This is a genomic window from Aliiroseovarius sp. PrR006 (genome assembly GCF_010500215.1).
GTDB lineage: Bacteria > Pseudomonadota > Alphaproteobacteria > Rhodobacterales > Rhodobacteraceae > Aliiroseovarius.
In genome coordinates, this window is sequence record NZ_JAAGOY010000004.1 from 503,592 (window position 1) to 559,505 (window position 55,914).

Here is a 55,914-nt window from a genome sequence, read left to right on the forward strand (position 1 = left end):
GAACGACATCCGCACCCGCGCGGGCCAATTCCCTAGCCACCCCAAGCCCGATGCCCGAGTTCGATCCGGTGATGACGGCTGTTTTACCTTCCAGTGACATGGTGATGGCCATATTTGGGCTCCTTATCCACAAGCATAATTCTGTTGCGGTGCAGCATAACGCAAGGAATCCAAGGCACCAGTGCTTTCACAACGTCACGAGACTTTGTGGAATCACCCGATTCTTCACTAAAGCTGCGACGCGCTTTGCGCGATCATCCCAACCCGGATTCGCCATAAAAAAAACGCCCGCACAAGGCGGGCGCAAAGTTATTGAGGCAGGTTTCATACAGGCAAGAAACCTATCGAGCAGTGAATTCTTTATAAGCGGTTAGACGCCTTTATCCAAGCTAAAAGTTTGAAAAGGCGGATTTCCACCTCTAGTGTTTCCCCAGATAAATCAGGGACGTGAAGGATTGTTTCGCAATGAGAACTAATATGACCCAGAAGCTTCGCGGGATGATCGCAACGGGTGTTGTGACGCTGTCGACGGTGCTGGCCGCACAGGCCGAACCACAGCACGGGATCGCAATGTATGGTGACCCCGCCCTGCCCGCTGACTTCACCGCCCTGCCCCACGTGAACCCCGACGCCCCCAAAGGGGGCCGCATCGTTTTCGCTGAGGCCGGAAGCTTTGATAGCCTGCACCCCTATATCCGTAAGGGTAGCACGCCTTGGCAGCTGCGTTTCATGCTGGCCGAAAGCCTGATGGGCCGCAGCTATGACGAACCCTTCACCCTTTATGGCCTTCTGGCCGAGACGGTCGAGACCAACGACGACCGGACTTGGGTGGAATTCACACTGCGCGAAGAGGCTACGTTTTCGGACGGCACCCCCGTCACCGTGGAAGACGTAATGTGGTCGTATGAGACGCTCGGCACCAAGGGGCACCCGCGCTATCACGGCGCGTGGAACAAGATCGACACGATGGAGCAAACCGGCCCGCGCTCGATCAAATTCACCTTCAACACCGAAGACCGCGAGTTACCCCTGATCTTGGGCATGCGCCCGATTTTGCAGAAGGCCCAGTGGGAGGCCGCAGATTTTGATGCCTCCGGCGTGGACGTGCTGCCCATCACCTCGGGCCCTTACGTGATTGGCGACTTCGAACCCGGCCGCTACCTGACACTGAAGCGGAACCCCGATTACTGGGGCAAGGACGTGCCGTTCATGAAGGGGCAAGCCAATCTGGATGAAATCCGTTTTGATTACTACGGCGACGGAGGTGTGACCTTCGAGGCCTTCAAAGCGGGCGAGTCCAACACCCACCGCGAAACCAATGCGCATAAATGGGCCACGCAATTCGACTTTCCCGCCGTGCAGTCAGGCGACATCGTTCTGTCCGACATCCCGCATCAGCGCCCGACCGGCATCAAGGGTTATGTGATGAACACCCGCCGACCGGCGTTTCAGGACATTCGGGTCCGCGATGCAATGATCCATGCGTTCAACTTCGAATTCATCAACCAGACGATCCACGGCAACACCAAACGTCGTATCCAGTCCTATTTCCACAACTCGGTTTTGGGCATGGCTTCCGGGGACGAAGCGCAGGGTAAAGTGCGTGCGCTGCTGGACGGGCTGGCGGGCGACATCCCTCCCGGAGCGATCGAAGGCTACAGCCTGCCCGTGTCCGACGGCTCGGAGCGCAATCGTAAAGGCATCCGCACCGCGATGGGCTTGATGGAAGAAGCAGGCTGGACCGTGCAGAATGGCGTGATGAAGAATGCCGCAGGCGAGCCCTTCACCTTCGAGATTCTTCTGAAGTCCGGAGCTGATGAGAACCGGCAAGAGATCGAGATCTTCTCTGCCGCGCTGTCGCGTCTGGGGATCACGCCGACGATCACCTCGGTCGATAGCGCCCAGTACAAGGAACGCACCACCGCGTTTGACTTCGACATGGCCTATTACTGGCGCGGTCTGTCGCTGTCTCCGGGCAACGAACAGAAGCTTTATTGGGGTGGCGACAGTGCGGACACCGAAGGCTCGCGCAACTGGATGGGTGTGAAGAACCCGGCCATCGACGCGCTGATCGACGCCATGCTGACTGCCGAAGATCAGGACGGCTTCCGCGCCGCCGTGAAGGCCTTGGACCGCGTTCTGACCGCCAGCCGCTTCGTCATTCCGCTGGGCTATAGCGAACTGTCGCACGTTGCCCATGCGAAAGAGCTGCACTTCCCTGCGCGCATCCCGATGTATGGCGACTATCTGGGCTTCCAACCCGAGATTTGGTGGTACGAGGAATAAGCTTGAACTGACTTCGGGCGGCGGCTAGGCATCGCGCAACGCGATCATCTGCCGCCCGGAGGTCTCATGGGTATTTTCGAACGCTTTCTGTCCGTCTGGGTCGCCTTGTGCATCACCGCGGGCGTTCTTTTGGGCAACCTGATGCCCGGTCTGTTCCAAACCATCGCAGCGCTTGAGATATCCAAGGTGAACCTTGTGGTCGCCGTGCTGATCTGGGTGATGATCTATCCGATGATGGTGCAGGTCGATTTCGCCTCGATCAAGGATATTGGCCGCCGCCCCAAGGGGCTGGTGCTGACGCTGGTAATCAATTGGCTGATCAAGCCCTTCACCATGGCAGCACTTGGCTGGTTGTTCTTCCGCGTGATCTTTGCCGGTCTGGTCGAGCCTGAAACCGCCAATGAATACATCGCCGGCATGATCCTTCTGGGCGTGGCGCCGTGCACAGCGATGGTTTTTGTCTGGAGCCAGCTGACCAAGGGCGATCCGGCCTATACGCTGGTGCAGGTCAGCGTGAATGACGTGATCATGATTTTCGCCTTCGCCCCTATCGCGGCCTTCCTGCTGGGCATCTCGGACGTGACCGTCCCGTGGGAGACGCTGTTGCTATCCGTCATCCTTTACGTGGTCCTACCGCTGACTGCGGGCATCGTGACGCGTGCGCGGCTGGTGAAACGCGGGGAGGCCGCGCTGGATGGCTTTCTGGCTCGTCTGAAACCATGGTCTGTAGTTGGCCTGCTTGCCACCGTCGTGTTGCTGTTTGGCTTTCAAGCGCAGACCATCTTGGCCAAGCCGCTGGCCATCGTCCTGATCGCTGTGCCGCTTCTGATCCAAACCTATGGGATCTTCGCCATCGCCTATGGCGCGGCGAAAGCGATGATGCTGCCGCACAACATCGCAGCGCCCGCCTGCATGATCGGCACGTCGAACTTCTTTGAGCTGGCAGTGGCTGTGGCGATTTCGCTCTTTGGCCTGAACTCGGGCGCGGCATTGGCCACCGTGGTCGGTGTGTTGGTCGAGGTGCCTGTGATGCTGTCGCTGGTGGCAATCGCCAACCGCACGCGCCACTGGTTCCCAAACACCTGAAAACTTAGGTCAGCGAAGTCACCCACAGGATCAACGCATCCTCTTCGCTGACCGAGATCACGTTATGCCCCATCGAGGCATCGTAGTAAGCGCTGTCACCGCGACGCATCTCGACCGGCTCGTAGAATTCGGTGATCAGACGCACGGCGCCCGTCAGGACATAGAGGAATTCTTCGCCATCATGGCGGACCCAGCCGTCGAACTCATCGAACGAGCGGGCACGGACACGGGCGCGGTAGGGTAGCATGGATTTCTTGGTCAGGGCGCCCGCCAGCATCTCGTGTTCATAGGTCGTGGTCGGGTGCGATGCGCCCTCGCCTGACTTGGTCACGGCCATCCGACCCGACACCTGCGCAGACTTCGGCGCGGTGAACAGCTGCGGCACCGAAATCTCAAGCCCGACGGCCAGCTTCTTCAGTGCTTCATAGGTGGGCGACATCTGACCGTTTTCGATCTTGGACAGGGTCGAGCGCGCAAGACCCGCCTGCCCCGCCGCCTGCTCCAACGTCCAACCGCGTGACTTACGCAGCTCGCGTACACGCTCGCCCAGATTCAGCGGGCTGGGATCTGGCAGGTCTTCCCCGGTTTCACGGGCAAGTTGGATTAGGCTGGGTTGGTCTGCTTTCGTCATGCCCCTTGCATACAGACAATCTGCGCTGATGCAACCACACGGCTTGCATCCGGCGCCATCCCTTGGCACATCAGAATGATGATCTCGGAATTGATGCCTTCCTCGCCGCTTGCCCCCGCCCCTTCGCCCTTCAACATGGCAGAGTACGTGCTGCAACATGCAGAACGTCTGGGCGACAAGTCGGCGCTAGAAATTGTGTCGGCAGACGCTGCGCCAAACGCGACATGGACCTATGCCCAACTAGAGCGCGCGGTGCGGGGTGTCGCGACCGGGCTTCTGGACCAAGGGCTACAGCCCGGAGACCGCGTGCTACTGCGTCTGGGCAACACGGTGGACTTCCCGCTGGGCTTCTTGGGGGCCATCGCAGCCGGTCTTGTGCCGATCCCCAGTTCGTCTCAGCTGACCTGCGCCGAAATTACCCGCATGGCCGATTTGGTGGTACCGTCCTTGATCATCGCGGATCCCGGCATCGCCCTGCCCGACCCGGCGCCCTGCAATGTGATTGACACCGAGACCCTGCACGGGTTCACCGATCTGCCCCCGGCCGCCTTTCACCAAGGCAACCCCGAGCGGCCCGCCTATATCATCTTCACCTCTGGCACCTCTGGCCAAGCGCGCGCCGTGCTGCATGCCCACCGCGCGATTTGGGCGCGGCAGATGATGTGGGACGGCTGGTATGGGATCACCGAAGACGACCGCATGATGCATGCCGGCGCCTTCAACTGGACCTATACACTGGGCACCGGGCTGATGGACCCGTGGTCCGTCGGTGCGACCGCGCTAATCCCGGCGGCGGGCAGCACGCCCGATGACCTGTCTGCCTTGCTGCACAGCGAAAGCGTCAGCATCTTTGCCGCAGCCCCCGGCGTCTATCGCCAGATGCTGAAACATGACCTGCCCCCGTTGCCCAACCTGCGCCATGGGCTGTCTGCGGGCGAGAAGCTGCCCGACTTCACCCGCGCCCGATGGGTAGATCAGACCAGCACCCCCATTCACGAGGCGTTCGGCATGTCCGAATGCTCGACCTTCATATCGGGATCCCCCTCAAGACCCTCACCGAACGGCGCGCTGGGCTTTGGTCAGGCTGGTCGGCATCTGGCGGTACTGGACGCAGACGGCGCGCCCGTGCCGTTGGGCGCCGCAGGCACGCTTGCCATTCACCGCAGCGACCCCGGCTTGATGCTGGAATATCTGAACGCGCCCGACGCCACCGCCGCGAAGTTTCAGGGTGACTGGTTTCTGACCGGCGACAGTGCCTCGATGTCCGAAACAGGTGCGTTTACCTACGAGGGCCGCTCCGACGACATCATGAACGCAGGTGGCTATCGCGTGTCCCCGATCGAGGTCGAGGCCGTCATGGCCCAGCATCCCGGCATCAGCGAGGCCGCCTGCGTTGAAGTTTCCGTGAAGGCGGATGCATCTGTAATCGGCTGCTTCTATATCCCTTCTGATGCCCCCGTATCCGATGATGAGCTGTCCCAACATGCCCACGCCCTTCTGGCCCACTATAAATGCCCGCGGCTGTTTCAGCCCATCGACTGCCTGCCACGATCCACGAATAATAAGCTTTCACGGGCAGCCTTACGCCTGTTGGTTGACGCGCACGGCAAAGAAATCACCTGACCTCTTCCCAAACCTATCAATCCCAGATAGAGCTAACCGCTATAGGAGTATCATATGATCCGTCTGGACATTTTCTCTGATCCGATCTGCCCCTGGTGCTACATCGGAAAAGCGAGACTAGATTTTGCATTGGAATCCCGCCCTGATCACCCGTTTCAGGTGCAGTGGCATCCTTTCCAACTGAACCCGGAAATGCCGCCCGAAGGCATGGATCGACGCACCTATCTGGAAAACAAATTTGGCGGTCAGCAAAAGGCCGTGAAAGCCTATATGCCGGTCATCGAAGAAGCTGCCGCATCGGGTGTCGAGATCAATCTGGAAGCCATCAAGCGCACACCAAACACGATGAACGCCCATCGCGTGATCCATTGGGCGGGGCTTGAGGGGAAACAAAACGCTGTGGTCGACCGGCTGTTCCGCGCCTATTTCGTCGAAGGGCGTGATCTCGGCGACAATGAGGTCCTATGCGACATCGCCGCCAGCGCCGGAATGGACGGCGAGATGGTCGCCCGTCTGCTGGCCTCGTCCGCGGACGCAAGCGACCTTCTGGCCCGCGACATGGACGCACGCCAAAAAGGGGTGAACTCGGTCCCGACCTTCGTGATCGCGAACCAACACGTTGTGCCCGGAGCGCAACCGATCAAGCTGTGGCAGCAGGTCATTGATGACATCATGGAACAGCTAGACGCCGCTGACGTTCAAAGTGGAACCCCTCTTCAGTGAGGCTGATGGCGAACCCACCAGTCGAGCCATTGCGCTTGCGGGAATACGTACTGCTGATGGCAGCCCTGTTTTCGATGGTGGCGTTCTCGATTGACTCGATCCTGCCAGCTTTGCCTGAAATCGCGTCTTTACTGGTTCCTGATGACGTCAACCGTGCACAGCTTCTGATCAGCTCCTTTGTGATCGGAGCGGGTGCCGGGCAGCTGATCTTCGGCCCCCTGTCAGACGCAATCGGACGGCGCTGTTCGCTGGCGCTGGGCATGCTGCTTTACATGCTGGCGGCCTTCGCGGCCCTCTGGGCGCAATCGCTCGAGGCCCTTCTGTTCTGGCGCTTCATCCAAGGTCTGGGCGCCGCAGGACCACGAACCTGTGGCATGGCGATGACCCGCGACCTTTACGAAGGACGCCAGATGGCGCGGGTCAACTCGATGGCGTTCACCTTCTTCGTCCTCGTCCCGGCCGTTGCGCCGTTGATCGGACAATGGGTGGTTCTGGGCTTTGGCTGGCGGCATATGTTTACCACCTATATCTTGCTGGCAATCGCCATTCTGACATGGTTTCTTCTACGTCAGCCCGAAACGCTGACCCCGGAACGCCGTCGCCCGCTGTCCCCCCGTCCGACACTGGAAGCCTTTGCGATTGTTCTGAAAAGCCGAGTCACACTGTTGTATATGGGCGTGATTACCTTTGCCTTTGCCCAATTGATCGCCTTCATCAGTTCCGCCCAACAGATATTTGTCGACGTATTAGGCGCCGGCACGAAGTGGCCAGTCTATTTCGCTTGTATCACGGTGTTTTCGGCTGCGTCTGGGCTTCTAAACGCGCGGCTGGTGATGCGGATCGGGATGCGTCGCTTGGCGCAGGCAGGGTTTGCAACGCAGACAGTTCTGGCAGGTCTGACCCTGACCTTCTGGTGCGTGTACGAGCCGCAAGGGCATGGCGCGCTGGTCATCTTCTGCCTCTGGGCCACCACCCTTTTCTTCCTGAACGGGCTGAGCTTTGGCAACCTGAACGCCCTGGCCATCCAGCCCCTTGGACATGTCGCCGGGACTGCCAGCGCAATCATCGGCGCGCTTCCGACCGTGGCCGCGATGGCAATCGCAGCGCCCATTGGGTTAGCCTTCAACGGCACGCCCCTGCCCCTGATGACCGGCGTTACGATCTGCTCCGGCCTGGCGCTGTTGCTGATGCAATTCGACCGTAAAAACGACCACTAGTCCCGCCCATGGCAGAGGTTGCACCTCATACAAAAAAAGCCGCCCAAGCCATTTGGCTAGGCGGCTTTCTCGTTTGCAAATGATGACTTAAAACGGTGCTTCTAGATCGCTGAGGCGAACATAGACCGTCTTCAGCTCGGAGTAATGTTCGATCGCCGCTTTCGAGTTCTCACGTCCCACACCCGATGCTTTCGAACCGCCAAAAGGCGCCTCGACTGGCGCGTCGTTATAGGTGTTGATATAGCAGGTGCCCGCCTCGAACCCGGCAACCACGCGGTGGGCGCGGGTCAGGTCATTGGTGAACACGCCAGCTGCCAGACCGAACTCGGTGTCATTGGCGCGGGCCATAACCTCGGCCTCGTCCTCGAAATCCAGAACCGACATGACGGGGCCAAAGATTTCCTCGCGGGCAATGGTCATGTCATCGGTTACATCGGCAAAGACGGTGGGCTGCAGATAGAAGCCATCGCCCTCGATCCGCGCACCGCCATAAGCCAGACGTGCGCCCTCTTCCTTGCCCTTTTCGATGTAGTTCTGGACGATGTTCAACTGCCCTTCGCTAACCATCGGGCCAAACGAGGTATCAGGGTCCAGCGGGTCACCGATCACAGCGCCATCCAGACGTTCTGCCAAACGCTTCAGGAAGGCTTCCTTGATGCCCTTCTGAACAAACACGCGCGTGCCATTCGAGCAGACCTGACCCGACGAATAGAAGTTGCCCAGAATCGCACCCGACACGGCGTTCTCGACATCCGCATCATCAAAAACGATCATCGGGGATTTGCCGCCCAGTTCCATCGTGACGTGCTTCAGACCTGCGGCCGCAGCGGCATAGACCTTGCGGCCTGTTGGCACCGATCCGGTCAACGAGACCTTGGCGACACGGTCATCTGTCACCAACGCGGCACCCACGTCGCCATAGCCCTGAATGACGTTAAAAATGCCAGCAGGTGCGCCTGCTTCGATCATGATCTCGGCAACTTTCAACGCGGAAAGCGGCGTGGTTTCCGACGGTTTGAAGATCGAGCTGTTGCCGCAAGCCAGCGCAGGCGCGGCTTTCCAGCAGGCGATTTGCGTCGGATAGTTCCACGCGCCGATGCCCACACAAACGCCAAGCGCCTCGCGGCGGGTATAGACGAAATCCCCGTCCGGCATCTGGATGTGTTCGCCGGTCAGCGACCCAGCCAGGCCACCGAAATATTCCAGTGCATCCGCGCCCGAGGTGGCGTCCGCAACGCTGGTCTCCTGATAGGGTTTACCCGTGTCCAGCGTTTCCAGAACCGACAGATCGTGGTTGCGTTCACGCATGATGTCAGCGGCGCGACGCAGAATGCGGCCCCGCTCGGTTCCGGTCATTGCGGCCCAGTCCTTCTGGGCGGCGAGCGACGAGGTGATGGCTTGTTCGATGACTGCGGGCGTAGCGGAATGCAGTTTTGCAATGACCTCGCCGGTGGCGGGGAAGATCACGTTGATTTCGGCTCCTGCGGTGTCTTCAACAAAGGCACCGTTGATGAAATGGCTGGCTTGAGGTTGTGCGCGCATGTTGCACCTTTCCAGTTTGCCCCGACAATTTGGCGAGGCGACAGTTCAGTTTGATCCGGTTGTGTCAGATGTGACATCCGGGTGCTATTCAAAAGGCGACAGGCTAAGGCCAGAGCGCGCCGTTGACGCGACGCACCCTACAGGCTCAATCTTGCAAAGATGGAACAGATCAGCCCTTGTAATCCATGGCGACGACAAATTTTTCCGAGCTATCGGAACGGCTGGAAGGCGGCTTCACGTTCATCACCTTGTTGAATTTCGTCTTCAACAATTTCTGTAGCTCGCCCTCGGCCCCGCCTGCCAGCACCTTGGCGACAAAGGTACCGCCTTCGTCCAGCACATCGAACGCGAAATACGCCGCTGCTTCGCATAGCGAAATGATGCGCAGGTGGTCGGTCTGTTTGTGCCCCGAGCTAGACGCCGCCATGTCGGACATGACCACATCGGCCTTTCCGCCCAGCCAATCACGCACAACTTGGTCTGCATCGTCTTCCATGAAATCGAGCTGTTCGAAGCGGGCACCGGCCAGCGGTTCGACTTCCTGCAGGTCTACACCCAGATAGGTGCCAATGCGCTTGCCCGACTTCTCACCCAACGCGTTGATACGCGGAACAGCAACCTGCGCCCAGCCCCCGGGTGCGCAGCCAAGATCAACGACGCGTGCGCCGTTTACAAGGAACCGGTATTTATCATCCAATTCCATGATCTTATAGGCCGCACGGCCGCGAAACCCTTCGGCCTGAGCGCGTTGCACATAGGGATCATTTAGCTGGCGCTGCAACCATCGGGTCGACGAACTGCGCCGACCGCGCGCGGTTTTCACCTTCACGGTCAGGTCACGCTGACCCCGGCCCGAGCTTTTGCGCGTGCGCTTTGAATACTTGTTGCCACCCCCTTGGGGGCCGCCGGAGTTACCATCGTCTTGAGACATCAGAAAGGTCCGCCTTCCAACACGCCGTCCGAGGACATTTGAGAATAAAGGATGCCTTCTCTAAGGCCACGATCCGCAACTGACAAGCGGTCAGTCGGCCAGACGCGCAGAAGCGCCTGCAAAATCGCTGATCCGGACATGATCAACGATTGCCGATCCCGTCCAATATGAGAGTTCACGCGCCGCCCCTTAGGTCCCATCGCCAGATAACCCTGGATCACACGTTCGATCTGTTCGGACGTCATGCGCAACCCGTCTACGCGGGTCCGATCATAGCGGCGCAGCCCCAGATGGGTCGCCGCAACCGTTGTCACCGTGCCGGAGGTACCGATGATCTGAAACCCTTCGCGGGGCGGTTCGTGGTGAAACGGGCTGAAATCGGCCAGTTGCTCTTCGAAATGGACCGACATCAAGGCATAGCGCCCGGCGTCGTCTTCCACATCATCAAACATCTCGCGCAGGGTTGCCACGCCCAGAGGGACGGAAATCCAGTCCACCACACTGGCGGCTGGGAAGTCGCCCACGCCGCCCGAAAACCCGCGCCCCATCCGCATGATGGATTGCGCGCGGTCCAGCGGCGGGACTTTCGACAGGTCGATCCAGACAAGCTCGGTCGAGCCGCCACCAATATCCACCACCAAAAGTTGCTCGGTCTTGGTCGACACCAAAGGTGCGCAAGACACCACGGCCAGACGTGCTTCTTCCTCGGGCTTGATGATTTCCAGCTCCAACCCGGTTTCGCGCCGGATATTGGCCATGAAATTCTTGCCGTTGGTCGCACGGCGGCAGGCCTCGGTCGCGACTAGGCGCATCCGCTTCACATCATGCTTGATCAGCTTCTTGCGGCAAATCCGCAGCGCCTGAATGGTGCGCGACATGGACGAGCGGCTTAACCGGCCCGAGGCTTCCAAACCACGACCCAATTGCACGGATTTCGAGAAGCTGTCCACAACATGAAACTGACTACCCTTTGGCTGGGCAATCAGCATGCGACAACTGTTTGTTCCGAGGTCCAGAGCCGCATAAAGGCTGGCCGGATCCACGGGGGATGGCACGGGGGCTACTACCGCTTTCGGGAACACGCCCGCACCTTTGGGACGCTTGGGCGTCATTGGTCACGCCCTCCATTTCAAGTTACCCTCAAGATAGGGTGCATGGCCGGTGCTGGCAATCCCTGCGGGGCGGCAAATGTAACTCTCTCATGTCATAATCAACATGAAAGGTTTTCACGGCGCGTGGCATAGCCTCTACCGCTCGTTTTTCGTATGCCTTTGGCGCGGAACGTCCGAACGCGACCCCCGTGAAGCCTGTGAAGTCGCTTGTGAAACGCGGCGTGTCGAAAATCGACACAAGGTGCGGGGCAAGCGCGACTACGAATAGAGAACGAAGAAAAGGGAGAATCGCAATGCCAGACGTCACCATCGTTTATTGGAGGGACATCCCCGCCCAGGTGATCGTGGGTAAAGGGCGCCGTGGGACCAAAGCCCCCCTGCCCGAGCGGTTCGAACAGGCCATTGACCGGGCTGCCATGAAGGTGAACGCAAAAGACAGCGACGCCTATCTGGCGGAATGGCGCAAGGCTGACCCTTTTTCTGTCGAAGGTGACCCGCAAGAGATCGCGACGGCCGAGGCTGCGCGCTTGGACGCGGAATATGACAAAGAGCGGCTTGTCGCTCTGATTGGCAACGACGGATGGGCTTGATCCCACCCTCTATCAAGGAGGCAGCCATGGCGCTGTTGAACTTCCGCAAGAAGCCGACCGAAGGTCAGGCCAATGCCGCATCCCCCGAACTTCAGGCCTTCCTGAAGGGCTATTCGATTGAAATCATGCCGCGTACGGCTGGTAAGGTCGAAGACTTCCGTGACCTTCTGCCAGAAGGCACGCGGGTCTATATCGCCCATATCGAAGGCACGCCGATCGAGGACATGGTCGCCACCGCCAAGCGCGTCAAGGAAGAAGGCTTCGACGTGATGCCCCACTTCCCGGCACGCATCATCAAAGACAAGGCCACTCTGGCTGACTGGATTGCCCAGTATCAGGGCGAAGCCGACGTCAAACAGGGCCTGATCCTTGCCGGCGGCGTTGCCCAGCCGGTTGGCGAGTTCGACAGCTCGATGCAGCTTCTGGAAACCGGTCTGTTTGATCAAGCAGGCTTTACCCACCTGAACGTCGCTGGCCACCCCGAGCCGAACCTGGACATCGACCCCAAGGGCGGTCGTGCCAACACCTATGCGGCGCTGGACTGGAAACAGGAATTCTCGAAACGCACCGACGCCGAGATGGCACTGGCCACCCAGTTCTGTTTTGAAGCCGATCCGGTCATCCAATGGGCAAACGAACTGGCCGAGCGCGGCATGAACCTACCGATCCACATCGGCATCGCGGGTCCGGCCAAGCTGCAGACCATGATCAAGTTCGCCATCGCCTGTGGCGTGGGCCCGTCCCTGAAAGTGCTGCAAAAGCGTGCCAAGGACGTGTCGAAGCTGCTGCTGCCGCACGAACCGACCGAGGTTCTGAATGATCTGGCGCTGCACAAAGCCGCCAATCCCGACTTTAACATCACCCAGGTGCACTTCTTCCCGCTGGGCGGGATCAAGACCAACGCCAACTGGGCCATCGAGCATGGCGGAGACAACACCGCCCCCGTCAACGCGACCAAAGGATAATCAAGAATGACCCGTACCATCGTCGAAAGCGCGACCAAGACCTCGATCATCGGCTTTGACCAGCCGTTTTCCGTGATCGGCGAGCGCATCAACCCGACTGGCCGCAAAATCCTGAACGAAGAGCTGGAGCGCGACGACTTCAGCCGTGTTGAACGTGATGCGATTGCTCAGGTTGCCGCTGGCGCGACCATTTTGGACATCAACTCGGGCGCTGTGTTCTCGAACAAGATGGCCGAAGATCCGCGTTACGCCGACAACAACTTTGTCGAGCCTGACCTGATGCGCAAACTGGTGGAAACTGTGCAGGCCGTCACTGACTGCCCGCTCTGCATCGACTCGTCGGTTCCCGGCGCACTGGAAGCAGGTCTGGAAGCCGCCAACGGTCGCCCGCTTCTAAACTCGGTCACCGGCGAAGAAGAGCGTCTGGAACTGGTTCTGCCGCTGGTCAAAAAATACAATGTGCCGGTCGTGGCGATTTCGAACGACGACACCGGTATTTCGGAAGACCCGGAAGTGCGTTTTGCCGTTGCCAAAAAGATCGTGGAACGCGCTGCTGACTTCGGCATCCCCGCCCATGACATCGTGGTTGACCCGCTGGTCATGCCGATCGGCGCGATGGGCACCGCCGGGCTTCAGGTGTTTGAACTGAACCGTCGCCTGCGTGACGAGTTGGGCGTGAACACCACCTGTGGCGCCTCAAACATCTCGTTTGGTCTGCCCAACCGTCACGGCATCAACAACGCCTTCCTGCCGATGGCAATGGCAACCGGCATGACCTCGGCGATCATGAACCCGATCGCCCTGCCCGTTGGCCCCAAAAAGCTGGCGGAAAAGAAAGCCGAGATCGAAGCCAAAGGCATCGTCGTTCCGGCCGATATGGATGATGAAACCTTCTGCCAGGTGTTTGGTCTGGGCTCAACGAAACCGCGCGCAGGTAAGGAAATGGAAGCCATCCGCGCCGCCAACTTCCTGACCAACAACGACGAAGGTGGCGCCAACTGGATCGCCTTCAACAAGCCCTCCGGTGAAGCTGGTGGTGCCGGTGGTCGTCGCGGTGGCCGTCGCCGTCGCGGCTAAGGCTGACACATAAAACACATGCAAAGGCCCGCCATTTTGGCGGGCCTTTCACGTTTTGTGTGTGCCAAATCCGCAAAAACCATGGAAAAAAACGCCTTCTGACGTCCCTCTGGCTTGCGTCAACGGTTAACTTGCCTATCATCAACCTCGTTCGCAGTTCCGTCCCGGGACATTTTATCTCGGGGACGACGGGGCTTTTAACTATCGATTTCGATCAAAAAACGCCGGAGTAATATCCATGAAAGTTACCGCTACACTTCTTCTGATTGCGATGACCACCCTTGCAGCTTGCGCCACCGAGCCCGAGCCCGTTGTCGTCGCCGAGCCGACCTATGACAAAATGGGCAACCCCATGTAATGGTGGTTTACCCCAAAGAAAGCCCGCGCTTGTCGCGGGCTTTTTTTTGCCCTGAAGTCGGGGCTCCCTCCGCATCAGCGCCCACTGTGATCTTCATACGTCCCGCGTCAAAACAGATTCTGACAGTTTGATTTCCCGCAAATAAACCACCATAACGCGAGCGCTAATTGTCCATAAATGCCGCAAACAGAAGGACATTGATCGTGTCGACACCCAACCGCCCTCCGCTAAAGGGGATCACTATTTTGGACCTGACGCACGTGCTGGCGGGGCCCTATTGCTCGATGATCCTGTCGGATCTTGGGGCCAAGGTGATCAAGATTGAGCAGCCCGGCATTGGCGATGACACACGGCATTTCCCACCGTTTCGCGACGGTCACAGCGCCTATTTCGCCACCATCAACCGCGACAAACAGTCGATCGCGCTGGATCTGAAGGACGAGGTGGATCGCGCCGTGTTTGAACGGCTGTTGGCACAGGTCGACGTGGTGATGGAAAACTACCGCCCCGGTGTGATGGAACGCCTGGGCTATGGCTGGGACACCCTGTCAGACCGCCATCCGCATCTGATCTATGGCGCCGTGTCAGGATTTGGGCACACGGGACCGGACGCAATGAAACCCGCCTATGACATGGTGGTGCAAGCGCGTGGCGGCGTGATGTCGATCACCGGCGAAAAAAACCGTGAACCCGTGCGGGTTGGGGCCTCGGTCGGGGACATTGTCGCAGGTATGTTTCTGGGCCACGGGCTGCTGGCCGCGCTGTATCAACGCGAAAAGACCGGTAAGGGGCAAAAAGTCGACGTAGCGATGCTGGACAGCCAGTTGGCAATTATCGAACATGCAATCGCCATCACCGGCGAGACCGGCATTCCGCCAGAACCGTGCGGGGCACGTCACCCCTCGATCGCGCCATTTGAAACCTATCATACCGCAGATGGCCTGATGGTCATCGCCTGCGGCAACGATGTGCTGTTCAAAAAGCTGTGCCATGTGCTTGGGAAGCCAAAATGGGCCACCCGACCCGAATTTGCAAACAACCTTGCCCGCTGCGAAAATGTGCAGTTGCTGCGCCGTCGGATCGAAACGGTGACCCTAGGACAAACACGCAGCCATTGGCTTGAGCTTCTGACCGCTGAAGGCATTCCTTGCGGTCCCATCCAAAACGTCGCCGAAGCCATGCAAGACCCGCAAATACTGGCGCGCAACATGGTTAAATACCTACCTGCCCCAGACGGCGGCAAGCCGTTCGTTGCAGCGGGAAACCCAATCAAGATGAGCAATCTGGACGACACAAATAATCCCGGTGCAGCGCCTCTTTTGGACGGTGACCGCGCCGCAGTTCTGGATTGGCTGGCCGAACAAGAGCGCTGATCCGCACGCACAGACAAAAAACGGCGTTTCCAGACAATTTATGCCGCAAGCAGGCATTGCGCGCGCCTGTACGTTCCTTAAATTGATTGAAAATCAACAGGAAAGACGCGCGCAATGTCTCAGGATCCTTTGGTCATCTTCACTCCTTCCGGCAAACGGGGTCGTTTCCCGGTTGGCACCCCCATTCTGACCGCCGCCCGCCAATTGGGCGTAGATCTGGATTCGGTCTGTGGCGGGCGTGGTATCTGCTCGAAATGCCAGGTCACCCCCAGCTTTGGCGAGTTTCCAAAGCATGGTGTCACCGTCGAAGAGGACGCCCTATCCGAATGGAACAAGGTCGAACAGCGCTATGACGACATCCGCGGACTACCCAAGGGCCGCCGTCTGGGCTGTCAGGCGACCGTGCAGGGCGATGTGGTCGTCGATGTGCCACCAGAAAGCCAAGTCCACAAACAGGTGGTCCGCAAACGCGCCGAGGCGCGCGAGATCACGTTGGACCCAGTCGTGAAGCTTTACTATGTCGAGGTCGAAGAGCCCGACATGCACGAGCCTTCGGGCGATCTGGAACGTCTTGTCACAGCCCTTGAAGAGCAATGGGAAATCAAAGGCGTACGTGCCGACCTTCACATTCTGTCCTCGTTACAACCCTGCCTGCGCAAAGGCGAATGGAAGGTCACCGTTGCCGTCCATCTGGGAGATGAAGAAAATCCGCCTCGGGTCATGCATGTCTGGCCCGGCTATCACGAAGGCAGCGTTTATGGTATGGCCGTAGACCTTGGCTCCACCACCATTGCGGCCCATCTGTGCGACATGTCGACCGGCGAGGTCGTGGCGTCCTCGGGCCTAATGAACCCGCAAATCCGCTTTGGCGAAGACCTGATGAGCCGCGTCAGCTATTCCATGATGAACGCGGGCGGCGCACAGGAAATGACCGATGCGGTACGCGAGGGCATGGACGCGCTCTTCACCCAGATCGCTGCGGATGCCGAAATCGACAAGCACTTGATCATGGATGTGGTCGTGGTTTGCAACCCGGTCATGCACCACCTGTTCCTTGGCATTGACCCGTTCGAGCTGGGACAGGCGCCCTTTGCGCTGGCGACGTCCGACGCGCTGCGCCTGAGGGCCACGGATGTGGATCTGACCATCCACCCCCTCGCCCGCCTGTACATGCTTCCCTGTATCGCAGGCCATGTGGGCGCGGACGCCGCAGCCGTTGCGCTGTCGGAGGCCCCGGACAAGTCTGACGACCTTGTGCTGGTCGTGGACGTGGGCACCAATGCCGAGATTTTGCTGGGCGACAAGGACGGCGTGCTGGCCTGTTCTTCGCCCACCGGCCCTGCTTTTGAAGGTGCACAGATCAGCGCGGGCCAACGCGCAGCCCCCGGAGCGATTGAACGTGTCGAGATCGACTCCGTCACCAAGGAACCCCGTTTCCGCGTGATCGGTAGCGACATCTGGTCCGACCAAGGCGGTTTTTCCGCCGCGACCGCTGTGACCGGCGTCACCGGCATCTGTGGCTCGGGCATTATCGAGGTGATCGCCGAGATGCGTCTGGCCGGCCTAGTGGATGCAGGCGGGCTGATCGGCTCGGCCGAGCAAACCGGCACCGACCGCTGCTTTGCCGATGGCCGTACCAACGCCTACCGCCTGTGGGACGGGGACGAGGATCAGAAGCCGATCACCGTCACCAATGGCGACATTCGCGCCATCCAAATGGCCAAAGCCGCGCTTTATTCCGGTGCGCGTCTGTTGATGGATAAGCGTGGTGTCGACAAGGTGGACCGCGTGGTGCTGGCAGGTGCGTTTGGCGCGCATATTTCGGCCAAGCACGCGATGGTTCTGGGCATGATCCCAGACTGTGAGCTGGACAAGGTGACCTCGGCGGGCAACGCGGCAGGCACCGGCGCGCGGATCGCGCTGCTGAACCGCGCTGCACGGGCCGAGATCGAAGACACAGTGCGCAAGATCACCAAGATCGAAACCGCCGTGGAAGCCAAATTCCAAGAGCATTTCGTCAACGCCTCGGCCATGCCGAACTCGGCCGATCCCTTCCCGATCCTGCGATCCGTGGTCGATCTGCCCGAACCCAGCTTCAACACAGGCGGTGGAGACGAAGAAGGCGGCGGCCGCCGTCGACGTCGTCGCCGGGGGTAACCCTGATAACGGCTTGAACTTCCTTATCCCATGGCATAGCTCAATGGGTAAGGCGGGTGTAGCTCAATGGTAGAGCAGCAGCTTCCCAAGCTGACGACGAGGGTTCGATTCCCTTCACCCGCTCCAAGCCTTCCCCCAAGCGCTACCTGCCGAGGTTTCCATGTTCGTCCACACAGACCTTCCGCTTGTCACACCGCTGACAGCACAGCAGTTGCAACGCGCAGGTGTGCCCGAGGGCTGGAATTTCGGTCAAGCTGACCGCGTGCGTTTTCACGAGCTTGATGCGCTGAACCATGTGAATAACATCGTCTATCTGCGCTGGTTCGAGGATATTCGCATCCCCTATTTCCACACCCATGCAATCACCAGCTACAATTCTGAAGACGATCCGCAGGTCGTGCTGGCCACCAACGCAGCGCGCTATTTCAAGCCGATGTTTCTGGGCGAAACCTTCGTCGTCACGGCACGCTGTACCAGCTTCCGCAACAGCTCTTTCGTGTTGGAATACGGCGTCTGGGTCGAGGGCGAGCTACGTTGCTCGGGCGAGACGGTGATTGTCACACTTGAGCAGGACGGCAAGACCAAACGCCCACTCAGCCCCGAGGTCATTGCCGCGCTGACCGCGGACGGCGCCACTAAGGCAGGGTAAGCCAATCGGACACGCCGCCGGGTAGATCGGGGCGGAAATAGGCGATCATGCGTCCTTCTGACGGTGCTTTGGCCCCGTCCTGCCATGGCGCGACGCCGTGTAGCGTGAAACGATCCATCAGATAGGCCTCGCCGGGGGTGGCATGAACCGTGATGCGCGAGCAGGTTTCAAACACCTCTCGGCGCGCCGCTTGGTAAGCCTGCGTGACATCATGGCGGCGCATTTGATCAGCGGGCACATCTTCGAATGCATCTCGCAACGCTTTACGCATGATCAGATGGCTGCCCTCCCACAAGACCAACGGGCTGGCGCGGTCATCCGTGCGGTTCAGGGGAATGCCGATGACATAAGCATGCGCCTCGGCCACGCAGCGCCCTCCGCCTGACAGTTCAGGCTTCAACCCGTCCAAATGCGCGGCGTCTCGGTCGCGACGATAGCGGAACCCGGCATCCGTCTCGTGCGGGTCACGCTGGGGATAGCCCGGATAGGTGATCGACACCTGCGCCCGGTCCAGATCGTACCAGCCAAAGCGGTTCTCGGTGAAGTCGCGCAATGCACCCGTCAACGCGGGTCCACCCCCGACATGCCCCTGCCCGTCATTGGCGATGGCATTCACCCCGACAAACCACGTGCCCCCGGCGCGCAGCCAAGTTGCGATCTGCTCGGGGTCATTTCGCGCCTCAAGCGCCAACGGAGTGACGTGATCGACCCACGCTGCGATGGCTTTGTCATAGGCAAACTTGACCCACCCGTTGCGATCAAACGCAGCGCGCAGGGCGTCTACCATCCCAAAGCCTTACGGAGCATGTTCAACGCGACCAGCGTCAGGAACACAGCGAATACGCGCTTCAACGGTTTCGGGTCCATCGCATGGGCCAGTTTCACCCCCAAAGGCGCAGTAAACAGGGTCATCGACACGATCAAAACGAAGGCAGGCATATTTACGGCCCCGATGGTCCAAGGCGGACGCACAGCCGGGTCAATCTGAACGAAGAGGAATCCAAGGACCGAGGGCACCGCGATCAGAACGCCGAACCCGGCTGCTGTCGCCACCGCCTTGTGAATGGGGCGCCCGTGCAGGGTCATCAGGGGGACGCCAAAGCTTCCGCCTCCGATCCCCATCAGGACCGACAGGAAGCCCAGAACAGGAGCCAGCATGGCAACCTTTGGACCTTTGGGCATGTCTTCTGCCAGACGCCAATGGGCCTTTCCAAGCCCTAGATACGCGCCGATACACAGGCCCAGTACGCCGAAAATCGCTTGCAAAACTATGGATTTCAAACCCGAGGCGATGATCACGCCGATCAGCGCACCCGCGGCAATGCCCGGTGCCCAGCCCTTCAGGATGCCCCAATCCACCGCGCCCTTCTTGTTGTGCGATAGAACCGACCTGACCGAGGTTACGATGATCGTCGCCAGCGAGGTCGCCAGACAGATCTGCATCAGCTGGTCCGAGCCATAGCCAAGCGCCGAGAACGCATAGAAAAACGCGGGGACCAATACGATCCCGCCACCTACGCCCAGAAGTCCGGCCAACACGCCCGCAAAGGCCCCGATCGCGGCCAATAGCGCAGTCATGGGAAGAAGCAGGGATGGATCCGGCATGGGGTGACCTCAGTCGGCAGGGACGTGTTCAGGCACAGATGACAGGGCTTCGGCGACCAGTGCAACCCCTGCCCCCGGTTTCGTCGCCCCTTCTGACAGGATACGTCGCCATTTACGGGCGCCGGGACGCCCCGTGAAAATGCCCAGCATGTGGCGGGTGATCGAATGCAGGCGGAGGCCTTCGGCCAAGCGCGCTTCGATATAGGGATACATCGCCTCGACCACCTCATGGGCTGAGCGTCCGGGCGTGGTGTCTCCAAAGATCTGTTGATCAGCGTCCAGCAGCACGGTTGCCGGGTCGTGATACGCCGCCCGGCCGATCATCACACCGTCCATGACATCCAGATGCGCACGGGTTTCATCGAGCGTCGTGATGCCCCCGTTGATCGACAGATGCAGATGCGGAAACGCCTCTTTCATGCGGTGAACCAGGGGATAGTCCAAGGGCGGAATGTCCCGGTTTTCCTTTGGGCTGAGGCCCTGAAGCCACGCCTTGCGCGCGTGGATGGTGAAGCGGCTGACACCTGCGGCAGATACCTTTTCAAGGAAGTCCGGCAGCACAACTTCAGGGGCTTGATCATCCACGCCAATGCGGCATTTCACGGTGACTTCAACATCTTGCGCCGCGCTCTTCATGGCCGCCATACAGTCCGCGACCAATTCCGGGTCGCGCATCAGAACGGCGCCAAACGTGCCCGACTGCACCCGGTCAGACGGGCAGCCGACGTTCAGGTTCACCTCGTCATAGCCACGCTCGACACACAGCTTCGTGGCGGCGGCGAGTTCCTTCGGGTCCGACCCGCCAAGCTGCACAGCCACGGGGTGTTCTTCGGCATTATAGTCCAGAAGGTGCAGCGCTCCGCCACGCACCAAAGCGGGTGCGGTGACCATTTCCGTATAGAGCAGCGCGTGACGGCTCATCAGCCGGTGGAAATACCGGCAGTGACGGTCGGACCAGTCCATCATCGGGGCGACGGACAGGCGGGCAGCGTGGCGTATGGTCGATTGCGTAGTCATCGCGCGCTACATAGGCGATCCGCGCGCGGGATGCCAGAGGGCGGTCACCCGCCCCCGGCCAATTGGGTTTAGCGCGGCGCCATGCGCACGGCGCCGTCCAAACGGATCACTTCGCCGTTCAGGAACGAGTTCTCGACGATGTGGCGCACCATGCCGGCGAATTCGGCCGGGTCACCAAGGCGCGACGGGAACGGAACCTGAGCGCCAAGGCTGTCTTGAACCTCTTGCGGCAGACCTGCGACCATCGGGGTTTTGAAGATGCCCGGTGCGATGGCCATCACGCGGATGCCGTCGCGCATCAGGTCGCGGGCCATGGGCAGGGTCATGCCAACAACGCCGCCTTTGGACGAGGCATAGGCCAACTGGCCGATCTGGCCATCCATCGCCGCGATCGAGGCGGTGTTGACGATCACGCCACGCTCGCCGTCCTCGGTTACGGGGTCTGCCACAGCCATCCCTGCAGCGGCTTGGCTGGCACAGTTGAAGGTACCGATCATGTTCACGCCGATGACTTTGGCATAGAGGCCTGCATCGTGCGGCTCGCCCTTCGACTGGGTCTTGGCGGCGGGGGCGATGCCCGCGCAGTTCACCATCACACGTTCTTGGCCCAAAGCGGCGCGCAGCGTCTTGAAACCTTCGGCAACCGATGCGGCGTCCGACACGTCCACCTTGGCGAACGCTCCACCCAACTTTTCGGCCATGGCCTGTCCGGCCTCTTCATTCAGGTCGAAAATGCCAACCTTGGCACCTGCGGCGGCGAACGCTTCGGCGACTGCGCCGCCCAGACCAGATGCCCCGCCTGAAACGGTGACAACGGTGTTCTCAGAAATCTGCATGGGGAACCCTCCGTAACTGTTGGGTCGGCCCTAGCAAGAATTGCACAAGCGTTCAATAAATCCGACCACCCTGCCCCCGGTGACGCAGCGTCGCCCTTAGTTCACCGGCCCCAAAGCACGCATCGCGGCGTATTGGGTCAGATAGACATCGCCGGACAGGTGATCCAGAAAATCGGTACGTTGCAAGCGGTCCATGACAGGGCCTTTCACCTCGGACAGGCTGAGCGTGATGCCGCTGTCCGCAAGCTGCCGCTCTAGCTCTTCCAGCGTTTCAAGGGCCGATAGGTCGATCTCGTTCACCGCCGAGCACATCAGGACCACGTGTTTCAAGCCTCCGCGACTGGTGCGGGCCAGCAGGTAGTCCTCGATATAGCGCGCATTGGCGAAATAGAGATTTTCGTCCAGCCGCAGGCTCACCAGCTCTGGGTGGGTTAGCACGTTGTGCCGGTCGATGTTCCGGAAATGCTGGGTGCCCGGGACCAGACCGACCTCGGCAATATGCGGACGCGAGGTTTTGTATAGATACAGCACGATCGACAGAACCACACCTGCGGACACGCCAATCTCGACCCCGAAGCCCAAGGTCAGAAGGATGGTGGCCAGAACGGCGGTGAAATCCGCGCGGTGATAGCGCCAGGTGGACTTCAGGATCTGCAGGTCCACCAGCCCCAGCACGGCCACGATGATGGTTGCCGCCAGCGTGGCTTTGGGCAGGAAATACAGAAGCGGGGTCAGGAACATGGCAGCGAGCAGGATGCCGACGGCAGTAAAGGCCCCCGCCGCAGGTGTCTCGGCCCCGGCATCGAAGTTCACGACGGAACGGGCAAAGCCCCCCGTGACCGGATAGCCGCCGGACATGGCCGCTGCGATGTTCGAGGCGCCAAGCCCCACCAGTTCCTGATCTGGCACGATGCGCTGGCGTTTTTTCGCGGCCAAAGTCTGCGCGACCGAAATCGATTCTACAAACCCGATGATCGAGATCAGCAGTGCCGAGCCAAACAGGCTGGTCCATAAGTCCGCGTCAAAGCTGGGCATGGTCAGGGGCGGCAAGCCTTGCGGCACATCGCCCACGATGGCGACGCCTTTCGACTGCAAATCAAAGCCCCAGCTGATCAATGTGGTCACGACCACGGCGCCCACGGGACCTGCTTTGGCCAGACTGCCGGCCAGACGGTCACCAAGCCCAAGGGACATCAACAGGGGTTTCAGCCCCTTTCGCACCCAGAACAGGAACGCAACCGAGGCCGCGCCGATCACCAGCGTGATCAGATTGGTTTCGCCCAGATGCGCGAACAGCGATCCGAAGAGGTCGATCAGGGAATGGCCATGCGCCTCGATCCCCAGAATGTGCTTCAGCTGGCTGGTGGCAATCAGCAGGCCCGAGGCCGTGATGAAGCCAGCAATGACCGGATGGCTCAGGAAATTCGCCAGAAAGCCCAAACGGAACACGCCCATCACCAGCAGGATCAGACCAGACAGGAAGGCTAGCGTGATGGCCGCAGCGATATAGTCGGCCTGACTGGGCAGGTCGAGATTGCCGACCGCCGCTGCCGTCATCAGGCTGACCACCGCGACCGGCCCGACGGCCAACGCACGCGACGTTCCAAAAATCGCATAGGCGACCAACGGCAGGATCGATGCGTAAAGACCCATCTCGGCGGGAAGACCTGCCAGAAGCGCATAGGCCAGAGACTGCGGGATCAGCATGATCGTGACGATCACCGCCGCCAGCAGGTCGGCCGAGAACGCCCCCTGATCATAGCGGCGCCCCCAGTCTAACACAGGCACGAATTGTCCCAGGGCAGCGCCGCGCGCCGCCATAGCCTTGATCACATTCATGGCAATTTTCCGTTTATTTCAAGCCGGTTGGCGAATGCCAGACCGGATTAACTGTTCGAGAGGGTCCACAGGATCTCGCAGCGTGTACCGGTCCGGCAATAGGCAAAAACCGGACCATCCGCCGCCGCCATTTCTGCCTTGAACGGCTCTTTCATGGCGATGGCATCCTCACGCGACGCCACCGGCAGGAAGACGGTCTTCAATCCTAGGGCCTCGGCCTCGGTCTTGACGTCTTCCCACGACGGCTGGCCGGGATCCTCACCATCCGGGCGGTTGCACATCAGGATGGTAAACCCCTGATCGCGGATGGCTTTCACATCCTCAATCGCAATCTGATGCGACACCGTGATGGTGTCATCCAGTTTCTTGGTTTGCATTGGAACCTCTTAAAGCGCGTTTACGGGAACCTTCAGGAAGGTCTTTCCGTCCTCATCTGCGGGGGGCATTTCGCCTGCACGCATGTTGACCTGAAGCGAAGGAATAATCAGACGCGGCATATCCAACTGAGCATCCCGTTCAGTGCGGAACTTCACGAATTCTTCGCGCGATTTCCCGGCACCCACATGGATATTGTGCTCTTTTTCATCTGCCACGGTGGTCTCCCACTGAATGTCACGGCCATTGGGGCCGTAATCGTGGCACATGAATAGACGGGTTTCGTCGGGCAGCGCCAGAACCTTCTGGATCGAGTCATACAGAATACCCGCATCTCCACCCGGGAAATCGGCACGGGCTGATCCACCATCCGGCATAAACAGCGTGTCGCCCACGAATGCGGCATTCCCGACCACATGCACCATACAGGCGGGCGTATGGCCCGGCGTATGCATGGCAAACACATCCATGTTGCCAATTTTGTAGGTGTCGCCGTCCTCGAACAAGGCGTCGAACTGGCTGCCGTCCCGCTGGAATTCGGTGCCTTCGTTGAAGACCTTGCCGAATACGTCCTGCACAACGGTGATCTGGCTGCCAATGCCGATCTTGCCGCCCAGCTTTTGCTGGATATAAGGCGCGGCCGACAGGTGGTCGGCATGGACATGCGTTTCGATCAGCCATTCAAGCTTTAGCCCTTCGGACTGGATATACGCGATGATTTCATCGGCGTGCTCGTAGGAAATGCGACCAGCGGCATAATCGATGTCCATGACGCTGTCGACCACCGCACAAGCATCCGAGGTTGGATCTTTGACCACGTAGGAAATCGTGTTCGAATCCGGCTCGAAGAAGGCTTTCACTTCGGGGATCAGGTCGGTGTTTACGGGATAGTCAGCCATGACATGTCCTTTCCTTGGTGCCCGGAATTGGATCCGGAGTTAGCTTGCTGAAGCGGCGTCGCGCTGCTGCGCGCTCCGCTGGATCATGAAGCGGGCGATGAAGATGCCCACTATAAACGAAACCGTGAAAATCAGAACGTCAGGGTTGCCGGTCGAGATCACGGGAAGCGAGGCACCCGGGCAGAAGCCGGCCAGCCCCCAGCCCAGACCAAAGGTAAAGGAACCACCGATCAGACGACGATCAATCAGCTTGGTGCCCGGCAGGGTGAACCCATTGCCAAAGACGGGCTTCGGTCGCTTCAGGACCAGGAAATACCCGGGGGCCGTGACCATAATGGCGGCGCCCATCACGAAGATCAGGCTGGGATCCCAGATGCCTGCAAAGTCGAAGAAGTTCAGGACTTTGGCCGGATTGGCCATGCCCGAGATCGAGATACCAAGGCCGAAGATCAGGCCGATGACATAGATGAAGATCAACTGCATATCGGTCCCTCCTTACAGGCCAAAGATGTGGCGGGTTACGAACACCATGACGGTGATCCCGGCCATAAAGCTAAGCGTGGCGACAAAGCTGCGCGGCGACAGGCGCGACATGCCGCAAACCCCGTGGCCAGACGTACAGCCCGACCCGTAGGTCACGCCGATCCCGACAATGACACCGCCAATGATCATCGACAGCGTGCTGACAGGCACTTGAATCGCGGGAAACTCGCCTACGATGAACAGATAGACAAGCGGGCCGGTGACCATGCCTGCCAGAATAGCCGCGCGCCACGCCCAATCGGCCGAGCTGCTGGGCTGCATGAAACCGGTCAGAATGCCGGTTGCCCCCAGAACATTGCCGCGCACCCACATCAAAAGCACCGAGGCCAAGCCGATCAAGGCGCCTCCGAACGATGCTGCCAGCGGTGTAAATTCAGTTTCGATCATGTCATGCCTCACCAGGATTTCTGTTCGCGTGTTAAACTTAGGACGCCTTCTCGGGCAGGGCAAGATTTACATTCACCTTTTTGAATGTTTTTCTTCCCGACCTTGCGTCAAGCAAAAGCCCCACATATCATTGCGACATGCGGGGCCTTGTTTTTCAAGCCAAATCGTCGTTACTCGGCAATCGCTTCCTGCACAATCCCATCCAGAAGCGATTGCACCTTCTGCATCTCGCCCTCTGGATATGTACGATATCCAACGCGGACCTCGCCATTCGTGTCAGTCACGAAGATGCCATAGGGGCAGAACGAGATGTTGGCAGCGTCTGCCTCCATCACTTCGCGGCTGAGCTTGGCCGAACAGAACAGGAAGATGTCCGCAGCATCGAAGATTGTCACATCCGAGCCCACATCGCCCTTGGTGCGTTCAAGCATCTCGCCAGTATGGCTGACATAGTCGATTACCAGCCCCTGCCCGACGATAGCGGATTCAACCGCAAATGTCGCATCGTCAAAGCTGCCGTCAAAGGCGTAGGTGACGGCGTGTTCGCTCATCTGCTTGCCGTGACCGTCAGCAAAAGCCGGGGCAGTCAACGCAGCGGCTGACACCAGTGCGGTTCCAAGAATCTTGCGCATTAGTTTTCCTCCTAAATTGAGGGCCGTTCGCGCGAAGCCCCTTACAAAAAACGGGACCCGGACGACCGGACCCCGAGTTGATTTCAACATATTCGCCCATGCGAATATTGGCAAGACAATCAGCCAAACATGTCCGAGGTAATCCCGGCATACCAGCCAACGCTTTCCTCGTATGTGGCCTGACGCAGCTCTGCATCTTCACCCACGGCACTGATGAAGCCATCAACCTTAGCGATTTTCTCGTCCGTGGCCTCATAGCTCGCACCCACTTTCACGCCGTCATTGTCGTCGATCAGTGACCAGCAGGTGTTGGTGAACTTGGCCGGGAACAGTTTTGACCCGGTCAGCGCCGAACGTACGGCCATCGCGGCAACCTTCGCCTGACTGTTGGCGGCAAAGCCCGATTTCGGCATGTCACCCTGCTGACTTGCATCGCCAAGAACGTGGATGTTTTCGTCTACGCGCGACTGCATCGTGTGCGGATTAACCGGCGCCCAGTTGCCCTCGGTGATACCCGCCATGTCACAGATCTTACCGGCTTTCATGGCCGGGATGACGTTACAAACGTCCACCTTGGTTTCTTCACCATCGATGGTCACCGTCATATCATGCGGGTTCACAGAGACATTGCCGCCACCGAAGTCACCGCCAATCCAGTCGATCATGCCGTCATAGTGACGCGACCAACCGTCCTGGAACAGCGCCATCTTCGAGAACTTCTCTTTCGGGTCGGCAATGATGATCTTCGCCGTCGGGTTCTTTTTCGACAGGATATTCGCTATCATCGAGATCCGCTCGTACGGCCCAGGAGGGCAGCGGAACGGGTTGGGTGGCGCGACCATGGCGAAGGTGCCCCCTTCCGGCATGGCCTCGACCTGTGCTTTCAGAAGCTCAGACTGCGAGCCCGCCTTATAGGCGTGCGGCATGGCGTTCTGATGGGTCACGTCCCAGCCTTCCACCGCGCCATCGACAAAGTCGATGCCCGGCGACAGAACCAGTCGGTCATAGTTCAGCGTAGCCCCACCGGCGAGCGACACGGTGCGTGCCTCGCGATCGATCCCAATGGCCCAATCATGCACAACATTGATGCCGTATTCCGATGCCAGCTTGCCATAGCTATGTGCGATCGAGCCCAGCTCGCGGAAACCCGCCATATAGAGGTTCGAAAAGAAGCAGGTGTAGTAACTGCGGCTCGGCTCGACCAATGTAACTTCGATCTCGCCTTTCGAGTCCTTAGCGATATACCGTGCGGCGGTTGCACCACCTGCCCCGCCGCCAATGACAACAACCTTTGGCTTGCCATGGCCGGCCGCGTGCACAACTGGCGCAGTAAGCGTTGTCGCCGCCGCACCGGCGGCTGCACCGCCCATAAACAAACGTCTGTTAATCTTCATGTTTTTCTCCCTAATTGGTTGTAATAGGCGCACAATCTGCGCTCGTGTATCGACCCTCTCAGGTCTTTGAAAAATCTAATTACGGTTCGACCTCTTCGAAATAAGCTGCCAAAGCCGCAATTTCGTCATTGGACAGACGCCCGGCCATCATTTGCATCACGGGATGGGGGCGGAACTTGTCCTTGTAAGCATGCATGGCGATCACGAAATCCTCGGCAGGCCAGCCGATGATACCCGGAATGCCGTCATTGTCCCCGGTCATCTGGTGACAGGAAGTGCATTCAGACGACAGGTATTCGCCATATTCCGGATCGCCCTGTATGGCCAAAATGGCCGGATCAACGTCGTGGTCGGTGCCCGCGGCAGTGGGGGCTGCTTCCGGGATGTCACCCGGATTATCCGAGTAGCGGCGCAGGAATGCCAGCAGGTCAGCCCGCTTTTGTTCGTCTTTCAAGCCGCGATAGGACATCCGCGTGTCGGACGCGAACGCCTTGGGGTTTTCGATATAGCGATCCAGAAGGTCAAACTCCCAAATCAGACCGTCCTTGCCCATGCGCGCCAGCCCGTTGGAATACTTGAACCCCTCTTCCGACCCGGCCCGACGGCCAAAGATGCCATTCAGATGAGGCCCAACACGGTTCTTGGCGCCTTCGCCAAGTGCATGGCAAGATTTGCATTCACTCCAAATTTTTTCGCCATCAGAAGCATTGCCAATTTCATTGGAAAAAGAAGGCGTTGAGGCGCATATCGCAACCGTTAGCCCAATCGCAGCATTTCTAAACCAATTCATGGGGGCACCTTAAACGCCAAGCCCAATCCGCTCAATAACTATAATATACAAATGCATGCATAAGTTGGAATAATGTTGCGCGAAGGCAAAAGCGGGCGCTGCATCACCTGCAGCGCCCACTTTTCCAATTCATGGCCAATCGACGTTACTGGCTATGCGACTTCAAGAATTCCAAGATCGCAGCAATATCCTTGTCCTTCTTCAGACCCGCAAAGGACATTTTGGTGCCCTTCATGTATTTACGCGGGTTGGCCAGATAGCCGGACAGTTCGGTTTCGTCCCAAACCAAACCACCTTCGGCAGCGGTCAGCATCGGCTTGGAGTATTTGAACCCGTCAACCGTACCAGCTTCGCGGCCATAAACACCGTTCAGGATCGGGCCGGTGCCGTTCTTGGCCTTGTCGCCAACCTTGTGGCATGCCTTACATTTCTTGAAGACCTTCTCACCCTTGGCGACCAGTTCTGCATCCAGCTCCATAGCCGGCGCGGCTTCTTCAGCGGCAGGCGCTTCAGCTGCGGCCTCGGTAACTTCGGCTTCCGCAGGTGTGGCAGCGGCCGTACCCATCACGGCTTGGCTGATCGGCGTCGCATCGAAACCCGAGTTCGGGTCACCCGGGAACACCACGGTCGTGATGACCTCGACTGTACCCGGCTTACAATCACTCATGCAGCGGTTCGTGAAACTGCCATATTCGGTTTCAGCACGATCATCGACAATGAAGCCTTCGGCGTTCGGGAGCTCGACATCCAAGAAGGTCTCTTTCGACAGGACGAAATCGTCGTCGACCAAGTCGTTCGAGTACAGGATATAGGCCACGATCGCGTAGGTGTCGTCATCCGACAGCGTGCCCGCAGCACCAAACGGCATCGAGCGGCGAACATAGTCAAAAGTGGTCGACAGATACGGCCAATAGGATCCAACCGTTTTCAGCGGATCTTCGTGGTCCAGCGTATCCGCGCCACCAGCCAGTTTTGGCCAGTTGCCAGCACCTTCAGCGAATTCACCGTGGCAGACTGCACAGGCTTCAGCAAAGACTTCCTCACCGGTCCAGACATCGCCCTTACCCGCTGGCAGGTTCGACCCATCCGGGAACACGTCTAGGTTCCAAGCTGCAATCTCGGAGTCTGTCGCCGTACGGCCAAGGCCCAGCTTTTCAGCCATCGCAGGGGCGGCGGTCAAAGTGGCAACCGACGCTGCCATCAGGAATTTAGGAAACTTCGACATTGTTTGCCTCCCCGTTTGCGTTGACGTGCCACGTCTGGATGCAGTTGTTGTGATAGATCGAGTTCAGGCCGCGCACTTCACGCAGCTGCGCCTTGGTGGGCTGAACATAGCCAGTGTCGTCCATCGCACGCGACTGGAGGAACATCTCGGACCCATCCCAATTGATGTCCAGATAGAAGCGTGTCAGCGCCATCGGCTTGCCCGGCTCGGCCAGACGCGCCTCTTGCCAGGTCACGCCACCATCCAGCGACACGTCGACGGCGGTGATCGCACCGCGGCCCGACCAGGCCAGACCGGTGATGACCAGCGGACCTTTGCCATGCTTGATCGGCATCTGCGGGCTGGGGCTTGTGACAACCGACTTGGCATCCATCGCCCACGTCCACTTGCGCGAGGTGCCATCTTCCAGCGTGTCGGTGTATTTCGAGGTCTCTTCGCGGCTTTCAACCGGCTTGTCCATCACTTCGATGCGACGCAGCCATTTGACCCACATGTTGCCTTCCCAACCGGGAACAACCAGACGCACCGGATAGCCGTGCTCCATCCGCAGGGCTTCACCGTTGGCTTTGAACGCGACCATACAGTCGTCCAGCGCCTTTTCCATCGGGATCGAGCGGCCGTTCGACGACGCGTCCGCGCCTTCGACGTAAACCCACTTGTCCTTCAGGTCGCCAGCCGCGTCCAGACCAGCCTCTTCCAGCAGAGTCCTCAGGGTGACACCGGTATATTCCATGTTGTGGATCATGCCGTGTGTGTACTGGGCACCATTCAGCTGCGAGCCCGCCCACTCCATACCCGTGTTCGCGGCACATTCCAGGAAGAAGGTCTGCTGCGCACGCGGAAACCGCTCAAGGTCGTCATAGGTGAACACCAGCGGCGTATCGACCAGACCGTTGATCATCAGACGATAGTCTTCTTTCTTCAGCGTGATCGCGCCCGAGTGGTGGCGTTCAAACGCACAGCCCTGTGGGGTAATCGTACCATCCAACGCGTGGATCGGCGTGAAGTTGATCGAGGAAATCGTGTCGGCGGTCAGCCATTCCACGTTGCGGCGCACAACGTCGCCTTCAAATTCGATCGGCATACCGTAAGGCGTGGCGTCTACGCCTTCGCCCAGACCGGATGCCCATTCCTGTACTTCGGTGATCAGCGGATCGCCTTCGGCGCGGGCAGCACCGGCGGCCCCAAGGGCGGCACCTGTTGCAGCGGCCCCTTTCAGGAAACCGCGACGCGAGGTCCCGGTACCTTTGGTTTCAGTCGACATATGTCAAACCTCCTATTTGGCTGTTTGGCTAAAAAATGTCCCGCCGCCCTGCCCCTAAAGCCAGTCGACGGGTGTTCAATGAATTACGCGCCCACCACCTGGACCGAGTTGTTCGGGTCCAGCTTGATGGTGCCTTGTTTCTTGATGTGGCTTTCGACCACATCCCAGATCTGCGGCCCTTCTGTGCCTTCGTTGACCGAGGCCCAGCCCGCGACCACATAGGTTTTCGAGGGATCGATCTTCTCGCCGGTTTTCAAAAGGGTCATGTCGGTGATGCGTTCGCCCTGCGGCTTCGAGATGTCTATGCGATAGCCCATGCCACCAATGCGCACCATGTCGCCACCCTGCTGATAATAGGGATCAGGGTTGAACAGGTTGTCACCCACATCTTCCAGAATGGTATGGATGAATTCACCTGTCATTTCTGTGCGGTACGCCTCGCCATAGGACATCGAGGTCACGTTCCAGATGTCTTCTCGGGTGATCGCCTGACCCGGCAGAATCGACGGGCCCCAGCGGACACCGGGCGACATTGCGATATCGGCTTCACGCTCGTTAATCAGAGCGTCACAGATCAGGTCATCCCAGCTGCCGTTGAAGTTACCACGACGATACAGAAGCGTATCGGTGTGGCCGATTACCTCTTCCAGCTCGGCCTTGTAGGGCGCGCGTTGGTCGTCGATCAGTTTGGTGATCGTGGCGTCGGGCGTGATGACGTCGGCGAAGATCGGGATCAGCTTGTGGCGGATGCCCATCATCTTGCCGTCGCGCACATCCAGATCCACGCGGCTGATGAATTTCGAGTTCGAGCCCGAAGCGATGATGAAGGTTTGCTCGACCTGTACCGGCTCGGGCAGTGCGTCATGGGTGTGGCCCGACAGGATCACGTCGATGCCGGTCACCTTGCTTGCCATCTTCTTGTCCACGTCGAAACCGTTGTGCGACAGGACGACGACCAGCTCGGCACCTGCGGCACGCACTTCGTCGACCATCGCCTGCATGTTCTCGTCACGGATCCCGAACGAGTATTCCGGGAACATCCAACGCGGGTTTGCGATCGGCATATAGGGGAAGGCCTGACCGATCACGGCCACCTTCACGCCACCGCGTTCGAAGAATTTGTACGGCTTAAACAACTCAGCAGGTTCGTCCCACTCGGCGTCAAAAATGTTCTGACCAAGGGCAGCGAAAGGCAGATTTTCGACGATCTCGTTCACGCGTTCGGAACCCAGAGTGAACTCCCAGTGGAAGGTCATCGCGTCGGGCTTCAGCGCGTTCATAACGTTGACCACATCCTGACCTTCAGTGTGATGACAGGTGTACGAGCCATGCCATGTGTCACCGCCGTCCAGCAGCAGCGCATCGGGACGGTCAGCGCGAATAGCGTTCACCACGGTCGCCACGCGGTCCATGCCGCCCACCTTGCCATAGGCCTGCGCCAGCGACGTAAAGTCGTTGTATGTCAGCGCATAAGCGTTGGGCGAGCCATCCTCGATCCCATAGGCCTTGCGGAAATCAGCACCCGTTACGTGAGGCATCTGACCGTATGCAGCGCCAACACCAAGGTTGATCTCGGGCTCGCGGAAATAGATCGGTTTCAGCTGGGCGTGGATGTCAGTGATGTGGATCAGGCTGACATTGCCAAACGTGTCGAACTTCAAAAGGTCGTCTTGGGTCAGAGCTTGCTGGGCAGCCAGTTTGGCCCAGTTGCCAAAGCCCGACGCACCATACAGCGCAGACGCAGCCATCGAAACCTGAAGAAAGTCGCGGCGAGAAATCATGAGCGGTTTTCCTTGATTATCAGCCCCTTGCACACATAACCCATGCCGGGGATTGAATATGTTCAGTTACAGAAAACCCCGCCCAAGGCCTGCCTGGGCGGGGTCTGTGATTTAGTTGCGGACCGACGGGCCTTCGACCGACAGACCATTGCCGCGCGAGGCGACATAGAGTTCCAGAGCAATGAACTCTTCCGAACCCGGGCTATAGGTGTGGGCACGCGTGTCACGGACACAGCCTTTGAAGCGCGAATGCACCCCGTTCAGCTTGGCGTTCTTCAGACGATAGGTCGGGAAACCGTTGATCTGACCCTGCGACAGATGGTCGGCACGGATCATGTTGCCATAATTGTCTTCGTGACAATTGGCACAGCTCATTTCCAACTGACCAGTGCGGGTATAGTAGAGCTCTTTGCCCTGCTCCCACGTGGCTTGCGCCGGACCGTCAATGGCCACGTTTACAGGCATACCGCGCGACACCGAAGACAGAAGAGCTTCGATATTGATCGCTGGGGTCTTGTCATAGCCCCAGGGCTCGGCCTCCATGGCGTTTTCGCGACAATTGTTGACCGCCATCTGCAGGGTTTCCACCCGCTCTCTATCGTCGTTCCACTTCGGATATGTCGGCTTCACGCCAGCCATTTCCTCGGGTTCGCCGTGACAATCCGCACAGGATTTGCCTTTCGCACCATCAACGGTGTTCCAGATCTCGATGCCTTCCTCGACGCCCAGCATGCCGGGGTTGTCAAAGTCATCCATCTGCATTTCCTGCGTCTGATCCGAGCGGAAACGCCAACCTGAGAGTACCTCGTCCAGTGCATCCGACAGATGCGCGGGCGCGGCCGTTTTCGTTACGATGTCGATTTCACCGTTTACGGTGAGTTCAGCGCTTTCGTCGGCTGTTGCGGCGGCTGCCCCGAAGAGTGTCGAGGCAGCTACGAGTGCTGCGATGCCTTTTTTCATTATGTTCTCCTCCCTGCGCTGGCCTCAGCCGATGGCGATCGACTTGGTGGTGTCGTAGACAGACCCGTCGTCATCGTACCAAGTGAATTTGAAATCACCGGCTTCATCGACCTTGGCGTCGAACTCGACGTAAGGGTTGGTCGAAATCGCAGGTTCCAGCGTCACGTCGATGACCGACTTGCCGTTGAACTCGCAGGTGAAGCGGTTGATGATCGAACGCGGGATGAGGTTGCCCTCTTTATCCTTGCGCTGACCCGATTCCATCTTGTGGCTGATCAGGGTCTTGATGGTCACCACATCACCGGCAGCAGCCGTCTTGGGGACCTTTACGCGGGGTTTTGCACCTTTTGCCATATCTCTGATCTCCTAACTTAGCCGCCGCAGCCGCCGATGGTGACTTTTACGGTCGACAACGCTTTCACGAAGCTGCCATCTGCCATTTTGGCAACAGCAACAACGTCTTGCGTTCCAGCCAGACGAATACGGGTCGATGCCGACTGCGAGCCAGCGGCTTCGCCAAAGTTGAACTGAGCGACACCCGGGGTCGGGTTGCCAGCCGCCAGAACAATGATCGAAACTGCGCCGGGAGCGTCGACCGAGATCGGAACAGTGTTGCCGTTCTCAGCAATTTCCGGCGCGGTCAGGGTGATCCCGCCTTCGCCGGTTTCTGCGCCGCCGGTGAAGGCCGCGACGGCCTCGTCTGCAGCAGCCAGTGCGCGCATCGGCAGCATGGCCACGGCGGTCGCGCCGAGCCCAAGTGCCAGAGCATCACGTCGAGTGAATTTCATCTCTAGTCTCCTGTGAGTGTACTTCGTTGCCCCGATCCGCTCAGTCTTTGAGCGTCATCAGATAGGCAACAACATCTTCAATCTGCTGAGCATTCAGCAGTGGTACGACGTCGCCTTCATGGGCTTTGCCGGTGTAGGCTTTACCAAGGCGAATGAAGCCTTCGGTCTTGTAGAATGATGGCATCATCGAATCTTCGAATGTCATCTTTGCGTCTACAATGATGCCGCGCAGCTCAGCTTCGCTCCAGCGGTCACCCGCCCCATCCAGCATGGGGCCAACTTCACCGTGGAACGGCACATCAGCCAAGTCTGTGATTTCGTGACATGCGACGCAGTTGCCCTGCGACTTCGTCGATACGACCTTGGCGCCTTCCGCAGGATCCCCTGCGACGCCGGTCAGTGATTGGGCCACTGCCCCTTCTTCGAATGCGACGGCGGTGGGTGCCACCGTCTCAGCATTTGCCGCTCCCAGCCCTGCAATTAGCAGGGTGCAAAGCGTGATCGTTGTCCGCTTCATGTTTCCTCCCATAACCGTTGTCAGGCCAAACTACGCAGGTGAAACATTTTTCGCAACATCAAATTCCGTTATTTGAATTTTTGTCATTATTGCGCCGAATAGATGCGATTGATTACGATATTTCATTCAATCAATCGAAACCATCAGATAAGCTACTTATCCGACACCTCCGAGCACCGGAAATGTCTCAAGCAGCCACTGTCCGATCCGATTGACCTGCCCCGAGACGATCAGGATCGCAAACAGGATCAGCATCGCGCCCATGACCCTTTCGACCCATGGAAGATACTTCCTATTGCGCCCGACCCACGCCAGAAACGGGCGGGCAAACATGGCGGCCAGAACGAAGGGCAACGTCATGGACAGGCCATAAACGGCCAGCAACAGCGTGCCGTGCCACAGATCCCCCATGCCGCTGGCAATCATCAAGATCGAGGCCAGAGCAGGCCCGACACAGGGGGTCCAGCCAAAGCCGAAGGCCAGCCCCATCAGGTAGGCGCCAAGGATCGAACTAGGCTGCGTGGGCCCCTCCAGCCGTGCTTCGCGATACAGAAAGGGGATTCGCATGATGCCCAGAAAATGCAGCCCGAATAGAACCAAGATCGTCGCGCCGATATAGCTGAGCTCTTGCTGATACTGTGCGAACGCCGCCCCTAAAGCGGTGGCGCCCAAACCTAGCAACATAAAGATCGAGGTCACACCGAATGCAAAGGCGATGGCTGCGATGACCAGCCTGCGTTGGGCACCAGGGTTGATCTTGCCCTCTCCCGTCAGCTCAGTCATCGACAGACCGGCCATATAACACAGGTAGAACGGCACCATCGGCAGGATACAGGGCGAGAAGAACGATAAAAGCCCCGCAAGCGCGGCTCCGGCGAAGGATATATCCAGCATCAGGGCTTCCTTGAAATTAGAACATATTCAATTTATCTATTGGATGAAACGAAGGTCAACCAATTGTCAAGAAGTGGGCTCCGTGATGCGGAAAGTTACTTTAAGTTTGCTCTCTACAGCCCTGATCGGGTTTGGTTTTGCCTCACAGGCAGCCGAACTGATCATGGTAGAAGAGCCCGGCTGCGCATGGTGCGCAAAATGGGAAAGCGAGCTTGGCGACATCTATCCGAAAACCTCGGAAGGCAAATACGCCCCCCTGCGCAAAGTTGTTCTACACGACCTGAAACGATCAGATGAACAAGAAAGGCTTGGCGTCATGCCGACGACACCCGTCGTCTTTACCCCAACCTTCCTGCTGATCGAAGACGGTAAGGAAATTGCCCGCCTTCAGGGCTATCCGGGCGAAGATTTCTTCTGGGGCATTTTGGAACAGATGCTGCTTGAGAACACAGATTACGTGACGCCAAAGGTTGAGCCGAGCGGAAGCTAGAATCGGGCTGAACGCCCTTGTTTCAAAGGTATTGCAGTCAGAACACGTCCCGTTCATCTGACTGTTACAACGATTGCAATGAAGATGACCTCCTATTATTAGGGGGCCAGTAACACAAATGGACCACAAGGACCGGTTAACATGGCACTGCCCGTCATAAAGGAAGACATGTCAAACGAAGAGCTGGACAAAATGATGACCAGCGCGTGCGATGCATCGACTCTTCTCAAGGCTATCAGCCATGAGGGGCGCTTGATGATCCTCTGTCATCTTGTGACAGGCGAGAAATCCGTGACCGAGCTGGAAAAGCTGCTTCACGCCCGTCAGGCCGCCGTCTCGCAACAGCTGGCCCGTCTGCGCCTGGAAGGTCTTGTGACGCCGCGTCGCGAAGGCAAAACGATCTATTATTCGCTGACAGATGATCGTCCGCGGCGTATCTTGGAAGTGATCTACGAGCTCTTCTGCTCGATCGATGCAGCACCGGCTTCGGAACTTCCTAAAGCGGCCGAATAAAGGCCCCCCATTCGCAAGCCGGTCCAACGCCATCTGGAATTGTGAGGTTCCATGTACGACTGGATCAGCGACGCAACTCTTGCCGCCATTGTCGGATTGATCGGCGGTGTTCTTCTGGGACTTGCCGCCCGTCTGGGCCGTTTCTGCACATTGGGCGCCATTGAGGACGCGCTTTATGCACGCTCTGGGTTGCGCATGCGCATGTGGGGCGTGGCGATCGGTGTTGCGATGATTGGAAGCCATGCCCTGATCGCAACTGGGCATCTTCCAGCGGCCGAGGCGACCTATCTGCGCATCGGCTGGAACCCGATGGCATCAATCATTGGCGGCCTTCTGTTTGGCTATGGCATGGCTTTGTCCGGAAACTGCGGCTTTGGCGCGCTGGCGCGGCTGGGTGGCGGAGACCTCCGGTCCTTCGTCATCGTTCTGGTGATGGGGCTGTCGGCCTATGTGGCAATCTCTGGCCCCCTGTCCGGCTTGCGCGTCGCAGTGTTCCCAGAAAATCCGGTTGAGGCAAACGCCCTACCTTCGCTTGCCTTCGCAGTTGAGCGCCTGAGCGGCTTATCGGCGGCTTCTGTGGGGATCATTGCGGGCTCTCTCTTGTTGCTGGCCATGCTCGCAAATCACGAACTGCGCCACGCCAAGCTCGAACTTTTCTGGTCCGCTATCGCCGGGATCGCCGTGGTCATCGGCTGGGGTGGCACAGCGTGGGTTCTGGAGCACGGATTTTCAGCCATCCCGGTGGAAAGCCACACCTATTCGGCCCCGATTGGCGACATGATGATCTACTTGATGACCTCGTCCGGCAACAACCTGAACTTCGGCGTCGGGTCTGTGGTCGGCGTGCTGGCGGGTGCCTTCATCGGCAGCCTGTTCAAGGGGCATTTCCGCTGGGAAGCGTGCGAAGACCCGCGCGAGCTAAAGCGTCAAATTGGCGGGTCGGTGATCATGGGGCTGGGTGCGGTGATCGGATTTGGATGCTCGATCGGGCAAGGTCTGTCGGCCTTTTCCATCCTCTACTACGGGGCACCTGTTACGTTTCTGGCGATCATCGCCGGGGCTTGGCTTGGCCTGCGCCAGTTGATCCAAGGCTTTGCAGCGGCCGAGTGAGCTTTCGCATACACAAACGTCGCTTTTCGCCCTTTCCTACCCGTTTCACTCGGGCTAGTGTCCGCGCCGAACAGCAGGGTTATGCTGGCCGTCAGCCCCCTGCCCCGACGCGCGAACACAGGACGGATTGCCAATGAGCAGCTTCACCCCCAGCCCGGACCACGCGGGTGAATTCCGTCAGGCCTTGGGGCAGTTTGCAACGGGTGTAACGGTGGTCACCGCCGCGTCGGAGACCGGGCCGATTGCCATGACGGTGAACAGCTTCACCTCGGTCTCGCTGGACCCGCCGCTGATCCTGTGGTGCCCGGCCCATGTGTCCGAACGCCATGACGCCTTTGTCGCAGCGTCCCACTTCGCCATTCACGTCCTGAAAGAAGACCAGACCGAACTTGCCCGCCATTTCGCAATGAACGGCGCGGATTTCTCGCCCGCGGATCTGATCAACGGTGCCCATGACGTGCCGCTGTTCGAGGACTGCCTGGCCCGGTTCGAATGTGCAACCCACACGGTACACCCCGGCGGCGATCATTCGATCATGATCGGAGAAGTTCTGCGCGTCACGATGGACCCTGGCGCCCCGCTGGCATTCCAGGCCGGGCATTTCGGACGTTTCACACCCAATAGCTAACCTTTACTGGATCTGGATCTGAGCGCGGTCGAACGTGGCAATGGTCTCGGCACCATCATCATAGACGATGCGGACCTCGACGGTCTCAACAGATTGAAGCGCGAACTGCTGATATGGCAATATATCGGTGACCTTCAGCCCGTTGGGCGTTGGTTCGTCCTCATAACAGGGTTCTGCATCGAATTGCGTTTCATCTCCGCCGTTTACGCTGAAATGGATGGCCTCCAACCCGCAGCGCCACGCCAGCAGATGGGTGAAATACAAAAGATCCTGCCCGTTATATTCCCGCACAGCGACCCAATTCGCCTGCGTGGCATTCAAGATCGGGCGCACTTCCGCGGCTGTGGTGAAATTCTGCGCGGCCACGGGCGCGGCAGCTCCGACGCAAAGCGCTGTCATCGCAAGAAATTTACGCATCAACTCGTCCCTTAAATATAGCCCGAGGCACGCCTGCAAAACTGCCTACGCTCTTCCAGACTCGTTTCATTCCTGACTATACTGCCCGAAAGAATAGCGCGGGCAAAGCAGTGATGACAAAAACCTCGGAAACGGCAGGGATGCCCACCACAACCGCGCCCAATGTTGTCATCGTCGCGCAGGATGGCCGTCTGGCGTACGAGGCGATCCTGTTTGCCGCCAGCCTGCGCCACAGTGATCCCGATTTCCAAGGCCGCCTGCTGGTCGCCGAGCCGCAGCCCGGCGACCTCTGGCCCGACGACCCGCGCTTGAAGCCGCATATCTGCGAGACGCTTGACATGCTGGGGGCCGAAATCGTGCCCTTCGAGGCCCAGCAATTTGGCCACCACTATCCCAATGGCAACAAGATCGAAGCGCTTCTGGCCCTGCCCGAAGGCGAGCCGTTTCTGTTTTTTGACACGGACACGGTGATCACCGGAAAACTGTCCGAGCTGCCAATCCCCTATGACCGCCCCTCGGCCTCGATGAAGCGCGAAAACACATGGCCCAAGATCGAACTGTACGGGCCGGGCTATACCCAGACGTGGAAGTCGCTCTATGACAAATTCGGGCTGGATTTCGAGGCGTCCTTGGACCGCAGCCAACCAGACGAATACTGGCAGCGCTATATGTATTTCAACGCAGGCTGGTTCTTCGGCCCCTGCCCGCGCGAATTTGGCCGTCGTTTCAAAGACTACGCCGTCGCGATCCACCATGACGGCCCCGAGGAACTGGTCTGCCAGACGCTCTACCCGTGGCTCGACCAAATCGCCCTACCCCTTGTGATCTCAAGCTTCGGCGGAGGCCGACCGGGCCCTGAACTGGACGGTTTGGACGGCGACGTCAGCTGCCACTGGCGCATCCTGCCCTTGGCCTATGCCCGCGAAAGCGACCACGCGATCGAGGTGATCGAGGCTGCCACTGCCCCCAACAAGATCAAAAAAAATCTCAAGGAATACGACCCGATGAAGCGGATGATCTTTCAAGGACGCGGCCAGAAGGTTCGGGCCTTGTTTGATCGCGATAACCTGCCCCGCAAAGAGCAGGCCATCCGCAATACGATCAAGCGCGAAGGGTTTTGGATGCGGTGAAGAAGATTAATAGAATGAAATTCTCTTATGAATCGCAGCAAAGATTTGGCCTATTTGTTGGGCTCTTGGCTTGCACCTATATTCTCATTTTTAGATGGGACGATTTGCCAGCTAACTATTCACGCCAAACTTTGCTGATTGGTGTGGCATGGACATACTTCACACTGGCTATCAAAGCCGTGAATGCAGTGGTTGCCTATATGTTCAGGGATAAGAATTTGTGACGGGCCAAAAGTTAAGAGTGCCTACTTAGCCCCTCTCATATTTGGAGCATAAAGAATGGAGTTATTCCGCAGTGCGGCCGTGGCAGCGCAAGCGTTAGTATTCGGGGAAGGACCCACGGATATTAGAACGGAACTGACCTATGCGCGAGAAGTTGAGGTGTGTTTCGCACATCCCTACAAAAAACTGCACCTCAGATTGGTGCCCGACAGTACCGGAAGGGACCTACGCAGTGCTGGTCAGAGAAACTGAAAATCCCAAGCGCTCTCAGAAACTGCTCTACCTAGATCAGTACGATCTCTTTGATGAAGAATCTAAACTTGTTTTGTACCATCGTGAAAACACTGAATGTTTGCTCAAGCCACCACTAACGTCCTTCCGCTTCGTAGTCTCGACAACATCCAATGAGAACAGGTTCTCGTTACGGGTGGAATAGCCCGCCTTTCAGCTAGCCCCTACCCAGCAAACACCCCCTCCATATCCCGAAACCCCTTCACCTCAATCGGATTGCCCGAGGGATCGCGAAAGAACATCGTCCATTGCTCGCCGGGTTCGCCTTCGAAGCGCACCGTGGGGGCGATGACCCAGTCGGTGCCCGCGGCCTCTAACCGATCCGCCAGCGCGCGCCAGTCGTCATAGGCGAGCACCACGCCGAAATGCGGCATGGCGACCATGTGTGCTCCGACCTTGCCGGTATTGGCGGTTTCAAACGGTGCGCCCAGATGGAAGCTGAGTTGATGCCCGAAGAAGCTGTAGTCGACCCATGTGTCGGTCGAACGCCCCTCGGCACAGCCCAGAACGCCGCCATAAAACGCGCGGGTTTCGTCAAGATCGGTCACGTTGATGGCAAGATGAAAGGGCGTCAGCATGCGGGCCTCCGGAACAGTATTTTGCGCAGCTTACGGAAATTGGGAAATTGGACCAGCCCGAAGTTGCAGCGCGGCCAGCATTCCTGATCAGAAAATACTGCGCAAACCAGACCGCTTGGTCGTTGATGCCATCGCCGCAATGCCCTAGCCTTCCCGCGACCAAGAATGAGGGAGAAAACCATGTCCAACGAGCGCCCACAGGGCTTTGACACGCTGCAAATCCACGCAGGTACCGAACCTGATCCTGCCACTGGCGCCCGCCAGGTGCCGATTTACCAGACCACCGCTTATGTCTTCCAAGACGCAGACCACGCAGCGCGTCTGTTTAACCTCGAGGAAGTCGGTTACATCTATTCGCGCCTGACCAATCCGACCGTTGGCGCGCTGGCCAACCGGATCGTGGCGCTGGAAGGCGGCGCAGGTGGCTTCTGCTGCTCGTCCGGTCACGCGGCCCAGATCATGGCGCTGTTCCCGCTGATGGGTCCGGGCCTGAACATCGTGGCGTCGAACAAGCTCTATGGCGGCACCGTCACCCAGTTCACCCAGACCTTCAAACGCTTCGGCTGGGAAGCCAAGCTGGTGGATTTCGATGATCCGGCTGCGGTCGAGGCTGCCATCGACGACAACACCCGCGCTGTGTTCTGCGAAAGCATCGCAAACCCCGCTGGCGTGCCGACCGACATCCCGGCCATGGCTGCGATTGCGGACAAGGCAGGCGTGCCGCTGATCGTCGACAACACCTCGGCCACGCCCTATCTGGTGCGCCCGATCGAGATGGGCGCAACCATCGTCGTGCACTCGACCACCAAATACCTGACCGGCAACGGCACAGTGACCGGTGGCTGTGTAGTCGATTCAGGCAAGTTCGACTGGATGGCCTCGGACAAGTTCCCGTCTTTCAGCCAGCCGGAGCCAGCCTATCACGGCCTGACCTTCGGTGCCGCACTTGGGCCAATGGCCTATACGTTCCACGGCATCGCCATCGGTCTGCGCGATCTGGGCATGACCATGAACCCGCAAGGCGCGCATTACACGCTGATGGGGATCGAGACGCTGTCGCTGCGCATGCAGAAGCACGTTGAGAATGCCCAGCAGGTTGCTGAATGGCTGGAAGCCGACGACCGCATCGAGAGCGTCAGCTATGCTGGCCTGCCCTCGTCGCCCTATCACGACCGCGCCAAGGCGATCTCGCCCAAAGGTCCGGGTGCGCTGTTCACCGTGGGTGTGAAAGGCGGCTACGAGGCCTGCGTGAAGCTCGTCAACAACCTGAAACTGTTCAGCCACGTGGCCAACTTGGGCGACACGCGTTCGCTAATCATCCACTCGGCGTCGACCACGCACCGTCAGCTAAACGAGGAACAGCAGGTTGCGGCGGGCGCCGCGCCCAACGTGGTCCGTGTCTCGATCGGAACCGAGGACGCCGCCGACATCATCGCCGATCTGGATCAGGCGCTGGCGGCTGCCACCGCGTAACGCACGCTACACTTAAAAACACAGAACCCCGCCAGATTGGCGGGGTTCTTTTTATTTCAGCACTTTAACGTGTATTATTCAACCAGTTCAAACACCATCGTGACGCTGGAGGTGATGCCCATTTCACCGGCGGCAATCGGCATGTCGGCAGAGGCGCGTTCCATTGCCATCATGACCGGGCGACCGGGCGCGGCACCGCCTTCCTGCATCATCAGGACAGACCCCAGTTTCAGCCCCGCCGCTTCGGCCAGCACCTTGGCGCGGTGCATCGCGTCCTTCACTGCCAGTGCACGGGCACTGTCTTCGGCACCCGCACGGTCCTTCACGTCAAACTGCAAACCGTGGATCTCGTTCGCGCCGACTGAGGTCACGGCCGTCATGATCGCCCCTAGTGTCGACAGATCCTGCACCTTCACCGACAGGGTCGAGCTGGCCACGAAGCCAACCAGAACCGGCACGCCATTGTTCTTACGATTGTAGTCGTACTGCGGCGACAGATTGACCTGCGTGCTTTGAATGTCCCGCTCGGCCACACCGGCCTCGGTCAGTTTGGTCAGCATGCGTGCGATGGACCCGGCGACGGCATCAAGTGCCCGCCCTGCATCGTCCGACCGCTCACTGACGCCCAAACTGATCCGCGCCATATTAGGTACAACCTGCGCCACGCCCTGCCCGGTCACCGTCAATTGCGGGACAGCTGCTGTGTCTGCGTGACCGATGCCTGCTGCGGCAATGGAAATCGCAATAATGGATAAAAGTTTCCGCATCTTAAGCTCCTTTTTCAGACACATTGCGCTGTCTTCCGCCGCTGGCAAGTCCGCGACCCTACGCCCCCTTTCCATGAGCAATTTCCTGCTGTAGTTTCAATCCGGTATTCAGCGGTTGCACGGCCGTAAAAGCTGTGCCTGAAGCCAGATATTTTGAAGGGGACATGGCTGCATGAAACCAAGCTTTGCGCTTGATCTCAATCATGATGGGATCGGCCTTGTCCATCGCGGCAAGGACGGGTGGCAGCTTGTTGGTAAGGTCGCATTGGACGATCCCGATTTGGGCGCCGCTTTAACAGCGTTACGCGATACTGCCACGACGCTCGGCTCTGGTGTATTTGCCACCAAGCTAATCGTGCCGGGGACGCAGATCCTGTTCACATCGATGACGGCCCCAGGCCCCGATGACGTCACACGTGAGGCACGCATTCGCGAAGGGCTGGAAGGACTGACCCCTTATGCGGTTGAAGATCTTGTTTTTGACTGGCAGCCAGATGATAGCGAAGAGGCCATGGTCCACGTGGCCGTTGTCGCCCGTATTACGCTGGACGAAGCATTAGGCTTTGCGCAAGACTACGCGATGAACCCTTTAGGGTTTGTTGCACGCCCCAAAGGCGCGTTCTCGGGCGAGGTCTATTTTGGGTCTTTGGAAGGCAGTACGACGGTTCTTGACCGCGAAAAGCGGCCGGTTCCGAAGCTTTTGGACACCGAGCCGGTAACAATTGCGCCCATCACAGAACAGGACGAGGTGCCTCTTACGTCAGAGGAGCCGTCCCCCGCGCTGGAAGAGACAGAACCAGAAACGCCCGCACCAACAACAGCTGGCGACATTCCCGAGCTGCCCCCCTTCCCACCGACGCCAGACATGCCGGTGACGGAAGAGGATGACGCGTCGAAGTCACGCTCTGCCCAAAAGAAGAAAAAACCCAAACCCGCGCCCGCTTCATCGGAAGAGCCAGCATCGGATACGGTCGTCCCTAAGGCGCCAGCAACCGAACCTGAAGAGCCCGATGCGCCTGTCGTTGGTTTCTCATCAAACCGATCCCCCGAGGCAGAGGCCAAGGCCGCTCTGGACACCCCGACCGAGCCCCCAGCCGAGCCTGATCCGGTGCCGGCCGAGCCTCGGTTGTCCCTTTCTCTGACCGCGTCCGAGCTCGCCCCCGAGACCAACAAACCCGCCATCCCGCCTGCGCCTCCGTCTACCGTCCACGTACCTGTGACCGCACCTGTAGCGTTCGATACCGAGCTGGAGCCATCCACCACGGAAAAGGCAAAAACCACTGCCGAACGCGGCAAGGACAGCTTGGCCAAGGCAGCGCGCAAAGGTACGGCTGGTCCGACTGCCGCCGTCGAGCGTGCAGGAGCCCTTGGGCGCCAGGCGGCTAACAAAATACCATCCCCAAGCACAAGCAAAGATGCCCCGGCTGATGCAGATCAGAAATCCGGTCGTGCGACGAGCCTGACCAAGCTGAGCGGACAGATATTGGGCAAGGGAAGCAGCAAGCCGGCAACGACTGCAGAACCGCAAGTCACCGCTGTCGCCCCCCCACCGGTTACCGACGAAGACGACCTGCCGCCAACCACCAATGGCCGTTGGTCGCGCGAGGCCGAGGCGCTCACCATTTTTGGCGCGCGGAAAACCCAGCAGGTTGGCGGCAAGCCCCGTTTCCTAGCGCTCTACCTTATCCTTGGCCTTCTGATTTTCTTAGGCATTCTGATTATCTGGTCGATGCTTTTCCTGTCGGACACGACAACAGCACGCGATTCCAGCCAGATCGATCAGTTTGAAGCCGCCATCACCACCACGCAGTCCGACATTGACGGAGACGAGGTATTCGGCGCGGACAGCACACTGATCGACCCCTCGCTAGTAGAAGGGGACGAGGTATTGGACAGCCATTTCCCCGAGCCGCTGTCCGAAGAAGCCGCGCAGGCACGCTATGCCGCGACCGGGATCTGGCAACGCGCGCCTGACCCTCTGGGCGACGCCACCACAGGGCGGATTGATGACCTCTATGTGGCCTCGATCGACCCGCAAACGGTCGGCCATGACGCTGTTGCGCTGACCCCCTTTCGGGCGGAGCAGATGGGTGGCCCGCTTCCGAATACCAACCCGCCGCCGCCGCTTGGGACCGTGTTCAATCTGGATGAGCGGGGTTTTGTCGAAGTTACGCCCGAGGGTGCGCTGACACCGGAAGGTGCCTTGGTCATCGCCGGACGCCCAGATGTCATTCCAGCCCCGGCCCCCCGGCCCGAGCAAAGCCAGACAACGGCGGAAGAAGCCACGACGGACGATACCACAGATGCTGCGACCGAAGCGGCAGAGGTTGCACCCACAATCCGCCCCCGCGCACGCCCCGAAGGCATTATCGAGGGCAATGAGCGCCTTCTGCTTGGGGGACGAACGCGGACCGAACTGGCGCAATTGCGCCCGCGTGGTCGCCCAGACGCGATCATTGCAGCGGCTCAGGCAGAGGCACAAGCGCAGGCAGATGCCATTGCCGCGGCCCTGTCGGGTGAGAACGCCGCAGCGGCAGGCATTGCTCCGACCGCTCTGGCCGTGTCCCGCTCGACCGCACCCAAAGCGCGCCCCTCGAATTTCTCGCGCATTGTCGCGCAGGCACGCCCGAACGGCGGTGCGTCGGATGGAAGCGTGGCCGTGGCGGCAGCCCCTCAGACCACAGGTCCGGCGATCCCCACACGGGCCTCGGTGGCAAAACAGGCCACCATCAAGAACGCTATCAACCTGCGCAAAGTCAGCCTGATCGGCATCTACGGCCCGGCTTCGTCGCGACGCGCCTTGGTCCGCATGCCTTCAGGGCGCTACGTCAAAGTTGGCGTGGGCAGCCGGTTGGATGGCGGCAAGGTGGTCTCTATCTCGACCACCAAGCTGATCTATCAAAAGGGCGGTAGGACGGTGACGCTAAACGTCCTGCCCTTCAGCTAACGCAGCGCTCACTGAAACCAAAAAAGCCGAAACGCTTTCACGCTTCGGCCCGTTTTTTTCGTTGGTTGTGTATGGGGATTAGCCGTCCGACACGCCTGCCTCGGCAAAAGTCGCCATGCCCGAGTGGCACGCGATTGCGGCTTTCAGGATGTTAATCGCAACTCCAGCCCCCGAACCTTCACCCAACCGCATACCAAGCGACAAAAGAGGCTCTTTCCCGATGCGGTCCAGAGCGTTGGCATGTGCAAGCTCGGCCGACACGTGCCCCGCAACTGCATGATCTAGCGCGCCCGGCACGCTTTCGTGCAGACACGCGGCGGCGGCAGTCGAGATGAAACCATCGATAATCACCGGAACACCCAGCACGCGTGCGCGGGCCATGGCACCAGCCATTGCCGCCACTTCACGGCCACCCAGACAGCGTAGCGCTTCCAGCCCGTTGCCAGCAGCGGCAGCGTTGGTCGCCAGACCCTCGCGGATCACGCGGGCTTTCAGCGCCAGACCGTCATCATCCACGCCGGTACCGCGACCGACCCAATCCTCGGCCTCGCCGCCATAGAGCGCCAGGAACAGCGCGGCAGCAGAGGTCGTGTTGCCGATCCCCATCTCGCCCGTGACCAGCAGGTCTGCGTTCTCGTTAACCGCGTTCCAGCCGGTCAGAAGCGCCGATACAACTTCGTCCTCGCTCATGGCGGGGCCTTGGGTGAAATCCTGCGTCGGACGGTCCAGCTCCAGCGCGTGGACATCCATCTGCGCGCCTGCCGCCTTAGACAGCTGGTTGATCGCCGCCCCGCCGTGCTGGAAGTTCAGAACCATCTGTTCCGTCACTTCCGCCGGGAAGGCCGACACGCCTTGCACGGTCACGCCGTGATTGCCCGCAAACACAACGACCTGAGGCGCGTTCAGCTCGGGGCGTCCATTGCCCTGCCAGCCAGCCACCCAAATCGCCAGCTCTTCCAACCGTCCCAAAGCACCGGGGGGTTTGGTCAGCTGGCCGTTGCGCTCTTCTGCCGCTTGGATCGCCGCCGTATCCGGGCCGTTCGCCGCCTCAAGCAGCGCCTTAAACTCGGCCAGGGTCGAGAATGGCTGTTGCGACATGGCGAGACTCCTTGATTGATTCATTTCCTCACCCTCTTTACCGATGGGGGACAACTGCAACTAGACTGCAAAAGACCAAATATGACGAAACACGACAGATCGACGTCAATCCTGCATCCCGCGGATATCCCCGCAGCGATTGGGCTTTTGACGCGTCTACCGATACGGGTAAACACGACGCTGGCGACCCAGCGGGCTGCGCGGTCTGCCTGGGCGTGGCCTTTGGCCGGGATCGTGCCAGCAATAATCGGCTGGGTCATGGGCTTTGGCGCCGTGTCCGTTGGTCTTCCGCCGCTCTTCGCGGCCTGTCTGGCGCTCTTGGGACAGATCATGGTCACCGGCGCCCTACACGAGGACGGTCTGGCCGATGTCGCCGACGGGTTCTGGGGCGGCTATGAGCGTGATCGACGGCTTGAGATCATGAAAGACAGCCGGATCGGGGCTTACGGGGTGATTGGGTTGGTTTTGTCGCTGGGCCTGCGCGCCTCGGCCCTTGCCGTTTTGCTGCCCCATCCCGGTGCGCTCTCTGCGTTGATCGTCATCGCCGTCAGCAGCCGCCTTCCGATGGTGCTTCTGATGGCCGCCATGCCCAACGCGCGCGGCGCGGGGCTGGCCAGCCAAGTGGGACGTCCGCCCGCACGCACCGCTTGGATCGCCTGTGGTGTGACCGCGCTGGTGGTGCTAATCCTGATGCCAGTCGCACTCTTTCCGCTTGTGGCCTATATCGGGCTTGGCGCCCTCACTTTGGCAGTCTTGGCAAATACCAAGATCGGTGGGCAGACGGGGGATGTGCTGGGCGCGTCACAACAGATCAGCGAGATCATCGGACTGGCGGTCATAGTCAGCCTGATCGCATAGAAAAAGCCGCCTGCCCTGCGGCAGACGGCTTCTCCACAATCTTGACGTCAGATCACGCAGCAGCAGCGCGCGACATCAGAACGTCCGAGACCTTCTTCTGTGCGGCCAGCTCGTCACCACCACCCACGGCAGCAACTTCACGGGTCAAACGCTCCAGAGCGGCTTCATACAGCTGACGCTCGGAATAGCTCTGCTCGCGCTGGTCATCGGTGCGATGCAGGTCGCGCACGACCTCAGCAATGGCGATCAGGTCACCCGAGTTGATTTTCTGTTCATATTCCTGCGCACGACGCGACCACATGGCGCGTTTTACACGGGCCTTGCCTTTCAGGGTGGTCATCGCCTTCGAAATCTCGTCCGGGCTGGACAGTCCGCGCATGCCAACTTCGGTGGCCTTGTTGGTGGGCACCCGCAGCGTCATCTTGTCTTTCTCGAACGAGATGACGAACAGCTCAAGCTCGATCCCGGCAACTTCCTGCTCTTCGATCGACACGATCTGTCCAACGCCGTGTGCGGGATAGACAACGTATTCGTTCGGGCGGAAATCCAGTTTCTTCTTGCTCATGTATGCGATCCTTCGCGTTATTGTTACAGTCGGGTGTCATGGCTGAGGTGGTCAGACAAAAACGGGTGGCGGCGCAGATAGCCCGCCAGCAAAATGTCACGACTCACCGAAATAAAACGCCCTGCCTCAGGTACAGGGCGCCATGATCGACCCAAGATTTGGAATAAGTATACCATAAAAATCAGGTATAGAAAAGCGCTGCAATGCAGAAGGTTGACCGATCGGTCAAACTCCTCCCTTTCCTACACATCTTGTCTCGCCTAACAGCAGACAGAACTTACTGCTCGGCAGGTGCTTCCGAGAAATACTTCTCGAGCTTGCCGTCTTCGCCGTCACGCTCTTCCGCTTCGGGCAGCGGGTCTTTACGCTCGATGATGACCGGCCAAAGTTCCGAGTATTTGCGGTTGAACTCGACCCATTTTTCCGTCCCCGGCTCGGTATCGGCGCGGATGGCGTCGGCCGGGCATTCCGGTTCGCACACACCGCAGTCGATGCATTCGTCTGGATGGATGACCAGCATGTTTTCACCTTCATAGAAGCAGTCTACGGGGCAAACTTCCACACAGTCGGTGTATTTGCAGGCGATGCAGTTGTCTTGGACGACATAGGTCATTGTGGCACCTTCAGGTTGGTCTCGGCCTCACTTAGGACAGCGCGCGGGATCAATCAAGCATAGTCCTGCGGGTTTGATCCAAGATGCGACGATCTTTCTTTGTCGGACGGCCCTTCCCGACCGTTTTTGGCGCAGATGCTTGTGATTGCGGAACATTGTCCGTCTTCTGGGCGGGCGGATCAAGGTCTTCGTACAGTGCTTGGGCTTCGGGCGCGGGGCCGCGGCGCGTCGACAAAGCCAAAATACGGATCACACGCACCTGTTTGGCCTGCGGAAAGGTCAGAACATCGCCTTCTGTGATTCCATATGACGATTTCGCGATCTTGTCGCCATTGACCCGCACGTGACCGGCGGTCACCAGTTTGGTTGCCAGCCCTCGGGTCTTGAAAAAACGCGCGTGCCACAACCACTTGTCCACGCGCATTTTTGTACCTTGAGGGGCGGGCGGTGTTCCGCCCTTCCCCTGAGCCTCTGCCATCGCGGCTTAGCCCTTGTCTTTCAGCCCCATCAGGGCCGCTGCGAAGGGGTTATCCGGGTCGATGGCTTTTTCTTTCCGCGGACCGGATTGATAGCTTTTCGGCTTCATGTCGCGCGGGCCTTTGTTCGGACCTTTGCCACGCTTGGGCTTACCGCCAGAGCGATCGCCGCGCGGCTTGCCGCCCGGTTTGCCCTGCCCGCGTTCACCACGCGGTTTGCCACCCTGACGGGCGCGGCCAAAGCCACCCCATGTGAAGGTGAAGAAGGTTTCCATTTCAGGGCCAGTATCTTCAGCGGGTGCCTCAGCAGCTTCAGGCGCAGCTTCAGCAGAAGCTTCTTCCGCAGCGGGTGCTTCGGCGGAAGCCTCTTCAGCAGCAGCCTCGGCCACGGCTTTCACCTTCTCGCGCTCGCCCTTCTCGGCCTTATAACCGAGACCCTGCATCAGGTCGGCGAACTGCTCCAGCGTCATACCGGTGATCGACAGCATATCAGCCTTGGCTTCAAAGCCGCCACGGCTGTCTTCCACGCGCAGTTGGTCGGCCAGACGTTCCAGCATGTCGATACGGATCGCACGGGCACCGGCGGGGCGATAGCCCGACAGCAGATAAGCCGATTGATCCACGCCGTCGATCACGGGGATCGTAACCAAACCGGGGGGCGGGCTTTCGGGGAATTCCGACAGACCTTTCCACAAGCCGTCCAGAACCAGACGCAGACGAGTCGGCGCGGGCTTCAGCAGAAGCGGCATGAAGATGGTGAACTGACCAAAGCGCACACCGTGCTTGCGCAGCGCGCCACGGGCGTCTTGGTCCAGGTCCTTGACCTCGCCCGCGACCTGATCACGCGGGATGATGCCCAGATTCTCGATCATACGGAAGCCGAAGCCACGGGCCATGCCGGTCAGCGTCTCGTCCTTCTCGATCGTAGTCAGCGGCTCGAACAGCGCTTGCACCTTACGGTCGATGAAATGCTGCAAACGACGGGTAACCTTTTCAGCGACATCGGTGCCGGCTTCGTCGTCGACGAAGGCCTGCACGCGCGGCTTGGCAACGTCATCACCCTTGACCAGCTTGCCCACGGCATGCTCGCCCCACATCAGGCCACCTTGTTCGGTGAAGTCCATCTCGGTGTCGGGGGCGTTATAAAAACGGTCCGCCCGCAGGTGAAATTCCGGCGCCAAGGCCTTCAGGCTAGCCGCCCGCAGGGTTTTGGCTTCTTCCGGTGTCTGGGCGGTGTCCTGGCTAAACCGGAACCCCTCCAATCGGCCAACAAACTGGCCTTCAACCGTCACTTCACCTTTATCGTTCACGTCAGCCACAAGGCTCTCCTTCTGCTTCAACCGGCGCAGCAAAACGCTGGTGCGCCGGTCAACAAATCTTTGGGTCAGACGCGCGTGTAACGCATCCGACAGGCGATCTTCTACAGCACGAGTCTCGCCACGCCAATGGGTAACATCGTCCAACCAGTCGCGTCGTTGTGCCACATAGGTCCATGTGCGGATATAGGCCAGCCGTTTGGACAGTGCGTCGATGTCCCCATCCGTGCGGTCAATGCGCTTGACCTGACGGGCAAACCAGTCGCGTTTGACCCGGCCATACTGGTGAATATCGTTGAATAGCTGGGTAATCAGCCCCGCATGTTCGCCGTGACTGATACCTCGAAAATCTGGCAGTTGGCAGAGTTCCCACAACAGCGATACCGAGCGCCCGTCGCTGGCGCGCGCGGTCACCTCGGCATCCTTGGCCAGCAGTTTCAGCGCCATTACATCATCCGCATCCCGCCCGCGGGTCAGCCAGTCATTGCCGGTCGGTGCTTCCAGCGAACGGATCAAAGCCGGGATCGTGCCAAAGGACAGGTCGCGGTTGCGCCAAAAGATCTTTTTATCGGGCGCGAATTGGTGTGAACAGATCGCATCAGCGACCTCCTCCGCCAGCAGCGGCGCCTCGCCCGTCACCCCGAACGATCCGTGATTCATGTGCCGCCCTGCCCGGCCGGCAATCTGTGCCAGCTCGCTGGGCAACAGCGGCCGCATCCGGTGGCCATCAAACTTGGTCAGCGCCGAGAACGCCACGTGGTCGATATCCAGGTTCAAACCCATGCCGATGGCATCGGTGGCGACCAGATAGTCGACGTCACCGTTCTGGTACATCTCGACCTGCGCGTTGCGTGTGCGCGGGCTGAGCGCGCCCATCACCACAGCCACGCCGCCCTTTTGACGGCGCATCAGTTCGGCAATCGCATAGAGGTTATCTACCGAGAAGCCCACAATGGCAGACCGCCCCGGCATCCGGCTGAGCTTTTTCGATCCGGCGTGGATCAGTTCCGAGAATCGCTCGCGGCGCAGGAACTGGACGTCGGGGATCAGCCCCGCAATCACAGGCCGCATGGTGTCCGACCCCATGAACAAGGTTTCCTGCGTGCCACGCATATGCAGCAGGCGGTCGGTGAAGACGTGCCCGCGTTCGGCATCGGTACAGAGCTGGATTTCGTCAATGGCGACAAAGTCAGCGCCCAGCCCCAACGGCATGGCCTCGACCGTGGCGACCCAGTATTGGGCGCGGTCCGGAACGATACGTTCCTCTCCAGTAACAAGTGCCACCGCATTGGGACCGCGTAAGCTGACCAATTTGTCATAGACCTCGCGCGCCAAAAGGCGCAGCGGCAGGCCAATGATGCCGGTGCGATAGCCCAGCATGCGTTCAAGCGCATAGTGCGTTTTGCCAGTATTGGTCGGACCCAGGACGGCAGTGATCCGTTGGCCACTTCGCGCGCTGTCGGAAACCATGCTCTGCCCTTTCAAAGCGCCGCCCGGCGCGGGCGGTCAAATATCCTTCGCCCGTTTCTGTTCCAAACGGGCCACGGCGCCTTTTATGTCGTCACTGTGTGGATGTATAGCAAGGGCGTGGCGATAAGCTTCTAATGCGCGGGCTTCATTTCCAAGCTCTTCCAAGATCAAGCCCAGCCCTGTCAGCGCCCCGAAATGACGCGGCTCTAAGGACAGGGTTTGCGCGATGTCATTCAGGGAAAGCCCCAACTCGCCCGACAGATAGAATGCCGTAGCACGGGCATTCCAGCCTTCAGCAAACTCTGGTGCATGGTCGGTCAGCGCACTGAGATGTGCAATCGCGCGGTTCAGATCTCCGTTTTCAATCGCGGTCTGCCCACGCCATAACAAAAGATCCATCGCATCCGAGCCAGAGCGGGACCAAAGCTCCCAAATCTCGCTTTCCAGCGCTTGCCAATTGCTGCTATCGGCGGTTTGAAGTTGTGAAAACAGGGTATCCAACTGTTCTTGGCGATCTTGTGCAACGGCAACGGTTGGCGGGACGATCCCGACGAACAAGATACAAAGCAAGATCAGCGAAAACATGCGCATAGGGAATGTTAGCGCGCAAAACCCTTCGAGAACAGGCACATTCGCGTGTGTTCCGCGCACATCGCAGGTGGAAACATGAAGTTCCCTTGCGTCGACTGCACGAAAACAGGTTTACGCGCACGGAAACTTTGATCTAGCATGTTCGGGACATCCATGCCCGACGGGCCATTTTCGGAGGAATAGAATTGAGCGATGTGATCAACACGGCCGTGGCCGCTCTGAACGATAAAGTAGGCGGCGGATTTGACGGTGGCACCGCCAAATTTGTCATCAATGGCGAAGGTGGTATCATCATCGACGCCGACGGCGTACGTGCCGGCGACGATGACGCTGACGTGACCCTGACGGCCGATGCCGACGTCTTTCAGGACATGCTGTCGGGCGATCTGAACCCGACCACCGCCTTCATGACCGGAAAACTGGCTGTGGACGGCAATATGGGACTTGCCATGCAACTTGGCGCTGTTTTGGCCTAACTATCTGAAATTCAGCAGGATCTGCGGCATGAGCACCTCTGACGCCCCTTTGTTCGACGACATTGCACAAGGACCCGCCGAAGGGCGGGCCTTTTGGCGTGAGACGTCGGATGGTGTGCGGATCCGGCTTGGGCTGTGGCCCGCAGCCCAAACGGCCACCTCGGCCGGGACAGTCCTGCTGTTCCCCGGTCGCACCGAATATATCGAGAAATACGGCCTGATCGCCGCCGAACTGGCGGACCGCGGCTTCGCCACCCTCAGCGTTGACTGGCGTGGGCAAGGTCTGTCGGATCGCGCGGATCAGGACCGTCTGCTGGGCCATGTGGGGCATTTTTCCGAGTACCAGTTGGATGTGGCCGCTATGATGGCGTTGGCCGAAGAGCTGGGCCTGCCCCGCCCCTTCGTTCTTGTCGGGCATTCTATGGGCGGCTGCATCGGATTGCGGTCGCTGCACGAGGGGTTGGACGTGAAAGGCGCCTGTTTCAGCGCGCCTATGTGGGGCATCACCATCGCCTCGGCCCTGCGTCCCATCGCCTGGGGCTTGTCTTGGGCGCTTCATCAGACCCCGTGGAAGCTGATGTTGACCCCCGGCACGGCGCGCAAAACCTATGTCGATATTCAGCCGTTTGAAGACAACATGCTGACCACCGACCCCGAGATGTACGCGCTGATGCAATTGCAAGCCAGCGCACGTCCTGAATTGACTTTGGGTGGCCCGACGGCGGGCTGGCTCTACGCCGCCCTGCGTGAGACCACAGAGCTGACGAAACTGCCCGCGCCCAGCACGCAAACCGTGACCTTCCTGGGCACGCAAGAGCGCATTGTGGAATCGGAACCGATCCACGAGTTGATGGGACGGTGGCGTGAAGGTCGGCTGGACCTGATGCAAGGCTGCGAACACGAAGTGCTGATGGAGGCCGAGCCGATCCGGGCGCAGGTCTACGACGCCATTCACCTGCTGGCGGATACCAACGGAAATGCAAGCGAAGCTTTATTAGTTGCGCAGACACAATGACTTATCCGTCACTATTCACCCAACTTCTCAATCAAAGCGCGCGTGGACCCATCCAGCGCATCCGCAGGCGCATCTCCGCTGAGAACTGGTGCTAAGGCGACAGCAAGTTCCTTGCCCAACTCCACACCCCACTGGTCAAACGAGTTGATACCCAGCAGAACGCCTTCCACAAAAACACGGTGTTCGTAGAGAGCGACGATCGCACCTAGGATCTCAGGAGTGAGTTTGGAGTAGAGCAATGTGGTCGAGGGACGGTTTCCGGGGAAAACGCGGTGGGCGGCTTGACGCTCCAGCTCGCCCCCTTCAAAGCCTTTCGCTTGCATCAACGCACGTGCCTCGGCCAGGCTGCGACCCGTCATCAAGGCCTGCGACTGTGCCAGACAGTTGGCCACCAACAGCTGATGCTGATACGCCAAATCGGGCTCGTGCCCCTCTGCCCCCACCATGAACTCGCACGGGATGATATCGGTACCCTGATGGATCAACTGATAGAAAGCGTGCTGGCCATTCGTGCCCGGCTCGCCCCAGACAACGGGGCCAGAGGGCAGATCCAGTGCGGCTCCATCCAAGGCCACGCGCTTGCCGTTGCTCTCCATCTCAAGCTGCTGAAGGTAGGCTGGTAGACGTGCCAACCGCTGTTCGTACGGCAAAACCGCACGGGTCGCATGACCGCAGACCTGACGGTGCCAGAACCCGACCAAGGCCAGCATCAGCGGCATGTTCGCGCGGCCCTCGGCGTTCTGAAAATGCAGGTCCATCGCGCGTGCGCCCATCAGCATCTGATCAAACCTGTCGGCCCCGATG

56 protein-coding genes and 1 tRNA gene (2 of these 57 running past the window's edge) are annotated in these 55,914 nt (G+C 59.2%); 22 read left to right on the top strand and 35 right to left on the bottom strand.

Features of this window, described 5'->3' with window-relative positions; genetic code table 11:
- Positions 1-100: the beginning of a 3-hydroxybutyrate dehydrogenase gene (locus G0Q00_RS02540; protein WP_163038253.1), read on the bottom strand. Its footprint begins 674 nt before the window's first position; 100 of the gene's 774 nt are visible here — the first part of the coding sequence; the start codon lies at positions 98-100; its stop codon lies off the left edge, out of view.
- A gap of 377 nt (positions 101-477) precedes the next feature.
- Here G0Q00_RS02540 and G0Q00_RS02545 point away from each other — a divergent pair, with 377 nt between their 5' ends.
- Both G0Q00_RS02545 and arsB read left to right on the top strand, forming a co-directional pair.
- A complete protein-coding gene (locus G0Q00_RS02545; RefSeq protein ID WP_370458522.1) occupies positions 478-2,286 on the top strand; it encodes an extracellular solute-binding protein in 1,809 nt (602 codons plus the stop codon).
- 66 nt (positions 2,287-2,352) lie between these two features.
- Positions 2,353-3,372, top strand: coding sequence for an ACR3 family arsenite efflux transporter (gene arsB, locus G0Q00_RS02550; protein ID WP_163036087.1), 1,020 nt, complete (start codon positions 2,353-2,355; stop codon positions 3,370-3,372).
- A gap of 4 nt (positions 3,373-3,376) precedes the next feature.
- Here the strand turns inward: arsB and G0Q00_RS02555 are convergent, their stop codons facing one another.
- Positions 3,377-4,003 carry a helix-turn-helix domain-containing protein gene (locus G0Q00_RS02555; protein WP_163036089.1) on the bottom strand — a complete coding sequence of 209 codons (627 nt, stop codon included), beginning with the start codon at positions 4,001-4,003 and terminating at the stop codon, positions 3,377-3,379.
- A gap of 78 nt (positions 4,004-4,081) precedes the next feature.
- On the opposite strand from G0Q00_RS02555, the gene G0Q00_RS02560 reads away from it, so the two are divergent.
- From G0Q00_RS02560 to G0Q00_RS02570, 3 genes are read left to right on the top strand one after another with little or no spacing between them, the layout of a single operon-like run.
- On the top strand, positions 4,082-5,626 hold the full coding sequence (locus G0Q00_RS02560; RefSeq protein WP_163036091.1) for a class I adenylate-forming enzyme family protein: 1,545 nt from the start codon (positions 4,082-4,084) through the stop codon (positions 5,624-5,626).
- 54 nt (positions 5,627-5,680) lie between these two features.
- Positions 5,681-6,349 (top strand): DsbA family oxidoreductase, encoded by a 669-nt coding sequence (locus G0Q00_RS02565; RefSeq protein WP_163036093.1) that lies wholly within the window; start codon positions 5,681-5,683, stop codon positions 6,347-6,349.
- Between the two features lie 5 nt (positions 6,350-6,354).
- A complete protein-coding gene (locus tag G0Q00_RS02570; RefSeq protein ID WP_163036095.1) occupies positions 6,355-7,566 on the top strand; it encodes a multidrug effflux MFS transporter in 1,212 nt (403 codons plus the stop codon).
- An 87-nt stretch (positions 7,567-7,653) separates the two neighbouring features.
- Here the strand turns inward: G0Q00_RS02570 and betB are convergent, their stop codons facing one another.
- From betB to G0Q00_RS02585, 3 genes are all read right to left on the bottom strand, one after another.
- Positions 7,654-9,108, bottom strand: a complete 1,455-nt coding sequence (betB, locus tag G0Q00_RS02575; protein WP_163036097.1) for a betaine-aldehyde dehydrogenase — start codon at positions 9,106-9,108, stop codon at positions 7,654-7,656.
- A gap of 169 nt (positions 9,109-9,277) precedes the next feature.
- Complete coding sequence (locus G0Q00_RS02580) at positions 9,278-10,039, bottom strand: RlmE family RNA methyltransferase (protein WP_163036099.1); 762 nt, start codon at positions 10,037-10,039, stop codon at positions 9,278-9,280.
- Positions 10,039-11,151: a Ppx/GppA phosphatase family protein gene (locus G0Q00_RS02585; RefSeq protein ID WP_163036101.1), complete on the bottom strand. Its 1,113-nt coding sequence runs from the start codon at positions 11,149-11,151 to the stop codon at positions 10,039-10,041. Before G0Q00_RS02585 ends, G0Q00_RS02580 begins: the two co-directional genes overlap by 1 nt.
- A gap of 293 nt (positions 11,152-11,444) precedes the next feature.
- On the opposite strand from G0Q00_RS02585, the gene G0Q00_RS02590 reads away from it, so the two are divergent.
- From G0Q00_RS02590 to G0Q00_RS02620, 7 genes are all read left to right on the top strand, one after another.
- Positions 11,445-11,741 carry a virulence factor gene (locus tag G0Q00_RS02590; RefSeq protein ID WP_163036103.1) on the top strand — a complete coding sequence of 99 codons (297 nt, stop codon included), beginning with the start codon at positions 11,445-11,447 and terminating at the stop codon, positions 11,739-11,741.
- A 26-nt stretch (positions 11,742-11,767) separates the two neighbouring features.
- A complete protein-coding gene (locus G0Q00_RS02595) occupies positions 11,768-12,706 on the top strand; it encodes a methylenetetrahydrofolate reductase (RefSeq protein ID WP_163036105.1) in 939 nt (312 codons plus the stop codon).
- Between the two features lie 6 nt (positions 12,707-12,712).
- A complete protein-coding gene (locus G0Q00_RS02600; RefSeq protein WP_163036107.1) occupies positions 12,713-13,783 on the top strand; it encodes a methyltetrahydrofolate cobalamin methyltransferase in 1,071 nt (356 codons plus the stop codon).
- A 561-nt stretch (positions 13,784-14,344) separates the two neighbouring features.
- A complete protein-coding gene (locus tag G0Q00_RS02605) occupies positions 14,345-15,514 on the top strand; it encodes a CoA transferase (protein WP_163036109.1) in 1,170 nt (389 codons plus the stop codon).
- A gap of 114 nt (positions 15,515-15,628) precedes the next feature.
- A complete protein-coding gene (locus tag G0Q00_RS02610; RefSeq protein WP_163036111.1) occupies positions 15,629-17,671 on the top strand; it encodes an ASKHA domain-containing protein in 2,043 nt (680 codons plus the stop codon).
- A 52-nt stretch (positions 17,672-17,723) separates the two neighbouring features.
- Positions 17,724-17,797, top strand: a tRNA-Gly gene (locus G0Q00_RS02615).
- 34 nt (positions 17,798-17,831) lie between these two features.
- Positions 17,832-18,320 (top strand): thioesterase family protein, encoded by a 489-nt coding sequence (locus G0Q00_RS02620; RefSeq protein WP_163036113.1) that lies wholly within the window; start codon positions 17,832-17,834, stop codon positions 18,318-18,320.
- On the opposite strand, the gene G0Q00_RS02625 is transcribed toward G0Q00_RS02620, so the two are convergent.
- From G0Q00_RS02625 to G0Q00_RS02720, 20 genes are all read right to left on the bottom strand, one after another.
- Positions 18,307-19,107: a hypothetical protein gene (locus tag G0Q00_RS02625; protein WP_163036115.1), complete on the bottom strand. Its 801-nt coding sequence runs from the start codon at positions 19,105-19,107 to the stop codon at positions 18,307-18,309. The genes G0Q00_RS02620 and G0Q00_RS02625 overlap by 14 nt on opposite strands.
- On the bottom strand, positions 19,101-19,925 hold the full coding sequence (locus G0Q00_RS02630) for a sulfite exporter TauE/SafE family protein (RefSeq protein ID WP_163036117.1): 825 nt from the start codon (positions 19,923-19,925) through the stop codon (positions 19,101-19,103). Before G0Q00_RS02630 ends, G0Q00_RS02625 begins: the two co-directional genes overlap by 7 nt.
- A 9-nt stretch (positions 19,926-19,934) precedes the next feature.
- Positions 19,935-20,942, bottom strand: coding sequence for a tRNA dihydrouridine(20/20a) synthase DusA (gene dusA, locus G0Q00_RS02635; protein ID WP_163036119.1), 1,008 nt, complete (start codon positions 20,940-20,942; stop codon positions 19,935-19,937).
- Between the two features lie 68 nt (positions 20,943-21,010).
- The gene (locus tag G0Q00_RS02640) at positions 21,011-21,778 is read right to left on the bottom strand and encodes an SDR family NAD(P)-dependent oxidoreductase (RefSeq protein WP_163036121.1); all 768 of its coding nucleotides are present in this window, start codon (positions 21,776-21,778) and stop codon (positions 21,011-21,013) included.
- 96 nt (positions 21,779-21,874) lie between these two features.
- Positions 21,875-23,617: a SulP family inorganic anion transporter gene (locus tag G0Q00_RS02645; protein WP_163036123.1), complete on the bottom strand. Its 1,743-nt coding sequence runs from the start codon at positions 23,615-23,617 to the stop codon at positions 21,875-21,877.
- 47 nt (positions 23,618-23,664) lie between these two features.
- Positions 23,665-23,994: a TIGR01244 family sulfur transferase gene (locus G0Q00_RS02650; protein ID WP_163036125.1), complete on the bottom strand. Its 330-nt coding sequence runs from the start codon at positions 23,992-23,994 to the stop codon at positions 23,665-23,667.
- 9 nt (positions 23,995-24,003) lie between these two features.
- On the bottom strand, positions 24,004-24,891 hold the full coding sequence (locus tag G0Q00_RS02655) for an MBL fold metallo-hydrolase (protein WP_163036127.1): 888 nt from the start codon (positions 24,889-24,891) through the stop codon (positions 24,004-24,006).
- Positions 24,892-24,930: 39 nt separating this feature from the next.
- Positions 24,931-25,374: a DUF6691 family protein gene (locus G0Q00_RS02660; protein WP_163036129.1), complete on the bottom strand. Its 444-nt coding sequence runs from the start codon at positions 25,372-25,374 to the stop codon at positions 24,931-24,933.
- 12 nt (positions 25,375-25,386) lie between these two features.
- Entirely contained in the window at positions 25,387-25,821 is a 435-nt protein-coding gene (locus tag G0Q00_RS02665; RefSeq protein ID WP_163036131.1) for a YeeE/YedE family protein, read from the bottom strand.
- A 170-nt stretch (positions 25,822-25,991) separates the two neighbouring features.
- A complete protein-coding gene (locus G0Q00_RS02670; RefSeq protein ID WP_239058366.1) occupies positions 25,992-26,372 on the bottom strand; it encodes a DUF302 domain-containing protein in 381 nt (126 codons plus the stop codon).
- Positions 26,373-26,572: 200 nt separating this feature from the next.
- Positions 26,573-27,847, bottom strand: a complete 1,275-nt coding sequence (locus G0Q00_RS02675) for an NAD(P)/FAD-dependent oxidoreductase (RefSeq protein WP_163036135.1) — start codon at positions 27,845-27,847, stop codon at positions 26,573-26,575.
- A gap of 79 nt (positions 27,848-27,926) precedes the next feature.
- Entirely contained in the window at positions 27,927-28,637 is a 711-nt protein-coding gene (locus G0Q00_RS02680; RefSeq protein ID WP_163036137.1) for a c-type cytochrome, read from the bottom strand.
- Between the two features lie 145 nt (positions 28,638-28,782).
- Complete coding sequence (locus G0Q00_RS02685; protein WP_163036139.1) at positions 28,783-29,862, bottom strand: c-type cytochrome; 1,080 nt, start codon at positions 29,860-29,862, stop codon at positions 28,783-28,785.
- Positions 29,846-31,126, bottom strand: coding sequence for a sulfite dehydrogenase (soxC, locus tag G0Q00_RS02690; protein WP_163036141.1), 1,281 nt, complete (start codon positions 31,124-31,126; stop codon positions 29,846-29,848). Before soxC ends, G0Q00_RS02685 begins: the two co-directional genes overlap by 17 nt.
- Positions 31,127-31,209: 83 nt before the next feature.
- Positions 31,210-32,907 (bottom strand): thiosulfohydrolase SoxB, encoded by a 1,698-nt coding sequence (gene soxB / locus G0Q00_RS02695; protein ID WP_163036143.1) that lies wholly within the window; start codon positions 32,905-32,907, stop codon positions 31,210-31,212.
- 111 nt (positions 32,908-33,018) lie between these two features.
- Positions 33,019-33,867, bottom strand: coding sequence for a sulfur oxidation c-type cytochrome SoxA (gene soxA / locus G0Q00_RS02700; RefSeq protein ID WP_163036145.1), 849 nt, complete (start codon positions 33,865-33,867; stop codon positions 33,019-33,021).
- A 24-nt stretch (positions 33,868-33,891) separates the two neighbouring features.
- On the bottom strand, positions 33,892-34,221 hold the full coding sequence (gene soxZ, locus G0Q00_RS02705) for a thiosulfate oxidation carrier complex protein SoxZ (RefSeq protein WP_133488653.1): 330 nt from the start codon (positions 34,219-34,221) through the stop codon (positions 33,892-33,894).
- A 17-nt stretch (positions 34,222-34,238) separates the two neighbouring features.
- A complete protein-coding gene (gene soxY, locus G0Q00_RS02710) occupies positions 34,239-34,655 on the bottom strand; it encodes a thiosulfate oxidation carrier protein SoxY (protein ID WP_163036147.1) in 417 nt (138 codons plus the stop codon).
- Positions 34,656-34,695: 40 nt separating this feature from the next.
- On the bottom strand, positions 34,696-35,172 hold the full coding sequence (gene soxX / locus G0Q00_RS02715; RefSeq protein WP_163036149.1) for a sulfur oxidation c-type cytochrome SoxX: 477 nt from the start codon (positions 35,170-35,172) through the stop codon (positions 34,696-34,698).
- 156 nt (positions 35,173-35,328) lie between these two features.
- Complete coding sequence (locus tag G0Q00_RS02720) at positions 35,329-36,066, bottom strand: cytochrome c biogenesis CcdA family protein (protein ID WP_163036151.1); 738 nt, start codon at positions 36,064-36,066, stop codon at positions 35,329-35,331.
- A gap of 85 nt (positions 36,067-36,151) precedes the next feature.
- Here G0Q00_RS02720 and G0Q00_RS02725 point away from each other — a divergent pair, with 85 nt between their 5' ends.
- The 4 genes from G0Q00_RS02725 to G0Q00_RS02740 all read left to right on the top strand — a co-directional run bounded on the left by G0Q00_RS02725 (position 36,152) and on the right by G0Q00_RS02740 (position 38,807).
- Positions 36,152-36,556, top strand: coding sequence for a hypothetical protein (locus G0Q00_RS02725; protein WP_163036153.1), 405 nt, complete (start codon positions 36,152-36,154; stop codon positions 36,554-36,556).
- Between the two features lie 141 nt (positions 36,557-36,697).
- Positions 36,698-37,069, top strand: coding sequence for a helix-turn-helix transcriptional regulator (locus G0Q00_RS02730; protein WP_163036155.1), 372 nt, complete (start codon positions 36,698-36,700; stop codon positions 37,067-37,069).
- 51 nt (positions 37,070-37,120) lie between these two features.
- Positions 37,121-38,179 (top strand): YeeE/YedE family protein, encoded by a 1,059-nt coding sequence (locus G0Q00_RS02735; RefSeq protein ID WP_163036157.1) that lies wholly within the window; start codon positions 37,121-37,123, stop codon positions 38,177-38,179.
- A gap of 133 nt (positions 38,180-38,312) precedes the next feature.
- Positions 38,313-38,807, top strand: coding sequence for a flavin reductase family protein (locus G0Q00_RS02740; RefSeq protein ID WP_203564886.1), 495 nt, complete (start codon positions 38,313-38,315; stop codon positions 38,805-38,807).
- Between the two features lie 3 nt (positions 38,808-38,810).
- Here G0Q00_RS02740 and G0Q00_RS02745 read toward each other — a convergent pair whose 3' ends face one another.
- Positions 38,811-39,224 carry a hypothetical protein gene (locus G0Q00_RS02745; RefSeq protein ID WP_239058305.1) on the bottom strand — a complete coding sequence of 138 codons (414 nt, stop codon included), beginning with the start codon at positions 39,222-39,224 and terminating at the stop codon, positions 38,811-38,813.
- A 113-nt stretch (positions 39,225-39,337) separates the two neighbouring features.
- On the opposite strand from G0Q00_RS02745, the gene G0Q00_RS02750 reads away from it, so the two are divergent.
- Entirely contained in the window at positions 39,338-40,354 is a 1,017-nt protein-coding gene (locus G0Q00_RS02750) for a hypothetical protein (RefSeq protein ID WP_163036161.1), read from the top strand.
- Positions 40,355-41,031: 677 nt separating this feature from the next.
- Here the strand turns inward: G0Q00_RS02750 and G0Q00_RS02755 are convergent.
- Positions 41,032-41,445: a VOC family protein gene (locus G0Q00_RS02755; RefSeq protein WP_163036163.1), complete on the bottom strand. Its 414-nt coding sequence runs from the start codon at positions 41,443-41,445 to the stop codon at positions 41,032-41,034.
- A 180-nt stretch (positions 41,446-41,625) separates the two neighbouring features.
- Between G0Q00_RS02755 and G0Q00_RS02760 the strand changes: the two genes are divergently transcribed.
- Positions 41,626-42,918, top strand: coding sequence for an O-acetylhomoserine aminocarboxypropyltransferase/cysteine synthase family protein (locus tag G0Q00_RS02760; protein WP_163036165.1), 1,293 nt, complete (start codon positions 41,626-41,628; stop codon positions 42,916-42,918).
- Positions 42,919-42,992: 74 nt separating this feature from the next.
- On the opposite strand, the gene G0Q00_RS02765 is transcribed toward G0Q00_RS02760, so the two are convergent.
- The gene (locus G0Q00_RS02765) at positions 42,993-43,685 is read right to left on the bottom strand and encodes an SIMPL domain-containing protein (protein WP_163036167.1); all 693 of its coding nucleotides are present in this window, start codon (positions 43,683-43,685) and stop codon (positions 42,993-42,995) included.
- Positions 43,686-43,857: 172 nt separating this feature from the next.
- Here G0Q00_RS02765 and G0Q00_RS02770 point away from each other — a divergent pair, with 172 nt between their 5' ends.
- Positions 43,858-46,632 carry a hypothetical protein gene (locus G0Q00_RS02770; protein WP_163036174.1) on the top strand — a complete coding sequence of 925 codons (2,775 nt, stop codon included), beginning with the start codon at positions 43,858-43,860 and terminating at the stop codon, positions 46,630-46,632.
- Positions 46,633-46,710: 78 nt separating this feature from the next.
- Here the strand turns inward: G0Q00_RS02770 and cobT are convergent, their stop codons facing one another.
- Positions 46,711-47,730: a nicotinate-nucleotide--dimethylbenzimidazole phosphoribosyltransferase gene (gene cobT / locus G0Q00_RS02775; RefSeq protein WP_163036176.1), complete on the bottom strand. Its 1,020-nt coding sequence runs from the start codon at positions 47,728-47,730 to the stop codon at positions 46,711-46,713.
- An 81-nt stretch (positions 47,731-47,811) separates the two neighbouring features.
- Between cobT and cobS the strand changes: the two genes are divergently transcribed.
- Positions 47,812-48,588, top strand: a complete 777-nt coding sequence (gene cobS / locus G0Q00_RS02780; protein ID WP_163036178.1) for an adenosylcobinamide-GDP ribazoletransferase — start codon at positions 47,812-47,814, stop codon at positions 48,586-48,588.
- Positions 48,589-48,640: 52 nt separating this feature from the next.
- On the opposite strand, the gene G0Q00_RS02785 is transcribed toward cobS, so the two are convergent.
- The 5 genes from G0Q00_RS02785 to G0Q00_RS02805 all read right to left on the bottom strand — a co-directional run bounded on the left by G0Q00_RS02785 (position 48,641) and on the right by G0Q00_RS02805 (position 53,613).
- Entirely contained in the window at positions 48,641-49,153 is a 513-nt protein-coding gene (locus tag G0Q00_RS02785) for a CarD family transcriptional regulator (protein ID WP_163036180.1), read from the bottom strand.
- Between the two features lie 277 nt (positions 49,154-49,430).
- Positions 49,431-49,766 carry a ferredoxin FdxA gene (gene fdxA, locus G0Q00_RS02790; RefSeq protein ID WP_163036182.1) on the bottom strand — a complete coding sequence of 112 codons (336 nt, stop codon included), beginning with the start codon at positions 49,764-49,766 and terminating at the stop codon, positions 49,431-49,433.
- Between the two features lie 49 nt (positions 49,767-49,815).
- Positions 49,816-50,190 (bottom strand): RNA-binding S4 domain-containing protein, encoded by a 375-nt coding sequence (locus tag G0Q00_RS02795; protein WP_239058306.1) that lies wholly within the window; start codon positions 50,188-50,190, stop codon positions 49,816-49,818.
- A gap of 60 nt (positions 50,191-50,250) precedes the next feature.
- The gene (locus tag G0Q00_RS02800; RefSeq protein ID WP_163036186.1) at positions 50,251-53,028 is read right to left on the bottom strand and encodes a helicase-related protein; all 2,778 of its coding nucleotides are present in this window, start codon (positions 53,026-53,028) and stop codon (positions 50,251-50,253) included.
- Between the two features lie 36 nt (positions 53,029-53,064).
- Entirely contained in the window at positions 53,065-53,613 is a 549-nt protein-coding gene (locus G0Q00_RS02805; RefSeq protein ID WP_163036188.1) for a tetratricopeptide repeat protein, read from the bottom strand.
- A 191-nt stretch (positions 53,614-53,804) separates the two neighbouring features.
- On the opposite strand from G0Q00_RS02805, the gene G0Q00_RS02810 reads away from it, so the two are divergent.
- Positions 53,805-54,095: an SCP2 sterol-binding domain-containing protein gene (locus G0Q00_RS02810; protein ID WP_163036190.1), complete on the top strand. Its 291-nt coding sequence runs from the start codon at positions 53,805-53,807 to the stop codon at positions 54,093-54,095.
- A 28-nt stretch (positions 54,096-54,123) separates the two neighbouring features.
- Positions 54,124-55,110: an alpha/beta fold hydrolase gene (locus G0Q00_RS02815; protein ID WP_163036192.1), complete on the top strand. Its 987-nt coding sequence runs from the start codon at positions 54,124-54,126 to the stop codon at positions 55,108-55,110.
- Positions 55,111-55,121: 11 nt separating this feature from the next.
- On the opposite strand, the gene pgi is transcribed toward G0Q00_RS02815, so the two are convergent.
- A protein-coding gene (gene pgi, locus G0Q00_RS02820) for a glucose-6-phosphate isomerase (RefSeq protein WP_163036194.1) crosses the window boundary here: on the bottom strand, positions 55,122-55,914 show its final stretch. It continues 818 nt past the right edge of the window; the window shows 793 of its 1,611 coding nt (coding positions 819-1,611); the start codon falls outside the window, past its right edge; its stop codon occupies positions 55,122-55,124.

Excerpts from the sequence above, each read along its gene's own strand:
- G0Q00_RS02545 (WP_370458522.1), top strand. The coding sequence starts at position 478 with ATGACCCAGAAGCTTCGCGGGATGATCGCAACGGGTGTTGTGACGCTG.
- arsB (WP_163036087.1), top strand. The coding sequence starts at position 2,353 with ATGGGTATTTTCGAACGCTTTCTGTCCGTCTGGGTCGCCTTGTGCATC.
- G0Q00_RS02555 (WP_163036089.1), bottom strand. The coding sequence starts at position 4,003 with ATGACGAAAGCAGACCAACCCAGCCTAATCCAACTTGCCCGTGAAACC.
- G0Q00_RS02560 (WP_163036091.1), top strand. The coding sequence starts at position 4,082 with ATGATCTCGGAATTGATGCCTTCCTCGCCGCTTGCCCCCGCCCCTTCG.
- G0Q00_RS02565 (WP_163036093.1), top strand. The coding sequence starts at position 5,681 with ATGATCCGTCTGGACATTTTCTCTGATCCGATCTGCCCCTGGTGCTAC.
- G0Q00_RS02570 (WP_163036095.1), top strand. The coding sequence starts at position 6,355 with ATGGCGAACCCACCAGTCGAGCCATTGCGCTTGCGGGAATACGTACTG.
- betB (WP_163036097.1), bottom strand. The coding sequence starts at position 9,108 with ATGCGCGCACAACCTCAAGCCAGCCATTTCATCAACGGTGCCTTTGTT.
- G0Q00_RS02580 (WP_163036099.1), bottom strand. The coding sequence starts at position 10,039 with ATGTCTCAAGACGATGGTAACTCCGGCGGCCCCCAAGGGGGTGGCAAC.
- G0Q00_RS02585 (WP_163036101.1), bottom strand. The coding sequence starts at position 11,151 with ATGACGCCCAAGCGTCCCAAAGGTGCGGGCGTGTTCCCGAAAGCGGTA.
- G0Q00_RS02590 (WP_163036103.1), top strand. The coding sequence starts at position 11,445 with ATGCCAGACGTCACCATCGTTTATTGGAGGGACATCCCCGCCCAGGTG.
- G0Q00_RS02595 (WP_163036105.1), top strand. The coding sequence starts at position 11,768 with ATGGCGCTGTTGAACTTCCGCAAGAAGCCGACCGAAGGTCAGGCCAAT.
- G0Q00_RS02600 (WP_163036107.1), top strand. The coding sequence starts at position 12,713 with ATGACCCGTACCATCGTCGAAAGCGCGACCAAGACCTCGATCATCGGC.
- G0Q00_RS02610 (WP_163036111.1), top strand. The coding sequence starts at position 15,629 with ATGTCTCAGGATCCTTTGGTCATCTTCACTCCTTCCGGCAAACGGGGT.
- G0Q00_RS02620 (WP_163036113.1), top strand. The coding sequence starts at position 17,832 with ATGTTCGTCCACACAGACCTTCCGCTTGTCACACCGCTGACAGCACAG.
- G0Q00_RS02625 (WP_163036115.1), bottom strand. The coding sequence starts at position 19,107 with ATGGTAGACGCCCTGCGCGCTGCGTTTGATCGCAACGGGTGGGTCAAG.
- G0Q00_RS02630 (WP_163036117.1), bottom strand. The coding sequence starts at position 19,925 with ATGCCGGATCCATCCCTGCTTCTTCCCATGACTGCGCTATTGGCCGCG.
- dusA (WP_163036119.1), bottom strand. The coding sequence starts at position 20,942 with ATGACTACGCAATCGACCATACGCCACGCTGCCCGCCTGTCCGTCGCC.
- G0Q00_RS02640 (WP_163036121.1), bottom strand. The coding sequence starts at position 21,778 with ATGCAGATTTCTGAGAACACCGTTGTCACCGTTTCAGGCGGGGCATCT.
- G0Q00_RS02645 (WP_163036123.1), bottom strand. The coding sequence starts at position 23,617 with ATGAATGTGATCAAGGCTATGGCGGCGCGCGGCGCTGCCCTGGGACAA.
- G0Q00_RS02650 (WP_163036125.1), bottom strand. The coding sequence starts at position 23,994 with ATGCAAACCAAGAAACTGGATGACACCATCACGGTGTCGCATCAGATT.
- G0Q00_RS02655 (WP_163036127.1), bottom strand. The coding sequence starts at position 24,891 with ATGGCTGACTATCCCGTAAACACCGACCTGATCCCCGAAGTGAAAGCC.
- G0Q00_RS02660 (WP_163036129.1), bottom strand. The coding sequence starts at position 25,374 with ATGCAGTTGATCTTCATCTATGTCATCGGCCTGATCTTCGGCCTTGGT.
- G0Q00_RS02665 (WP_163036131.1), bottom strand. The coding sequence starts at position 25,821 with ATGATCGAAACTGAATTTACACCGCTGGCAGCATCGTTCGGAGGCGCC.
- G0Q00_RS02670 (WP_239058366.1), bottom strand. The coding sequence starts at position 26,372 with ATGAGCGAACACGCCGTCACCTACGCCTTTGACGGCAGCTTTGACGAT.
- G0Q00_RS02675 (WP_163036135.1), bottom strand. The coding sequence starts at position 27,847 with ATGAAGATTAACAGACGTTTGTTTATGGGCGGTGCAGCCGCCGGTGCG.
- G0Q00_RS02680 (WP_163036137.1), bottom strand. The coding sequence starts at position 28,637 with ATGAATTGGTTTAGAAATGCTGCGATTGGGCTAACGGTTGCGATATGC.
- G0Q00_RS02685 (WP_163036139.1), bottom strand. The coding sequence starts at position 29,862 with ATGTCGAAGTTTCCTAAATTCCTGATGGCAGCGTCGGTTGCCACTTTG.
- soxC (WP_163036141.1), bottom strand. The coding sequence starts at position 31,126 with ATGTCGACTGAAACCAAAGGTACCGGGACCTCGCGTCGCGGTTTCCTG.
- soxB (WP_163036143.1), bottom strand. The coding sequence starts at position 32,907 with ATGATTTCTCGCCGCGACTTTCTTCAGGTTTCGATGGCTGCGTCTGCG.
- soxA (WP_163036145.1), bottom strand. The coding sequence starts at position 33,867 with ATGAAAAAAGGCATCGCAGCACTCGTAGCTGCCTCGACACTCTTCGGG.
- soxZ (WP_133488653.1), bottom strand. The coding sequence starts at position 34,221 with ATGGCAAAAGGTGCAAAACCCCGCGTAAAGGTCCCCAAGACGGCTGCT.
- soxY (WP_163036147.1), bottom strand. The coding sequence starts at position 34,655 with ATGAAATTCACTCGACGTGATGCTCTGGCACTTGGGCTCGGCGCGACC.
- soxX (WP_163036149.1), bottom strand. The coding sequence starts at position 35,172 with ATGAAGCGGACAACGATCACGCTTTGCACCCTGCTAATTGCAGGGCTG.
- G0Q00_RS02720 (WP_163036151.1), bottom strand. The coding sequence starts at position 36,066 with ATGCTGGATATATCCTTCGCCGGAGCCGCGCTTGCGGGGCTTTTATCG.
- G0Q00_RS02725 (WP_163036153.1), top strand. The coding sequence starts at position 36,152 with ATGCGGAAAGTTACTTTAAGTTTGCTCTCTACAGCCCTGATCGGGTTT.
- G0Q00_RS02730 (WP_163036155.1), top strand. The coding sequence starts at position 36,698 with ATGGCACTGCCCGTCATAAAGGAAGACATGTCAAACGAAGAGCTGGAC.
- G0Q00_RS02735 (WP_163036157.1), top strand. The coding sequence starts at position 37,121 with ATGTACGACTGGATCAGCGACGCAACTCTTGCCGCCATTGTCGGATTG.
- G0Q00_RS02740 (WP_203564886.1), top strand. The coding sequence starts at position 38,313 with ATGAGCAGCTTCACCCCCAGCCCGGACCACGCGGGTGAATTCCGTCAG.
- G0Q00_RS02745 (WP_239058305.1), bottom strand. The coding sequence starts at position 39,224 with ATGCGTAAATTTCTTGCGATGACAGCGCTTTGCGTCGGAGCTGCCGCG.
- G0Q00_RS02750 (WP_163036161.1), top strand. The coding sequence starts at position 39,338 with ATGACAAAAACCTCGGAAACGGCAGGGATGCCCACCACAACCGCGCCC.
- G0Q00_RS02755 (WP_163036163.1), bottom strand. The coding sequence starts at position 41,445 with ATGCTGACGCCCTTTCATCTTGCCATCAACGTGACCGATCTTGACGAA.
- G0Q00_RS02760 (WP_163036165.1), top strand. The coding sequence starts at position 41,626 with ATGTCCAACGAGCGCCCACAGGGCTTTGACACGCTGCAAATCCACGCA.
- G0Q00_RS02765 (WP_163036167.1), bottom strand. The coding sequence starts at position 43,685 with ATGCGGAAACTTTTATCCATTATTGCGATTTCCATTGCCGCAGCAGGC.
- G0Q00_RS02770 (WP_163036174.1), top strand. The coding sequence starts at position 43,858 with ATGAAACCAAGCTTTGCGCTTGATCTCAATCATGATGGGATCGGCCTT.
- cobT (WP_163036176.1), bottom strand. The coding sequence starts at position 47,730 with ATGTCGCAACAGCCATTCTCGACCCTGGCCGAGTTTAAGGCGCTGCTT.
- cobS (WP_163036178.1), top strand. The coding sequence starts at position 47,812 with ATGACGAAACACGACAGATCGACGTCAATCCTGCATCCCGCGGATATC.
- G0Q00_RS02785 (WP_163036180.1), bottom strand. The coding sequence starts at position 49,153 with ATGAGCAAGAAGAAACTGGATTTCCGCCCGAACGAATACGTTGTCTAT.
- fdxA (WP_163036182.1), bottom strand. The coding sequence starts at position 49,766 with ATGACCTATGTCGTCCAAGACAACTGCATCGCCTGCAAATACACCGAC.
- G0Q00_RS02795 (WP_239058306.1), bottom strand. The coding sequence starts at position 50,190 with ATGCGCGTGGACAAGTGGTTGTGGCACGCGCGTTTTTTCAAGACCCGA.
- G0Q00_RS02800 (WP_163036186.1), bottom strand. The coding sequence starts at position 53,028 with ATGGTTTCCGACAGCGCGCGAAGTGGCCAACGGATCACTGCCGTCCTG.
- G0Q00_RS02805 (WP_163036188.1), bottom strand. The coding sequence starts at position 53,613 with ATGTTTTCGCTGATCTTGCTTTGTATCTTGTTCGTCGGGATCGTCCCG.
- G0Q00_RS02815 (WP_163036192.1), top strand. The coding sequence starts at position 54,124 with ATGAGCACCTCTGACGCCCCTTTGTTCGACGACATTGCACAAGGACCC.